This is a genomic window from Streptomyces sp. NPDC005485 (assembly GCF_040606085.1).
In the GTDB taxonomy this organism is placed as follows: domain Bacteria; phylum Actinomycetota; class Actinomycetes; order Streptomycetales; family Streptomycetaceae; genus Streptomyces.
Window position 1 is genome coordinate 1 of the sequence record NZ_JBEXDZ010000062.1, and the last position, 48,827, is coordinate 48,827.

The window sequence follows — 48,827 nt, forward strand, 5'->3', positions numbered from 1 at the left end:
GGGCGCTTTCCGGCTGGCGCCGCGCTCGCCACTTGGCGGGCCGCCCCCACGGGCAGGCCGTGCGCCGACCGCGGGCCGGTCATGGCCGGTCGTGGCCGGTCGCACAGTTCCCCGCGCCCCTGTCGGGCGCTACTGCCGGCGTCGCTCAGCAGCCCACGACGGTGCAGCTCAGCGTCCCCTCCCCCGGGGCAGGCCGGTGCGCCGACTGCGGGTGGGTCGTGGCTGGTCGCGCAGTTCCCCCGTGCCCCTGTCGGGCGCTACTGCCGGCGTCGCTCAGCAGCCCACCGGAAGCCCTGCGCCGCCAGGCAAAACCAGCGGCGGGAGGCTATCGCTGCGGTGGTGCGAACAGCTCGTCCTGGGCGCCTTCCCGGGCCGTCAGCAACGCGCCGCGTAGCACGGCATCGCCGCCCAGGGCGCTTGCCCGGACCTCGGCCGGCAATGGCGACATGCGGGCAAGCCGCTGCTCGACTCGGGCGGCGAGTACGTCGCCGCCCGCCTGCCCGACCTCGCCGCCGAGGACAACGCAGCCGGGGTCGAGCACGGCGACGACCGAGGCGGCGCCGATGGCGACGCGGTCGGCCAGGGCGTCGAGGAAGCGGGCGGCGGGGGCTCCGTCGGCGCCGGCCACCGCATCCCGCACCAGCGCCGCCGCGCGCGGCTCATGTGCCGTCGGCTCCGCCGTGAGCCCGTGTTCCATGGCGAGCCGGGCGATCGCCGCGGCCCCGGCGAGGGAGTGGAAGCCGCCTTCGCAGTCCGTCGCCGAGGGGAGGGTGGTCGTGCCGGGGACCGGGAGGAAGCCGATTTCGCCGGTGCCGCCGGAGGCACCGCGGCGGAGGGAACCGTCGAGGACGACGGCGGCGCCGGTGCCGTGGCCGAGCCAGAGCAGGACGAAGGTGTCGCGGTCGCGGGCGGCGCCGTCGCGCTGTTCGGCGAGGGCGGCCAGGTTGGTCTCGTTCTCGACGATCACCCGGGCCGGCAACCGCTCCTGGAGGGCGGCGACCAGCCGGCGGTGCCACTGGGGCAGGCCCGAGGAGTCGCGGAGTTCGCCGGTGGCGGGGTCGATGAGGCCGGGCGCGCCGATCCCGACGGTGTGCAGCCGCTCGGCCCCCGCCTCCTTCGCGGCGCGCTCCACGAGGGCGACCGCCTGCTCGACGGCGGGTCCCGTACCGGCGTCGTCCGCGATGGGCACCGACGCCCGGGCGAGCTCCGCACCCAGCAGGTCGGAGACCACCACGGAGACGCTTTCGGTACGGACGTCGAGGGCGGCGAGGTACGCCCGGTCGGCGACGATGCCGTAGAGCCTGGCGTTCGGTCCGCGCCGCTGCTCCCCCGACTCCCCCACCACCGCGATCAGCCCGGCGGCCGCGAGGCGCTCGACCAGGTCGGCGACCGTGGGCCGGGACAGTCCGGTGAGCTGCTTCAACTGCCCGGCCGTCAGGGGGCCTTCCTGCTGGAGCAGCCGCAGGGCGAGCCGGTCGTTGATGGCTCGGGCCGTGCTCGGGGACGCGGGTGCGGGCATGCCGGGGATCCTCCCAGATCACGCGGGCCGTACCGCCGTCGGCCCGAGGATGGCACCTTATCGCCTATCTATCAGGCAGGGTTCCTGATAGTTTACGGCGTCAGCACGGGAAGCAGAGCCGGGAGGGGCCGGAAGATGAGTGATGTGGTCTACGACCAGCGCGAGGTGAAGCAGGCCCGGTACGCGGTGGCCACCGTGTTCGCGGTGCACGGCGCGGTCACTGGCTCCTTCGCGACCCGGGTGCCGTGGATCCAGGACCACGCCTCGGTGGGTACGGGCCAGCTCGGGTTCGCCCTCGCCTTCACGGCCTTCGGCGCCTCCGTCTCGATGCCGCTCGCCGGCCGGATCAGCCACCGCTTCGGCAGCCGTACGGCCCTGCGCGGCCTGCTCGCGCTCTGGACGCTGGCCCTGACCCTCCCCTCTCTCGCGCCGAACCTGCTCGCACTGTGCGTCGCGATGTTCACCTACGGCGCCACGGCGGGCATGGCGGACGTCGCGATGAACGCCCTGGGCGTCGAGGTCGAGAACCGTCTCGGCAAGTCGATCATGTCCGGGCTGCACGGCATGTGGAGCGCGGGTGCCCTGGTCGGCTCGGCGGCCGGCACGCTCGCCGCGCACCTGGGTTCCGACGCGCGGGTGCACCATGCGCTGGCGGCCGCGGTGCTGACGGTGCTGGGCCTGATCGCCTGCCGGTGGGTGTTCGACCTGAGGGCCACCGAGGACGAGGAGCCGCCCCCGCGGTTCGCGCTGCCGCCGAGGTCGGCGCTGCTCATCGGCGCGGTCGGGTTCTGTGCGGTGTTCGCCGAGGGCGCCAGCCTTGACTGGTCGGCGGTGTATCTGCGGGACCGCCTGAGCAGCTCCGCCGGCCTCGCGGCCGCGTGCACGACGGGCTTCATGCTCACCATGGCGGTCGCCCGGATCGTGGGCGACGCGGTGGTGAACCGCTTCGGCACGGTGCGCACGGTCCGCACGGGTGGATTCCTCGCGACGCTGGGCGGCTTGCTCGTCGTGGTGGCCGGGAACCCGGCGGTGGCCATGACCGGCTTCGCGCTGATGGGCCTCGGCATCGCGGTCGTCGTCCCGCTCTGCTTCGCCGCGGCGGGACGCAGTGGCCCGAACCCGAGCCAGGCCATCGCGGGCGTCGCGACCGTGACGTACACCTCGGGCCTGGTCGCCCCCAGCGTGATCGGCGGACTGGCCCAGACGACGAGCCTGATGGTGTCGTTCATCCTGGTCACGGTGCTGGCGTCCGGGCTCGCCGTCTTCGCGGGCGTGCTGCGCGCGGGCGATCGCGACCGTCCGAGGATCAGCTCCCCGAGCGCGGCAGTCTCCAGCCCACGCTCCTGAACCGGTCGCTCAACGCCGCGGGGTGCGGCGGCGGTCACGGGTGGGGCTCCTGAGGAGTACGGGACGGGAGTGCGGTGGCTGAAAACCGCGGCTCCATCCCGAGCTGACGCTCAGGAGCCCTGGCCCGTGAGGACCCCCGCTCCGTCCGGGCTCAGCCGGCTATCGAGTCCAGTTGCTCGGCGGCGGGCCGCAGCGCCCACAGGTCGCCGCCGGGCGGTGCCTCCAGCTTCGGAACAGCGGCCTTGGCCGCCCTGTCCCCCGCGTCGGCGGCGGCGTGGACGACGTCGCTCGCCGCGTAACGGTGGAACTCGAGTTCCGGATACGGCCACGGCCGGGCCCCCGTGGCGGCGGGCAGCAGATAGTCGACCGCTCCGAACAGGCTCTGTCCGTCCGGGCCTCGGTAGGTCCAGAGGTTCACGCCGACATGCCGGCCGATGGCGGCGAGCCGGGTGTAGGCGACCAGGTCGAAGGTCGAGTAGTGCCAGCTGCGGGTGCGGGCCAGTTCCTGCGGCTGGCTCCCGTCGGCGGCGATCTGCGGGTCGATCCGCCGGGCACGGGAGTCCAGGACGGCCCGCCGGGCGAGATCCCTGTCGCCGGTGGCGTACGCGAGGGCGGCGAGCTGGAGGTCGTAGAAGGTGCCGTGGTTGTTCTTGGCGGCGCCCTCCTCCTTGCCGAAGGCGCTGTCCGCCAGCCAGTCGCGGAAGTCGGCGTTCCAGGCGCGCATCGCCGTCCGGTCACCCTTCGACCAGCCGGGAGCGCCCGTGTTCAGCAGGGCGATCGCGTCCAGGACGCTGGTGTAGGACTGCGAGAAGTCGATGATGCCGATGGCCCGGCCGTCGTACTTGCACGGGATGAACTGGCCGTGCTCCAGGTCGGGGTTCATCCGCGTCGCCGGGTCGAGGAACCAGGTCCGCAGGACGGCGGCGGCCTTCTCGGCGTACTGCTTTCTGCCGGTGTAGTACCAGGCGAGGGAGAGTTCGTACGTCGAGTCGAAGACCTTCTCGGCGTCCTGGCGGTCGGTGCCCGTGTCGACCTCGGGGTTGCGCTGCCCGTCGCGCTGGACGTAGGGGCAACCCCAGGGATTGTCGGCCGACTTGGGCTGCGAGGGCCACCAGTACGGGGCCTGACTGAGGTAGTCGTGGACGTCACCGCCCGGGGCAGGCCTCGGCTTGTCGACGACCGTCCAGGGGCCCTGGCCGAGCCAGTTGTCGGCGCGCGCGGTCAAGTCCCGCAGCGCTCCCTTCAGTTGGGGGTCTCCTTGGTCCAGGCGGACCTTCGCCTGCTGGAGCCGGGTGCCGTCGAGGACGACGGTGCCCGGCACCTTCGGCGCCACAGGCGCCACAGCGGCGGCAGGGGCCGGAGCGGAGGGGACGGCGACGGCGACGGCCGCACACACGGCCGCGGCCGTCAGCAGAATCCGGAAGCGGGGTCTTGCACTCATCCAGCACTCCCATCAGGGATACAGGTATGTGAACAGAGTTCATGAGTGGGACCGTGCGAGCGTAGGACCGCCAGGTGCGCATGACAATGGTCCGGACAAAGCTTCACGTACGAGGAAAGCGAACCCCCACCATGGATCTCGGCGTCCGCTGGAAACTGCACGGCGACGGGCGCACGCCCGCACCCGGAGCGGTGGTCCGCCCCGACGAACGCCTCTCGTGGCCGCGCACGATCGGGCTCGGCGCCCAGCACGTGGTGGCCATGTTCGGGGCGTCGTTCGTCGCACCGGTCCTCATGGGCCTGGACCCCAACCTGGCGATCATGATGTCCGGCGCAGCGACCGTGATCTTCCTGCTCGCGACCCGCGGCCGGGTGCCCAGCTACCTCGGCTGCTCGCTCTCCTTCGTGGGTGTCGCGGCGGTGATCCGCGCGCAGGGCGGCAGCAGTGCGACCGTGACGGGCGCGGTCCTCGTCGTGGGCGCCGTGCTGTTCCTGGTGGGGCTCGCGGTCCAGCGGTTCGGGGCGCGGATCATCCATGCCGCGATGCCGCCGATCGTCACCGGCGCCGTCGTCATGCTGATCGGCTTCAACCTCGCGCCGGTCACCGCCTCGACGTACTGGCCGCAGGACCAGTGGACGGCGTTGCTGGTGATGCTGTTCACCGGTCTGGCCGTGGTGTGCCTGCGCGGTTTCTGGTCGCGGGTCGCGATCTTCCTGGGGGTGGTCTTCGGGTACGGGATCTCATGGGCGTTCGACCGGATCTTCGGGAAGATCCACTCGGTCGACGCGAGCGGAAAGCTCACCGACCACTGGCGCCTTGATCTGTCCGGTGTCGGCAAGGCGGACTGGATCGGCCTGCCCTCCTTCCACGGGCCGTCCTTCCAGTGGTCGGCGATCCTCGTGGCGCTGCCCGTCGTCATCGCGCTGGTCGCCGAGAACGCCGGGCACGTCAAGGCGGTCGGCGAGATGACCGGCGATCCGCTGGACGACAAGCTGGGCACCGCCATCTCCGCGGACGGCGTCGCCTCGATGCTCTCCACCGCGGTCGGCGGCCCGCCCAACACCACGTACTCGGAGAACATCGGCGTGATGGCCGCGACCCGCGTCTACTCCACGGCCGCGTACTGGGCCGCCGCCGGCTTCGCTCTCCTCTTCGGCGTCTGCCCGAAGTTCGGTGCGATCGTCGCCGCGATCCCGGGCGGGGTGCTCGGCGGGATCACCGTCATCCTGTACGGCATGATCGGCCTGCTCGGCGCGCAGATCTGGCTCAACGCCCGGGTGGACCTGCGCAATCCGCTGAACCTGGTGCCGGCCGCCGCGGGCATCATCATCGGCGTCGGCGGTGTCACCATGAAGTTCACCGACACCTTCTCGCTCAGCGGCATCGCGCTCGGCACGCTCGTGGTGATCACCGGTTACCACGCCCTGCGGGCGATGGCCCCGGCGCACCTCAAGTCGCAGCAACCGCTGCTGGACGAAGGCACCTCGTCCTACGACACCGAGTCCGACGCGGCCTCTCAGCGCGCCAACTCGTAGGCGTACGCGGGCGAGAAGGTCCCCGGCGAGCCCTTGCAGCCGTCGGACTCGCCCGGCAGCTTGACCCAGAGATAGGCGTCGATCCGTGTCTCACCGGTCCGCAGGGTCGGCGCCTGTCCGATCTTCCGGCCGTCCGGATCGCACCACTCGCCGTCGGCCGGGGCGCCGTTGCCGTTGCGGCTGGTGTCGACGACGGCCCCCAGGCCCGCCGGGCCGCCCAGCGCGGACAGGACCTGACGGGCGTAGGCGATCTCCGCGCTCGTGCGGTGGAAGTTGGACACGTTGGTGAAGACGCCGTCGGAGGCGCCGGCCGAGGCGGCGCCCGCCTGCTTGAGGAGGGCGGCCTGCTGGGCGACCGGGTTCCAGTCGGAGTGGCCCGCGTCGAAGTAGACCCGGGCCTGCGGGTCCGCGGCCTTGAGGACGCGGCCCGCGCGGGCCAACGAGGCGAAGCGGTCGGCCCGTTCGCCCGTGGTGAGGCAGTCGGACTGGGCGATGGAGTCGGGCTCCAGGATCACGATGACCTCGCCGACGCCGAGGCCCGCCGCGAAACGGTCCATCCAGCCGTCGTACGCGGTGAGGTCGGGCGCCCCACCCTCCGAGGCGCCGCCGCAGTCGCGCTGGGGTATGGCGTACGGCACGACGACCGGGACGCGGCCCTGCGCGGCGGCGGCCGAGGTCACCGCCCTGACGCGGCCGGTGATGGTGGACGGCGTGAAGTCCGCGAACCAGACGGCGGCCGGGCGGTCGGCGATCCGGGAGGCGATGACCGCTCGCCGCGTGTCGCCGGGATGGGAGGAGACCCAGTCCAGGACCTGGGAGTCGGAGTGGCGGTAGAGCCGCGCGGAGGCGTTCGCCGTCTCCCGCGGGGTGGTCCTGGCGGGCTCGGGGCGCGGTTTCGCCGAGGACTTGACCGCCGAAGGGGAGGGCGAGGCCGGGGACTTCGACGGCGAGGGCGTGGGCACAGCGGGCTGTGGTCGCAGGCTCGGCGAGCGGGTCACCAGAGGCCTGGCGTCGGTCGACGGGCGGCCGTCGGCGAGGGCGGACATCACCCCGGTCGCGCTGCCGACCGCGACCACGAGCGAGGCGGCAGCGACCATGGCGCTGCGCCGGGCGGCCCGCCTGCGCTCGGCCCTGCGTGCGGCCAGGCGCTGGGCGCGTAAGCCTGACACCTGCGCTCCCCCCTCCGGCCGCGGCCGCGTTCCCCCGTTCTGGGGAAGCGTCCGGCCCGGCGGCAGTGCGGCCAGCCTAGGACTGGGACCCTGCCCCCATGGCGCAGTTGGAACACTTCACCCCTTCCGTATACGCAATGGACACCGTCGTCCTCCGCATGCGCGCCCTGGCCGCCGCCCTCCCGGAGCGGGACGGGATCGCGGTCTTCAACCGTGTCTACCTCGCCGTCACGGAGGAGATCGACCGGCGCCTGGACGCCGGGGAGTTCGCGGACACCGAGGCGGCGATCACGCTGGACGTGCGGTTCGCGGAGCGCTATCTGAATGTGGCCGAGGAGGGGTGGCCGCCCGCCTGCTGGCGGCCGCTGCTGCAGTTCCGTCGTCATCCCGGAGTACGTCCGCTGCAGTTCGCGCTCGCGGGCATCAATGCGCACATCGGGCACGATCTGGCGCTCGCGGTGGTGGACGCCTGCCGTACGCTCGGCTGCGAACCGGCAGACCTGGAGGACGAGTTCGACCGCGTGGGCGATGTCCTCGTCTCGTTGGAGGAGCGCATCCGCGAAGATCTGATGCCGGGCCCCGACGTCCTCCAGATCGCCGACCCGCTCACCCATCTGCTCGGCTCCTGGAGCCTGGAGCGGGCGCGCGAGGCGACGTGGTCGGCGGCCCGGGCCCTGTGGGCACTGCGCGGACTGCCCGATCTGGCCGAGGAGTTCGGACAGCGCCTCGACGGGGCGGTCGGTTTCGCGGGCCGCATGCTGCTCACGCCGCTGCCGGACTGATCCGGACACCTGGTGGCCGGTTCCCACCCAAGATCACCCGAACTCCGCGGTGAACGTTGTACGTTCGACACGATCTGACCACGTGTCGAAGGAGCGGTGGGCATGGCGACAAGGCTCGGACTCGGACTTCCCCAGAACAGGCAGTACGACCTCGGACGCGACGTGCCCGACGTGGCGCGCACCGCCGAGAACATCGGCTACGAGAGCCTCTGGGTGTACGAGCGGGCACTGTTCCCCGAGCCCGCCACCCAGGGCCTGTACGGGATCGAGGGCCTCCCCTGGCCGGACAGCTACCGCGGCGTGGCCGAGCCGCTGGTCACCCTCACGCTCGCCGCCGCTGCCACCGAGCGGGCCCGGCTCGGCAGCAGCGTCCTGATCGCCCCGCTGCACGTGCCCTTCCAGCTCGCCAAGTCCCTCGCCGCACTGGACTCCGCGAGCGGCGGCCGGGTCCTCGCGGGCTTCGGCACGGGCTGGTCCCACGACGAGTACGCGGCCGCGTCGGTACGGCCGTTCGAGGAGCGCGGGCAGGCGCTGGACGAGCTGATCGAGGTGTGCCGCGCGGTGTGGGGCCCGGACCCGGTGTCGTACGACGGACACCTCACGAAGATCGCCTCGGCCGCCGTCGGCCCCAAGCCCGCCCGGCCGATCCCGATCCTGCTGGCGGCGGGCTCGAAGAAGGCCCAGCGCCGTCTGGTCGACCACGCCGACGGCTGGCTGCCGGTGGGGATGGGCGCCGAGGCACTCGCCGCGCAGTGGCGCGGCCTCCAGGAGCTGGCCGCCGAGCGCGGCCGCACCGAGCCGATACTGACGGCCCTGCGCACCAATGCGCGCTACCAGGCCAAGGGGTACGACGGCGCCGACCGGGCCCCCTTCCGCGGCAGCGTCGACCAGATCGTCGAGGACCTGGCCGCACACGCCGAGGTCGGTCTCGACGAGATCCTGATCGACCTCCAGGGCTCCACACGCGACGCCGAGGAGCTCAAGGAGGTCGCCGCCGAGGTGTACGAGAAGGCGCGCGCGGCCGGGATTTGACGGTCTGTCAGTCCTCGGGCAGCTCGACCGGCGCGATCTCGTCGTAGACGTCGCCGGGCCCGGGGTTGGTCGGGTCGGTGGTGCCGCCCAGCTGGTGCATGACGCCCCAGACCGCGTTCAGCGCGGTCTGGACGGCGCCCTCCGCCCAGCCCGCGGTCCAGGAGATGTCGTCGCCGGCGAGGAAGATGCCGCGCTTGTCCGCGGCGAGCCGGTCCTGCATGAAGTGCGTGAACAGGCGCCGCTGGTAGCGGTAGTGGCCGGGCAGGTTGGCCTTGAACGCGCCCATGAAGTAGGGCTCGTTCTCCCAGGAGACGGTCACCGGGTTGCCGATGATGTGCTTGCGGATGTCGACGTTCGGGTAGATCTCGCCGAGCGACTTCAGCATGACCTCCATCCGGTCGTTCGCCGACAGCGGCAGCCACTTCAGGCTGTCGTCGCACCACGTGTACGAGAGGCAGATGACGGCGGGCTTGTCCGGGCCCTCGTCGAGGAGGTAAGTGCCGCGCGTCATACGGTCGGTGAGCGTCATCGACATGACATCGCGGCCGGTGACCTCGTCCTTGTCCAGCCAGAACGGCCGGTCCACGGGGACGAAGAGCTTGCTCGACTCCATGTAGTGCGTACGCTCGATCGCCGTCCAGTGGTCGATCGGGAAGAGCGAGTCGTCGCAGGCGATCTTGGAGAGCAGCATCCAGGACTGGGCGGTGAAGATCGCCGCCTGGTACGTACGGATGTCGCCGTTCGCGTCCGTCACCGTGATCCGGTTGCCGGAGGTGCGGTTGAGGCGCGTCACGGCGGGGCGCGGCTGCCCGTTCACGTGCAGGGTCGCCAGCGAGGTGCCGTAGGCCCAGTGCACGATCTTCTCGGGCTCGCGCTCCCACAGGCGCGTCGGCAGCTGCTGGGAGCCGCCGACGATGCCGCGGTGGTGGTCGTCGGCCTCGGTGTAGACGACGCGCAGGATCTCCAGGATGGAGTTGGGGAAGTCGGTGTCCCAGCCCCCGGTGCCGAAGCCGACCTGGCCGAAGATCTCGCGGTGCCGGAAGGACTTGAAGGACTCCGACTCGCACAGGAAGCCGTAGAAGGTCTGGTTGTCGAGCTTCTCGACGAGCTTCGCCCAGATCTCGCGGATGCGCGGGATGTCGCGCTCGCGCATGGCCTGGTTCATGTCGGAGAAGTCGGCGCCCTCTTCCAGGCAGGCGTTCCACGCGTTCATCACGTCGCGGTAGACCTGCGGCAGGTCGTCGACGGAGGTCGCGTAGTGCGACTCGCCTTTCAGGTCGACGACCGTCGAAGGCGTCGACTCCGCAAGGGGGTTGGGGAACGGCCGGGTTTCGAGGCCCACCAGGTCGATGTAGTGCTGCAGCGCCGTGGAGGACGGCGGGAAGCGCATCGCGCCCATCTCGGCGGTCAGCGCCGGGTCGCAGCCCTCGAAGCCGACGGTGCGCAGCCGGCCGCCGATTTGGTCCGCCTCGTAGACGACCGGCTTCAGGCCCATCTTCATCAGCTCGTACGCGGCCACGATGCCGGACAGGCCGCCGCCGATGACGGCGACCTCGGTGCCGTGCTCGGTCGCCGGTATCTGGCCGAGGCCCGCGGGGTGCGCGAGGAAGTCGTCGTACGCGTACGGGAAGTCCGGGCCGAACATGGTGATCGGCGGCTGCTGCACGTCGGCGTGCTGGACGGCGTTGGGCACGGTGGACGTCATGGGGTACGGACTCCTTGCGCGAAAGCTGGTGAGGGGAAGGCTGGTTGACCGCTCGTCAGATCAGGGACCCGTAGAGGCCGGGGCGGCGGTCCTGCAGATACGGGTTCGCCTCGCGCGAGGCCGCGAGAGCAACCGGGTCGGCGTCGGCGAGGACCAACTCCTCGCCGCGGCCCGCCCGGGCGCGCGCGACTCCGTCGGGACCGGCGAGCGCGGAGAGGCCGACGAACTCGAACTCCCCTTCCTGGCCGACCCGGTTGACGTACGCGACGTACATCTGGTTCTCGAAGGCACGCACCGGGACGAGGGACTCGGCGACGAACTGGAAAGGGTGCATCTGCGCGGTGGGCACCAGGAGGAGGTCGGTGCCGGCGAGGGCGTGCGCGCGGACGTTCTCCGGGAACTCGACGTCGTAGCAGATCATGAGGCCGACGCGGAGACCACCCAGCTCGGCCTGGACGACGGGCTGCTCGCCGGGCGTGAAGTGATCGCGCTCGAAGCCGCCGAAGAGGTGGGTCTTGCGGTAGTTCGCGAGGCGGCTGCCGTCGGCGGAGATCAGCTGGACGGAGTTGAAGACCGCGTCCGCGGAGCGCTCCGGGTAGCCGTAGGCGATCGCGACGCCGTGCCGGCCGGCGGTCTCGGCGATCGCGTCGGCGGACTCCCCGTCGGCGCTCTCGGCGAGGTGGGCGATGTCGTCGCCGATCGCGTACCCGGTCAGGAACATCTCCGGTGCCACCAGGAGCCCGGCGCCCGCGGCGGCGGCGCGGCCCGCGGCCTCGTCGAGAACCTTCAGGTTCACGGCGACGGAGCCGGGGCGGCCGGAGCTCTGGAGCAGGGCTGTGCGCATGCGTGTGCCTCACCGGTACGGAGGGGTTGGTGGGGGCCGGACGGGCCCAGATAGACGGTACGGTCGCCGGGCTGGGCCGGACAAGAAGGAGCCGTTGCGCGCCGGTGAACGATTCGTTGCGTGCACCACCGCCCCGACGGCGATTCGTTGCGCGCCCCGAGACGTACCCCGGGTCCTCCTGGAGGCGTAGGTCACGGCGGCGTCCCCGCCGGGCGGCGGAGGCCGGGTGACGTCCGCGGCCCGATGTACCCGGCGGGCATCGGCGGAACAGTAGTGGCTGTCCCTCTCACCTGCGGAAAGGACCGCCATGAACCGCGTCACCCGTTGCACGGGGATCGCCGTGCTCATCACCGCCGTACTGTTCACCGCCGGGGCGGCGGGATCCGCCGTGGCCTCGGGCGGAGACGACCATCACCGGCGCGAGGCCGCCGCGCTCACCGGCACCGCCAAGCTGTACCGCGTAGCGGGCGACGACATCACCTTCTCCTTCGACGCCCATCTGGCGGCCAAGGACAACGACGACCCGTCGAAGGCCACGGGCACGTTCCGCTTCAGCCACTACCTGAACGGCGACGGCGCGTACGCCAAGGCCAAGGTCGACTGCCTGGTCACCGGCGGCAAGGTAGCCGTGGTCTCCGGTGTCATCACCGAGTCCGACCTGCCCGGAGCCAAGGGCAAACGGGTCGGCGTCACCGTCCACGACCTCGGCCACCACGACCGCCTCGGCTACAGCTGGGCGTCGGTCGGCAATCCGGCGGAGACCAAGGACCTGCCCAAGTGCGTCAGCTCGGCGCCCTTCGAGAGGGTCAAGCAGGGCACCGGCGACTTCACGGTGGTGCCTTGGCAGCCGAAGTTCTAGTCGGTCCGGAAGGTCGTGATCACGGCCGCGTGGTCCGACGGCCAGTCGTTGTCCGCCACGTCGGGCCAGGGACGTGGGGTGCCGCTGACGAAGGTGCGGGAGTCGAGCACCTTCAGACCGCGGTGCAGGACGTAGTCGATCCGGTCCTGTGGCTCGGGGCGCCCGCTGCCGTCCTCGTGCTCCGCGTGGATCGGCGACCAGGTGTGGCCGGGGTGGGCGACCGGGTCGGGGTACGCCTCGCGGTAGGAGTCGCGCAGCCCCGCCGCCTCGGCCGCCTTGGTGACCGGCCAGGTCACGTGCGGCCAGTCCAGGTGCGAGGGCGCGTTGAAGTCGCCCACGAGAACCACGGGGGTGCTCTCGTCGCACGACTCGGCGATCCGCCGCAGCGTGTCCCGCATCTGGGCGAGCCTGACCTCCTCGTGGGCGATCAGTTCGCCCGCCGGGAGGCCGTCGAAGGCGGACTCGTAGGGCCCGTACGGCGTGTAGTGGAGGTGGGCGGTCCAGACGTCCACCTCCCGCGTCGCGCCGATGCGGATGCGCGCGCCGGCAGCTCCGTAGAAGCCGACGTCCGGGTCGCCGAGGCGGGCGGTGATCGGGTACCGGCTGAGGACACCGAGGTTCTCGCCGGCCCGGTGGTGGTGCCAGCCGAGGGCCTCGGCGAGTTCCTGGGCCGCGGTGCCGCCGGTCTCCTGGAGGCCCACGACATCGGCGCCGGTCTCCAGGATCACCTTGAGCTGCTTGGCCCGGTGGTCGTCGACCGGTGTGCCGCCGAGCCAGAGGTTCCAGCTCATGACGCGCAGTTCCCGGGGCACGACCAGGGCCCGCAGCAGAGCCGGGTCCACCTCCTCCAGGCTGGCCAGCACGGTCCGTCCGGGCGCCGGGCCGATCGGTGCGAGCGAGGGCACGGCGAGCACCGCGCAGCCCGCCGCCTCGGCCGAGGCGACCCCCGTCCCGGTGTCCTCGACGGCCACGCAGCCTGCCGGATCCACTCCGAGGGCACGGCAGGCCGCGAGGTAGGGATCCGGGGCGGGCTTGGTGTGCTCGGTGTCGTCGGCGGTGACGGAGACCGCGAAGCGTTCGGCTCCGAGGGCTTCGAGGACGGTGTCGGCGACGGCACGCGGCGACGCGGTGACCAGCGCGGTCGGTACGCCGTCCCGGGCGAGGGCGTCGAGCAGGCCGAGCGCACCGGGGCGCGGCACGATGCCGGTACGCACACGCTCGGCGAACTCCCGGTGCAGCTCCCCGGCGATCGCCTCGGCCGCCGCACCCGTGCCGCGCCCCAGCCAGGCGGCGGTGTGCTCGACCGGGCGCCCCAGCACCTCCGGCTGATCGGCTTCGCCGAGCGGTCTGCCGAGCCCGGCGGCCACCAGGTCCACCGCCTCCCACCACAGCCGCTCGGTGTCCACGAGCGTGCCGTCCATGTCGAACAGAACGGCCTGGAGGGTGGGTTGGGGGGTGGTGCGGTGGGTCACGGCGCTCTCTCTCGGTCGGCGGGTGGGGTTCAGTGCGTGCGCTCGGCGACCAGCACCGGCCGCTCGGGCAGCGTCACCGTCACGGCGGCACCGGCGACCAGCATGACGGCGTCGTGGGTCGGCAGGTCGGCCTTGACCTCGGCCGCGTCGGGGAGTCGTACGGTCACGCGGGTCGCGGCGCCCAGGAAGGCGGTGGCGACGACGCGCGCGGTGCCCTGGTCGTCGGCCGTGATGTGCACGGCCTCGGGCCGCACCAGCACGTCGACCTCCGGGCCGGCCGGCGGTTCCCCGTCGACGGGCAGCCGCCGGCCCAGCACCTCGACCGTGTCCCCGGTCAGCCGCCCCGGAATCCGGCTCATCGTGCCGACGAACTCGGCGACGAACGCGGTGGCCGGCCGGCCGTACAACTCGGCGGGGGCGGCGCACTGTTCGAGCCGCCCGGCCCGCATCACGGCGACCCGGTCCGCCATGGACAGCGCCTCTTCCTGATCGTGCGTCACGAACAGGGTGGTGATGCCGAGTTCCTGCTGAAGGCGGCGGATCTCCTCGCGCAGGGTGAGCCGCACCTTCGCGTCGAGCGCCGACAGGGGTTCGTCGAGCAGCAGGACGCGCGGGCGCAGAGCGAGCGCGCGGGCCAGCGCGACGCGCTGCTGCTGGCCGCCGGAGAGCTGGTGCGGGAACCGCTCGCCCTTGTCGGCGAGTCCCACCAGGTCGAGCAACTCGGCGGCCCGGGTGCGCCGTTCAGCCGTACGGACCTTGCGCATCCGCAGCCCGAAGGCCACGTTGTCGACGGCGCTGAGGTGCGGGAAGAGGCTGTACGACTGGAAGACCATCCCGGCGTCGCGGCGGTGGGCCGGGACGCGCGTGACGTCCTCGCCGTCGACCAGCACCTCGCCGGAGTCGGGGTGCTCGAATCCGGCGAGCATGCGCAGCGCGGTGGTCTTGCCGCAGCCGGACGGGCCGAGCAGGGCGAGCAGTTCGCCCGGCTGGACGGTCAGGTCGAGGCGGTCGAGGGCGACGGTCGGGCCGAACTCCCTGCGCAGGCCCCGGAATTCGACGGTGGCCGCCTTGCCGACGGCGGTCTTCTCAAGCGTGGTGGTGGTCATGCGTTCATCCCCGGGATGCGGCGGTACGGGAGCGTCCGCCGAGGCCGGCGAGCGCGAGGAGCAGTGCCCAGGTGACGAGCAGGCTGAGCACGGAGACGGCGACGGACAGCTGGGCCTGCGAGCTGCCGACGGTGTAGATCCACACAGCGAAGGGCCGGAAGCCGAGCAGCTGCGCCACGGTGAACTCGCCGAGCACCAGCGCCAGGGTGAGGAAGGAGGCGTTGAGCAGCGCGCCGCGCAGATTGGGCAGTACCGCCTGCACGAGGGCCTGCGGCCAATTCGCCCCGCAGCTGCGCGCCGCCTCGACCAGCGTGCGCACGTCCATGGCGCGCAGCCCGGCGTCCAGCGCCCGGTACACGAAGGGCAGCGCCATCACGACGTAGGCGAGAACGAGGACGAAGGGGAAGTCCGGGTTCTGGATCGCGACGAACGTCTCGAACAGCGGCGTACGGGAGAGGTGTTCGGGCCCCCACTTCAGGACCGTGCTGATCCCGGCGACGAACGCGATGGGCGGCACGACCAGCGGCAGCGAGCAGACGACCTCGACGACGGGACGCAACCGGGGCGCGCCGAGCCGCAGCGCGACCATGGCGGGCACCATCAGCAGCAGCACCACCGCGATGGTGGCGGCGGCCAGTTCCAGCGAGAGCACCAGGCTGGAGGTGAAGCCGTCGGCCGAGACGATCTGCCGGTAGGCGTCGAAGCTGACCCCGCCCGGCACGTCGACCGTGAAGATCACGGACGCGGCGAGCGGGACCAGGAAGTAGACGGCGGCGCAGGCGAGGACGGCCCAGCGCCACGGATTCAGGCGAGCCATCGTGCACTCCGTCGTTGCAGGGGCAGGTAGACGGCCATGACCAGGCCCGCGATGAGGACCATGCCGAGGCTGAGGGCGAGCGCCACGTTCTCCTGGCCGACCAGGACGTTGCCGGAGATGGCGTCGGCGATCTGCAGGGTGACCAGCGGGACCGAACTGCCCACCATGGCCGCGGCGGTGGCGTACGCGGCGAAGGCGCTGCCGAAGAGGAGAACGAGGCCGCCGAGCAGGGAGGGTGCCAGGACCGGCAGCGCCACGTGCCGCCAGTACTGGACACCGGTGGCGCCGTTGTTCTGCGCCGCCTCGCGCCACTGGGTGCGCAGTCCGTCGAGGGCGGGCGTGATGGTGAGGACCATCAGCGGGATCAGGAAGTAGAGGTAGACGAGGACCAGGCCCCAGAAGCTGTAGAGGTCCCAGCCGTGGTCCTTGAGGCCGAGGTGGGTGGTGAGCACACCGGCGTTGCCGAGGGTGGCGACGAAGGCGAAGGCAAGGGGGACGCCGCCGAAGTTGGCGAGGACTCCGGAAGCGGTGAGCACGGCCTCGCGCAGTGCGCGGGAGCGGGAGGTCACCACGGCCTGGGCGAGCGGCAGTCCGAGCACGGTCGCGAGTCCGGCGGAGACGGCGGAGAGCTTGACGCTGCCGAGGAGGGCGGTGAGGTAGGCGCCCTGCACGGAGTCCGTCATGTTGGACGCCGTGTACGAAGTGGCGCCGGTGGCCTGGTCCTTGACGGTGAAGGCGCCGTTCAGCATGGCCAGGGCGGGGATCCCGAAGGCGATCGCGACGAAGACGAGCAGCGGGAGGACGGCGAGCCGGCCGGGGGCGCGGCGCCGCCGCTGCTGGGGAGCAGCGGCGGTCGCCACGTCGGCCTCGGTGAGGACGGCGGTCATCCGGAGACGGCCTTGCCCCAGCCCTGGGCGAGGACGCCCTTGGCCTTGCTCTGCTGGGCCTCGGTCGGGAAGCTCGGCGTGCCCGACACCTTCGGGAGCTTGGCGGCGGCGGTCTTGTCGAGCGTGCCGGCCTTCTCCATGGCGGTCATCAGGGCCGGGCGGGCGTACCCCTTGAGCCAGAGGTTCTGGCCCTCGGCGCTGTAGAGGTACTCCTGCCACAGACGGGCGGCCGCCGGGTGCGGGGCGTCCTTGTTGATGGCCTGGGAGTAGTACTGGGAGAACTTGCCGTCGGAGGGGACCGCGACCTTCCAGTCGACGCCCTTGGACGTGAACTCCTCGGCGTACCCCGCGTTCAGGTAGTCCCAGTCGATGCTGATCGGGGTCTCGCCCTTCTCGACGGTGGCCGGGGTCGACTCGACGGGCGTGTAGTTGCCGTTCTTCTTCAGCTTGGCGAAGAAGTCCAGGCCGGGCTGGATGTCGTCGAAGGAGCCGCCGCTGGCCAGCGAGGCCGCCCACACGCCGCCGAAGGCCGAACCCGACTTGGTGGGGTTGCCGTTGAGAGCGACCTGGCCCTTGTACTGCGGCTTGAGCAGGTCCGCGAAGGTCGTCGGACAGGTCTTGACCCGCTTCGCGTCGCAGCCGATGGAGATGTAGCCGCCGTAGTCGTTGAACCACTGCCCCTTCGGGTCCTTCTGGCCCTCGGGGATGTCACCGAAGCCGGCCGGCTTGTAGGGCGCGAGCAGGCCCTGCTGGGCGGCGCTCAGCGCGAAGGAGCTGCCGAGGTCGAGGACGTCCGGCGTGCGGTCCTGTCCCTTCCTCGACGTCACGGCGCTGATCTCGTCCTGGCTGGAGCCGTCCGGGTTCTCGACCTCGACCTTGATGCCGTACTTCTTCTTGAACCCGTCAAGGAGGGCTCCGTAGTTGGCCCAGTCGCGGGGCAGCGCGATCGCGTGCAGCGCGCCTTCCTTCTTGGCCGCCTTGACCAGCGCGTCCATTCCGCCGAAGTCCTTTGCGGAGGTCGCGGTGGCGGCGCTCTTGCCGTCGGCGGTGGTCGACGCGTTGTCGGGGGCCGCGCCGCACGCGCTGAGGGCGAAGGCTGCGGCGATGGCGAGTGAGCCGCCGATGACGGCTGTTCTCGGCAGGGACACGGTCACGGTCTCTCCAGGGGGACGCACGAGGGATTTCAGGAGGCACGGCGAACTTGTCTGAACAAGTTGGCCTCAGTACGCCCTCCGCTGGTGTCCTGTTCGTAAACTCTGGCGAAACCCTGAGCCCCTATTCCCTGCACAATCCCGGGGTGCCCGGATCGCGCTCCGATCTCGATTAGGCTGATCACGCTGTGCACAGAGACCGAATCAGAGGGGAAGCATGCCGGCGCGACACGAGGAGATCGCCGACGAGCTGCGGCGGGCGATCGACCGCGAGGAGTACACGGTCGGCGATCTGCTGCCGGCCGAGACGGAGCTCGCGGCCGACTACGGCGTCTCGCGCGGCACGGTCCGACAGGCGGTCGCGGCACTGACCGCCGAGGGGCTCATCGGGTCGCGGCAGGGCGCCCGCCGGGTGGTGCTGGCCAGCCGCCGCAGCCAGAGCTTCGCCGAGCTGCGCAGCTTCGCGCAGTGGGCGCGCGCGATGGGGCGCGAGGCGACGGGGCAGGTGGTCGTCTCGGAGTACCGGCCGGCGACCTCGGAGGACTGTGTGCGCCTTCAGCTGGCGGCGGGCACACGGGTGCTGCACGTGCTGCGCGTGCGGGGCCTCGACGGGGAGCCGGTACTGCTGGAGCGGACCGTGTACGCGGACTGGATCTCCCCCGCCGTCGAGCGCATCGAGCCGGAGTGCCCCTCGGTGACGCAGCGGCTGTTCGAGGACGAGGGCCTGGTCTTCGCGTACGGCGAGCATGTCATCGACGCGGTGGCGGCGGGCGCCCGGGACGCCGAGCTGCTCGGGGTGCGCCGCAGCAGCCCGCTGTTGCGGGTCCGCCGGGTCACCACGACACGCGAAGGGCGCCCGGTGGAGTGGTCGGACGACCGCTACCGCTCGGACGCCGTGAGCTTCAGCGTGCACAACTCGATAGAGAACAACGCGCTGGCGCGGAAGACAGCCGAATGAGGCGGGCGTAGTACGTCGAGGTACTACGCAGACGCACCAGGTCGGCGTACTAGGTCGGCGAGCCCGCGGAGAACCGTCGCAGCAGCGGCGAAAGGACCAGCACGGACTTCGTCCGCTCCACGAACGGCTCCCCGGCGATCCGCTCCAGGACCCGCTCGAAGTGGCGCATGTCCGAGGCGAAGACCTGGACGACCGCGTCCGCCTCCCCTGTGACGGTGGAGGCGGCCACGACTTCCTGGTAGCGCTCCAGGCCCCGCTGGATGGTCTCCGGCGAGGTGTTGCGCCGGCAGTAGATCTCGACGAACCCCTCGGTCTCCCAGCCGAGCGCCGCGGGGTCCACCCGGACGGTGAAACCGGTGATGGCGCCGGTGGCCCGCAGCCGGTCCACGCGCCGCTTCACGGCGGGCGCGGACAGGCCGACGAGGTGCCCGATGTCGGCATAGGAGCGTCGGGCGTCCTCGGCGAGGGCGTGCACGATGCGTTCGTCGAGATCGTTCAGCAAGGTGGGTGGTTCACTTCTGTGCGGGTACTGCGGTGCTGTCGGGGGCGGCCATCCGGGACCGCCGGTAGCCGTAACTGAAGTAGAACACGAGCCCGACGGCCATCCAGACTCCAAAGACCTCCCAGGTGATGGCCGAGAGGCTGCCCATCATCCACACGCACAGCGCGAAGCCGATCGCGGGCAGCACCGGCGACAGCGGCACCCGGAAGGTGCGCCGCATGTCCGGGCGGGTCCGGCGCAGCACCACGACGGCGACGTTGACGAGCGCGAAGGCGAAGAGCGTGCCGATGCTGGTGGCGTCGGCCAGTTGGCCCAGCGGGACGGCGGCCGCGAGCACCCCGCAGAACAGCGACACGATGACGGTGTTGGCGCGCGGTGCACCCGTCTTCGGGTGGACCCGCGCGAACACCTTGGGCACGAGTCCGTCGCGGGCCATGGCGAAGAGGATGCGGGTCTGGCCGTAGAGCACGGTCAGGACGACACTGGCGATGGCGATGACGGCGCAGGCGGCGAGCAGCGTGCCCCAGAAGGTCTGGCCGGTGACGTCCTTCATGATCCCGGCGAGCGCGGCCTCGGAGTCGTTGAAGCGCCGCCAGGGCTTCGCGCCGACGGCGACGGCCGCGACGACGACGTAGAGCGCGGTCACGATGACCAGCGAGAGCATGATCGCGCGCGGCAGGTCGCGCTGCGCGTTCTTGGCCTCCTCACCGGCCGTGGAGGCGGCGTCGAAGCCGATGTAGGAGAAGAACAGCGTGGCACCGGCGGCGCTGACGCCCGCCATGCCGAGCGGCATGAAGTGCTCGTAGTTGCCGGAGCGGAAGCCCTGGATGCCGATCGCGCAGAACAGCACCAGCGCGGCGATCTTCACGAGCACCATGATCGTGTTGGCGCGCGCGGACTCCTTCGCGCCGCCCAGCAGGAACGCCATGGCGAGCAGCACCACGATGAGCGCGGGCAGGTTGAAGATGCCCCCGTCACCGGGCGGCGCGGACAGCGCGTCCGGGATGGTGACGCCGATCGTGCCGTCGAGCAGTTCGTTGAGGTACTCGCCCCAGCCGACCGCGACGGCGGCGACGGACACGCCGTACTCCAGGACGAGACACCAGCCGCAGATCCACGCGATCAGCTCGCCGAGCGTTGCGTACGCATACGAGTACGAGGACCCGGCGACCGGGATGGTGCCCGCCAGTTCGGCGTAGGACAGGGCCGAGAAGAGCGCCGTGAGTCCGGCGATCACGAAGGACAGGGTGACCGCGGGTCCGGCCTTGGGGACGGCCTCTCCGAGGACGACGAAGATCCCGGTGCCGAGGGTGGCACCGATGCTGATCATCGTCAGCTGCCACAGGCCGAGAGAGCGCCGCAGGGTGCCTCCCTCGCCCTGGCCACCCTCGGCGACCAGGCGTTCCACGGGCTTGCGTCGCATGAGACGCGTACCGACGCCCGGGGACGGTGGGGCGGGATGACTGCGGGACTGCGGGGGTGCGCCTTGGTCGAGCACGCATCGGCTCCTTCATCGCTGCCGGTCAGGGAGACGGGGACCGGCAGCGCCCCCTGGCAACGGAGACCCACCGAGCGGGGTCCCCGCCACACCACGTACAGCGCTCGACCCTATGAGCGATGCCTTCACGGGCGTAATGCAGCAACCTTGCGCATCTCCGCAAGATCGTTGCGTTCATCGCATTCCGGCGGATGTTCGTTGCGCGGCGCCTTCACCCCTGCCCGCCCGCCCCGCTCAGCCCTCGTCCGGGCTTCCGGCCACCGCCCGCGCCTGCGCCACATCCGCCTCGTCGAACCCCATCCGACCGGGCTGCCCGTGGACCGCCGCCTGCGTGTCGATCCAGCGGGTGTGGGCCTCCCAGGCCGCCTGCTTGCTGGTGCCGAGGGCGGCGCCGATCTGGGACCAGGAGGCGCCGGCCTCGCGGGCCGCGCGGATGGTGAGCTGACGGCCGTACGCCGCCTTGCGGGCCACGACCTCGCTCAGCGCGAGGAGTTCGAGGAGCCCGGTGCGGTCGAGCGCCTCGGCGTCGCTCCCGGCCCCGGCGAGCGACTCCCGTACGCGCAGTTCGTCGAGGCGGGCCACGGCGGTCAGCAGGGTGTACTGCGGCTCGATGCTCTCCGGTGTCGTCATCCTTCCAACATGCCGTCAGGTCCCCTTGACGTAAAGGGGACCTGACGGCATGACCGGATGTGCGACAGCCCCCGCGGTCGCACCGCAGGGGCCGTACGCGAGAAGGAGGCGCGTCAGTTCCAGCTGGCGTGCAGCGGCTTGCCCTCGGCGTACCCCGCCGCGCTCTGGATGCCGACGATCGCGTTCTCGGCGAACTCCTCCAGGGAGTTGGCGCCCGCGTAGGTGCACGAGGAACGGACGCCCGCGATGATCGAGTCGATCAGGTCCTCGACGCCCGGGCGGGCCGGGTCGAGGAACATGCGGGAGGTGGAGATGCCCTCCTCGAACAGGGCCTTGCGGGCGCGGTCGTAGGACGACTCGTCGCTGGTGCGGTTCTTGACCGCGCGGGCCGACGCCATGCCGAACGACTCCTTGTAGAGGCGACCGCCCGCGTCCTGCTGGAGGTCGCCCGGCGACTCGTACGTCCCCGCGAACCAGGAGCCGACCATGACGTTGGACGCACCCGCGGCGAGCGCCATCGCGACGTCGCGCGGGTGGCGGACGCCGCCGTCCGCCCAGACGTGCTTGCCGTACTTCCTGGCCTCGGCGGCGCACTCCAGCACGGCCGAGAACTGCGGCCGGCCGACGCCGGTCATCATGCGGGTGGTGCACATGGCACCGGGACCGACACCGACCTTGATGATGTCGGCGCCCGCCTCGATCAGATCGCGTACGCCCTCGGCGGCGACGATGTTGCCCGCGACGATCGGAACCTGCGGGTCGAGCGCCCGCACCGTCCGGATCGCGCTGATCATCGACTCCTGGTGGCCGTGCGCGGTGTCGATCACGAGCGTGTCGACGCCCGCGTCGAGCAGCTGCTTGGCCTTGCCCGCGACATCGCCGTTGATGCCCACGGCGGCCGCGATGCGCAGCTTGCCGTCGGCGTCCGTGGCGGGGGTGTACAGCGTGGCGCGCAGGGCGCCCTTGCGGGTGAGGATCCCGGCGAGCTTGCCGTCCGCGTCCACGGCGGGCGCGTAGCGGCGGTTGGCGCCGTCGAGCCTGTTGAAGGCGTCGCGCGGGTCGATGTCCGCGTCGAGGAGCAGCAGGTCGCGGGACATGACCTCGAACAGCTGCGTGAAGCGGTCCACGCCGGTGAGGTCGGCGTCGGTGACCACGCCGACCGGGCGGCCGTCCTCGTCGACGACGACGCCCGCGTTGTGCGCCCGCTTCGGCAGCAGGGCCAGCGCGTCGGCGACGGTCTGGTGAGGGGCGAGGACGATCGGGGTGTCGAGCACCAGATGGCGTCCCTTGACCCAGGAGATGACCTCGGTGACGACCTCGATCGGGATGTCCTGCGGGATGACCACGAGGCCGCCGCGGCGGGCGAGGGTCTCGGCCATCCGGCGGCCCGCGATGGCGGTCATGTTGGCGACGACCAGCGGGATCGTGGTGCCCGTGCCGTCCGGGGAGGAGAGGTCCACGCCCTGACGGGAGCCAACCGCGCTGCGGCTCGGGACCATGAAGACGTCGTCGTACGTCAGGTCGTACGGGGGCTGGATGTCATTGAGGAAACGCACGTGCTGCACATCCCAGTCGTTCGAGGTGACCCCCGGACAGGTCAGCCAGGGGGAAGAGCACGTACTTCATTGTCCCATGTCGGCTGGAATGCGATGCCCTCCCGGATCATCCAGGCTGGTCAGGTGACTACTGGTGGGATCCTCCAAGAGCCAGCGCCACGGTCAGCGGCGCCGTGCGGTCCGCGGCCTCGGAGAACACCTCCCGCGCGACCTTCCACTCGTCGGGCCGCGCCTTCGCATAGCCCTGCCACCCGGTGACGACCACGAGCAGCTCCCGCTCCGCGGCAACCGCGGGCCAGACCCCGGGGTCGGCGAGGCTGTCGGCGAGCGCGTCCCAGTTCCGCCCGAACCACTCCGGCAGCCCGAGCGCCCGCGCACAGCGCTCCATGAAGTCCGCCTTGTCCGCGACTCCGTCGAGGTCGAGCGTGACCACGTGCCGGTCCGCCCCGTCGTCCGTCATCTCAGTACCGCCCTGAACGACTTGTAGTGATCATCGGTGTAGTAGATCTCACCGCCCTGCCCGGTGACAATGCGCCGGGCTCCCCGGTCCCGCGAGCCGGGCGTCCGCACCGTGTACTCGTGGTAGTAGCCGCGCTGGTGGCTGGGCAGTTCCCGCTCGAAGTTCCCGAAGACGACGCCGTCCCTGGCGTACGGGAAGGGCCCGCCCTGGTCGATGAGGGCGAGCGTCTGCCGGGCCTCGGCCGGAAGCGCGGACGCCGCGACGATTCCCATGCCGTCCGGGACCCCGGCGGGCGCCGAGGCGGAAGAGGAGGAACCGGTGGCGGCGTCCGTCGACGAGGAACACCCGGTCAGCAGGACGGCGAGACATACCAGCAACCCCGCGAGCACACGGGGAACGGACCGCAGCACCATGTCGCCGATGCTGTCATGCCCGCCCCCGTGAAGCCCGCTGTCAGGGCCCGTCCGGGTCCGCCCGGTTGAGCGCCGGACGCGGCGTCGGTCCCGCCGTCATCAGGTAGTCCGCGGCCGAGGTGTCCGTCACCAGGCTGGTGACCAGCCCGGAGCGGAGCACCGCGTCGATGGCGGCGGCCTTGCGCTGTCCGCCCGCGATCGCGACGACCTCGGGGATACGGCGCAGCCGGTCGGCCTCGACCGTGATGCACCGCTCGCCCAGGTCCCGCCCGACCCGGCGGCCCTCGGTGTCGAAGAGGTGCGCGGACATCTCCGCGGCGACACCGAGCGAGGCGTAGTGCGCGCGCTCCTCGTCACTGAGCATGTCGTGCACCGTCGAGATGCCGGGCTCCCAGGAGCCGATGGAGACGCAGGCGACCGTCACCTTGTCGAAGTACTCGAAGGCGCGGGCGATGCCCGTCTGGTTGCGCAGCGCGGCCGCGGTGGCCGCGTCGGGCAGCAGCATCGGCGCGTAGATGGGGTGCGCGTCACCGCCGGACACCTGGGCGGCCCGGCGTACGGCCTCGACGGAGCCGCGCTCCGCGGTCCCCGCGTCGTACACACCCGTCAGCTGCACCACCGTGCACGGGGGCAGCCGGTCGAGGGCCGCCGCCATGTGAATGGTGGAGCGGCCCCAGGCGAGTCCGAGCACATCGCCCTCGTTGACCAGCTCGCCGAGCAGGTCCGCGGCGACCTCGCCGAGGTTCTCCGGGTCGGGAGAGGTCTCCTCGGCGTCGGCCGGGGACTCGACCACGACGGCATGCCTGAGGCCGTAGCGGGCGCGCAGCGCGTCGGAACGCTCTGCGTCCAGCTCGGCCGGGACTCGGATCTCGATCCTGACGAGATCCCGTTCAAGAGCGGTCTCCAGGACCCGGGCCACCTTGAAGCGGCTGACGCCGAACTCCTCGGCGATCTGGATCTTGGACTTGCCCTCAAGGTAGAAGCGGCGGGCCATGGCCGCCGCCTGCACCAGCTCAGCGGGTCCCATCCGCATGGCTGACCGGCCCGCCGACAAACCCGACACGGCGCTCTCCTCACTGCTGTTCACACTCTGGATACGCCGTTCATCCTTGCAGATGCGGCGGACTTGATCAGCCCTGATGGGCGGCGTTCACGTTCCCTTGGTTCAGTGGTCGCACGCCCATGCCGCCTTGGTGGTCACCGCGGCGGCCTGCTCGCGCAGCGCACGGACCGCCTGAGCGGGGTCCGAGGCGCCGTACACGGCCGACCCGGCGACGAAGACATCGGCTCCCGCCTCCGCGCACCGCTCGATGGTCGCGGCCGAGACCCCGCCGTCGACCTGAAGCCACAGCTCAAGGCCGTGCTTGCTGATCAACTCGCGGGTGCGGCGGATCTTCGGGAGCATGATGTCAAGAAACGACTGGCCGCCAAAACCGGGCTCGACCGTCATGATCAGCAGCATGTCGAGCTCGGGCAGCAGATCCTCGTACGGCTCGATCGGGGTCGCCGGCTTCAGCGCCATCGAGGCCCGGGCACCCTTGGCCCGGATCTCCCGGGCGAGCCGCACCGGCGCGGCGGCCGCCTCGGCATGGAAGGTGACGGAACCGGCCCCCGCTTCTACGTACTGGGGCGCCCACCGATCGGCGTCCTCGATCATCAGATGACAGTCCAGCGGTGTGTCCGTCGCACGCGCCAGGGACTCTACGACCGGCACACCGAGGGTGAGGTTCGGGACGAAATGGTTGTCCATGACGTCTACGTGGAGCCAGTCGGCTCCCTCGACCGCCTTCGCCTCCTCGGCGAGGCGGGCGAAGTCGGCGGACAGGATACTGGGGTTGATCTGCACGGCCATGACCCAAGCCTGCCATGCCCGGGGCCGGTTGCCCGCCCCGGTCCGGACCTAGGCCGTTCTGCGGATGTTGTCCACGGGGTCCGCATGCCATGCTGGGCCGCCCACCGGCTCCGCGTAAGAGGCAGGGACGACTACGGGGGTGGCCATGAGGCGGCTTGATGCCTGGAAGCAGGCAGCCATCCGGTTTGTGTGCGGACGGCGTTCCAAGTGGCTGATCGTGATCCTGTGGCTGGTGGTGCTCGTCGTCGCGGCACCGCTCGGCATGAAGCTGAACGACGCGCAGGACAACGACGCGCAGTCCTGGCTGCCGGGCTCCGCTGAATCCACCCAAGTCCTCGACATCTCCAACGAGTTCCGGCCCGAACAGATCCCCGCGGTCGTCGTGTACGCGCGCGCCGACGGGCTGACGACCAAGGACCGGCAGCAGATCGCCCAGGACGTCCAGCAGGTCAAGGCGCTGCACGACCACGGCATCCGCGGCGCGGAGACCCGCGGCCCGGTCTACGACCGCAAGGTGGCGCCGCGCGCGGCGCAGATCTACGTGCCCATCACGATGGACGCGCAGGGCTGGCAGCGCATCGCGCCCGCGGTCGACTCCATCCGCGACCAGGTCGGCAAGGGCGGCGGCGGGCTCGCCGTGCACATCACCGGTCCCGGCGGTACGTCCGCCGACTTCTCCAAGGCCTTCGAGGGCATCGACACCACGCTCCTGTTCTCCGCGATGACCGTCGTCATCGTGATGCTGCTGTTCACCTTCCGCAGCCCGACCCTGATCTTCGTCCCACTGCTCGGCGTGGTCGCCGCACTGTTCACCGCCCAGGCACTGATCTATCTCCTGGCGAAACACGCGGGCCTGACGGTCAACGGGCAGAGCGCGGGCATCCTCACCGTGCTCGTCTTCGGCGCGGGCACCGACTACGCGCTGCTGCTGGTCGCCCGCTACCGGGAGGAGCTGCGCCGCCACGAGGACCGGCACGAGGCGATGGCGCTCGCTCTGAACCGGGCCGGGCCCGCCGTGCTCGCCTCGGGAGCCACCGTCGTGCTGAGCATGCTGGTGCTCCTGGTCGCCGAGATGAACTCGACGCGAGGCCTGGGCCCGGTCGCCGCGATCGGCGTGGCGATCGCCCTGCTCGCCATGCTCACGCTCTTCCCCGCCCTGCTGCTGGTCTGCGGCCGCTGGATCTTCTGGCCGGCCATCCCGCACCTCGGCACCTCCGACCCGACCGAGCGGGGCGTGTGGGCGCGCATGGGCCGGCGTTTCGCGCGCCGCCCCCGGGTCGTCTGGGTCGCCACCGCGCTGGCGCTGGGGCTGCTGTCCCTCGGCCTCCTGCAGCTCCGCGCCGCGGGCATCGCCAACGCGGACGCGTTCACCGGCAGGCCGGACTCGATCGTCGGGCAGGAGGTCTCCGCACGCTATTTCCCGGCGGGCAGCGGCGATCCGCTGGTGATCGTGGCGAACAGGGCGCAGGGCGAACAGGTGGGCCGCGCGGTCGCGGCGGACCGCGGCGTCGTACCGACGAGCATCGGCGTGCCACCCGGCACCGCACCCGAGCACAACGGCCAGGTGCTGTTCGAGGCGACCATGCGCGACCCTGCCGACAGCGACGCCGCGAAGGCGACCGTCGAGCGGGTCCGCGACGCCGCGCACGCCGTACCCGATGCCGACGCGCGGGTGGGCGGTGGGACGGCGGCCCTGCTGGACATGGAGAACGCCCAGACCCACGACAACCTGCTGGTCATCCCGCTCGTCCTCGCGGTGGTCTTCCTCGTCCTGGGCATCCTGCTGCGCGCCCTGGTGGCTCCCCTGTTGCTGATCGGGACGGTCATGCTCTCCCTGGCCACCGCGCTGGGCCTGAGCGCCCTCGCCTTCCGTCACGTCTTCGACTACGCGGGCGAGGACGTCGCCTTCCCGCTGTTCGTCTTCGTGTTCCTGGTGGCACTGGGCATCGACTACAACATCTTCCTGACCACCCGGATCCATGAGGAGGCGGGCCGCCAGGGCACCCGTGCGGGCGTCGTGACGGGCCTGGCCGCGACCGGCGCGGTGATCACCTCCGCGGGCCTGGTGCTCGCGGGCACCTTCGCCGCCCTCGGCACCCTCCCGATGGTGGGCTTCGCGGAGATCGGCTTCGCGGTCGCCCTCGGCGTCCTGCTGGACACCTTCATCGTCCGCTCGGTCCTCGTCACCTCGCTCTTCCTCGACGTGGGCCCGAAGGTGTGGTGGCCGCACCGGCTGGCACACGAGGACGGCGGGAAGCCCGCGAGCTCCGCCGGGGCCCGTGACGAGCGGGTCAAGCCGTCCGGCGGATGAGGGCGAGATACATCGCGTCCGTCCCGTGCAGATGCGGCCACAGCTGTACGTCGGGGCCCTCGCCCAGGGCCGGTACGCCCGGCATGAGCGGGCGGGCGTCGATCAGTTCGGCGCTGCCGCCGTCGTAGTGCTTGAGGACGTCGTCGACGACCGCGCGGGTCTCGGCGAGGTGCGGCGAGCACGTCGCGTACCCGACGACGCCGCCGACCCGTACGGAGTCGAGCGCCGTGCGCAGCAGGTCGCGCTGGAGCGGCGCGAAGCCGTCCAGGTCCTCGGGACGGCGACGCCAGCGGGCCTCGGGGCGGCGGCGCAGCGCGCCCAGGCCCGTGCAGGGCACGTCCATGAGGACACGGTCGAAGGTGCCGGGCCGCCACGGCGGACGGGTGCCGTCGGCCGCGATCACCTGGTAGGGCCCGGGGTTCCCGGCGAGCGCCTTGGCCACCAGACCGGCCCGGTGGGGCTGCTTCTCGGAGGCCAGCAGCACCGCGCCGCGCTCGGCGGCGAGCCCCGCCAGCATGGCCGCCTTGCCGCCGGGTCCCGCGCAGCCGTCCAGCCACGCCTTGTCGGGCCCGTCGAGCGGAGCGTTGGCGAGCGCGATCGCGACGAGCTGGCTGCCCTCGTCCTGCACACCGGCACGGCCTTCGCGTACGGCCTCGATGGCGCCGGGCTCACCGCCCTCGCTCAGCCGCACGGCGTACGGCGACCAGCGGCCCGGCAGCGACGCCTCCTCGCCCAGCACGTCCAGGAGTTCACCGGCGGTGGAGCGGCCGGGCCGGGCGACGAGCGTCACCTCGGGCCGCTCGTTGTCCGCTTCGAGGAGGTCCTCGATCCCCGCACGCCCGCCCCCGAGGGAGTCCCAGAGCGCCGAGACGACCCAGCGCGGATGCGAGTGCACCACGGAGAGGTGGTCCTCGGGATCGTCCTCGTACGGCGGCGCGACCTGCTCGATCCAGGCGTCGAGATCCTGCTGCGCGACCTTCCGCAGCACAGCGTTGACGAACTTGGCCCGCCCGTCGCCCAGCACGACCCGGGCCAGCTCCACGGACGCGGACACGGCGGCGTGCGAGGGGATGCGGGTGCCCAGCAGCTGGTGCACGCCGAGGCTGAGCACGTCCAGCACGGGCGGGTCGACCTCACGCAGCGGCCGGTCGATGCACGCTTTGATGACGGCGTCGTAGGTGCCCTGGCGGCGCAGCGTCCCGTACACCAGCTCGGTCGCGAGCGCCGCGTCCCGTGTGTCGAACTTCTGCCCCTCCTTCTGGCGCTTCTCGCGCGCCTTCCGCAGCAGCGGGGGCAGGACGAGGTTCGCGTACGCGTCCCGCTCGTCCACGGCCCGCAGCGCCTCGAAGGCGAGGAAGCGGACCGGGTCCTTCTGGGGACGGCGGTAGGGCTTGCCGGGCTTGCGCGCCGGACGGGACTGCTCGCTCACGAAAAAGGTGCTCCGGATCCGGGATGACGTGTGCGTCCAGCGTACGGCGTGTGGGCCCGGCGACCACCTCTCGGTACCGACCGCTGCGCGGGTACCGCCACCGCCCCGTACTCAGCCGCGCGTTCCGCCTCTCGTCAGGTGCCGACCACGTCACCGGGGGCGATGCGGACGCCGCGGGCCCAGTCGGCGGCGCGCATCGGCTTCTTGCCCTGGGCCTGCACCCACAGCAGCTCCACGGCGTGCGACCCGGTCCCGACGTACACGTTGTTCTTGCCGACGGACAGCTCGCCCGGGGCGAGGTCCGTGCGGTCCTGCACCGCCACGACGTGGATCAGCTTGAGCCGCTCACCGCGGAAGAGGGTCCAGGCGCCGGGCGCCGGTGTGCAGCCGCGCACGACGCGGTCCACGCGCAGCGCCGGGGCGGACCAGTCGACGTGGGCGTCCTCGACGGAGATCTTCGGCGCGAGGCTGATGCCGTCGGCGGGCTGCGGCACGGCCTTGAGGCTCCCGTCCTCGATCCCGTCCATCGTCGCGGCCAGCAGACCGGACCCGGCGAACGCGAGCCGGGTGAGCAGATCGCCGCTGGTGTCGGTCGGCCGGATCTCCTCGGTGACCGTCCCGTAGACGGGCCCGGAGTCGAGACCCTCCTCGATGAGGAAGGTGGAGGCCCCAGTGATCTCGTCCCCCGCCATGATCGAGTGCTGCACGGGGGCGGCGCCACGCCAGGCGGGCAGCAGCGAGAAGTGCAGATTGACCCACCCGTGGGCGGGGATGTCGAGGGCGACCCGGGGCAGCAAGGCACCGTAGGCGACAACGGGGCAGCAGTCCGGCGCGATCTCCCGAAGCCGCGCGAGGAACTCCTCGTCCCGCGGCTTCACGGGCTTCAGCACCTCGATCCCGGCCTCCGCCGCCCGCTCGGCCACCGGGCTCGCCACCAGCCGCCGCCCCCGCCCGGCGGGCGCATCGGGCCGGGTGACCACGGCGGCCACCTCGTGGCGCCCGGAGGCGATCAGGGCGTCCAGAGCGGGAACGGCAACCTCGGGGGTACCTGCGAAGACAAGCTTCATGGGCGTCGACTGGCCTCTCGGGCGGGAATCGTGACACGCCCTGCGCGTAAGAGCGACGGGCAGCACCCCAGTCTATGGGGCGGGGGCGTCGAGGAACCGGTGGGCCTCGGGCCGCACGGGCGGTGCGGTGCGAAAACACCGGGGCCGGCCGAAGGCCGGGGCTCGAACACGCCTGCCCCGCCGGGGGCGTACGCAACGCCGCGCGCCCCGTGCATATGCCCTTACGCCCCTCCAGCGTGACCACTCACCCGGAAATGCGTTGGTCAAGAAAGAGTTGACCACAACGGGCCGCAATCGCGGCCCGATCCTTTTCAACGCCGGTTCGAGAGGCTTGTTCATGGCCGACCACGCAACCCACGACGCCCAGGCTCGGGCCAGCCTGCACTTGCTGGTGCGGGACATCGAGCGGGTCCGCCGGCAGGTGGACGCACTGCGCACGCTCACCGCCCAGTTGGGCAACGTCTACCGCCCGCGCCGCTCCGGCCCGTCCACGGGCTTCGTCGTCTACGGACGCGCCCCCGCCCCGACGGTCCGCCTCGCCCAGGAGCTGCGGGACAGTGTCGAGACCCTGGTCACGGCCGCCGTGGACTTCGACCGTTCACTGGGTTTCTCGTGGGACGCGGTGGGCTCCGCCCTCGGGGTGACCAAGCAGGCGGTGCACCGCCGTTACGGGGCGCGCCGGGCCGCCGCTCAGGCCGCCGCGGAGGCGGAGCGCGCTACGGAGCCGTTGGGCAGCCGTACGGTCGCCGTCAACACCGGCATTCCCGCGGTACCCACGGTTCCCGCGGCCCGCTCGATGCCGACCCAGCCGACGGCAGGCAGCCCGACGCTCCGCGAGGAGCCGAGGCCCACCGCTTTCCCTGGTCCCCGCAACGGCTGACCCGCCCTCTCGTCTGCCTCCCAGGGCCGCTGGGCCGACCCTGGAGGCAGACTCACCGGACCCACCCCTGCGCACCCGGCCCACGCACAAGGCCCCTCACCCGATGTCCGGCGGATCGATCCGAATCCGTACGGGCTCATCTCCCCCACGCGCCATCCGTGCCGCCTGAGCGGCCTTCAACGCGGCCGCCAGCGCGGCACCGCTGCCCGGCGGCACCCGGATGAGCGCCCGCTCCCAGTGCTCACCCGTGGGCGGCGCACCCGCCCGGCGCGGTCGCCCGGCATCCGTGACGGGCAGCGCCACGGGCCCCAACACCTCGGCATCGCCGGGCAGTTGGACCGCGGCGAGAAACCCGGCCAGAGCCTCCGGCGCCCCGGACACGGCCGCCATCCGCGATACCGGCGGAAACCCGAGCTCGGCCCGCTCGGCCAGTTCCCGTACCGCATGCCCGACCGGATCCCACCGCACCAGCGCCTGAACGGGCCGCAGCGTCGGCTCGGCGACGACGACCACGGTGCCGCCGGCCGCCTGGGGACGCACGAGCGCCGCGACCCCGATCCACCGCCGCAGCGCCTCCTCGCCGGCCCGCAGATCGGGCCGCCCGAGCATGGCCCAGCCGTCGAGCAGCAACGCGGCCGTGTATCCGCCCTCGGCAACGGGTTCGGCGCCCGGTGTACTCACCACGAGCGCGGGCACATCCGACACGGTGTCCAGCACCTGTTCACGCCCGGACGTCCGCACCGGGACGGCCGGAAACGCCCGCCCCAGCTCCTCGGCGGTCCGCCGCGCTCCCACGATCTGCGCCCGCAGCCGGAACCCGCCGCACTCCGGGCAGTGCCAGGCCGCCTCGTCCCGCCCGCACCACGCACACCGCAGCGCCTCGGCGTCGTGCGCCTCCAACGGCCCGGCGCAGTGCCGGCACCGGGCGGGCGCCCGGCACTGCGCACAGGCCATCCGCGGCACGTACCCACGCCGCGGCACCTGCACCAGCACCGGCCCGTGCCGCAGCCCCTCCCGTACGACCTGCCAGGCGAGCGAGGGCAGCCGCGCGGCCCTGGCGGCCTCGTCCCGCGCCAGATCCCCGTCCCCCACGGTCCGCACGAGCGGCGCGGCCGCCCGCACCTGCTCCCGCAGGGCGACCAGGGGCCGGGCCCAACCGCTCTCGACGAGCTGCGCCGCTTCGACGGTGCAGCTCCAACTCCCCAGCAGGAAGGCGCACTTGTCCTGGGCGGCGCGCAGCAGCAGCACATCCCTCGCATGCGGCTGCGGGGCGTGCGGCTCGCTGTGGCTGCCGTCGCCGTCGTCCCACAAGGCGACCAGCCCGAGGTCCTGAACGGGCGCGAACATCGCGGCCCGCGTCCCGACCACGGCCCGCACGGCGCCACGGCGCACCGCCAGCCACTCCCGATAGCGCTTCTCGGGCCCGGCGTCGGCGGTCAGCAGCGCATGCCGTCCCTCGCCCAGCACGGCGGTCAGCGCGGCGTCGACCCGTGCGGCGACCCGCCCATCGGGTACGACGACGAGCGCGCCCCTCCCGGAGGAAAGGGTCGCCGCAACAGCCCGAGCCAGCTCGTCACACCACTGGGGGCCGGGCAGGGCGTTCCACACCGCCCGCGGCGCGCCTCCGTCCGCCAGCGCTGCCAGGAAGGCGGCTCCCCGCTCGTAGCGAGCCCAGGACCCCGCCTCGGGCACGGCGGGCGCCGGGAGCGGTGCGGGCGAGGGCCGCTGCTCCGCCCGGGCGTTCCGCGGCGGCACGGCCAGCTGCAGCACATCGGCAAGGCTCCCGGCATACCGATCGGCGACGGCCCGGGCGAGACCCAGCAACTCCTGGCTCAACACCGGCTCGGGGGAAACGACCTGGGCAAGGGCGGCCAGCGGCCCCGGGTAGTCGGACTCGGCGAGCCGCTCCACCAGAAACCCGTCGATCAGCCCGCCGCCCTCACGCCGCCCCTCCCGCACCCGATGCCGCCCGGCCCCGAACCGCACCCGCACCCGCACCCCCGGCTGCGCGTCCGCGTCGAGCTCCTCGGGCACGGCGTAGTCGAAGTACCGATCAAGATGCAGCACGCCCTTGTCGACGAGAACCCGCGCGACCGGCAGTTGCTTCGCGAGCGCGGCCCCCCGCCACGTCCGCGGCTTCGCCCTCGGCTCCTTCGCCTTGCGCACGCTCTCCCGAATCAACGCAAGCTGCTCGGGCGGCGCACCTTCCGCCCCACCCTCACCCCGCCCATCCGCGCTGCTCACAGCAACATTCCTACCAGACCGCACTGACAGCGAAGCCCCCGCGAGGGCCGGCCGCCGACGGATCGAAGGCACGCCACGGCGCTGTGAAACACCGGGGCCCGGCGCCCCCGAAGGGAAGCCGGGCCTCGAAGTACCGTGCGGCTGAGCCCTACAGGCCCGCGGCCTTGCGCAGTGCCTCCACCCGGTCCGTCCGCTCCCAGGTGAAGTCCGGCAGCTCGCGGCCGAAGTGGCCGTACGCGGCGGTCTGGGAGTAGATCGGGCGGAGCAGGTCGAGGTCGCGGATGATGGCCGCCGGGCGGAGGTCGAAGACCTCGGAGATGGCGGTCTCGATCTTCTCCGCGTCGACCTTGGCCGTACCGAAGGTCTCGACGAACAGGCCGACGGGCTCGGCCTTGCCGATGGCGTAGGCGACCTGGACCTCGCAGCGGGAGGCGAGGCCCGCGGCGACGACGTTCTTGGCGACCCAGCGCATCGCGTACGCCGCGGAGCGGTCGACCTTGGACGGGTCCTTGCCGGAGAAGGCACCGCCGCCGTGGCGGGCCATGCCGCCGTACGTGTCGATGATGATCTTGCGGCCGGTCAGGCCGGCGTCACCCATCGGGCCGCCGATCTCGAAGCGGCCGGTCGGGTTGACCAGCAGGCGGTAGCCCTCGGTGTCCAGCTTGATGCCGTCCTCGACGAGCTGCCCCAGCACGTGCTCGACGACGAACTCGCGGATGTCGGGGGCGAGCAGCGACTCCAGGTCGATGTCGCTCGCGTGCTGCGAGGAGACCACCACCGTGTCGAGGCGGACCGCCTTGTCACCGTCGTACTCGATGGTGACCTGCGTCTTGCCGTCGGGGCGGAGGTAGGGGATCGTGCCGTTCTTGCGGACCTCGGAGAGGCGGCGCGCGAGGCGGTGCGCGAGGTGGATCGGGAGCGGCATCAGCTCCGGGGTCTCGTCCGTCGCGTACCCGAACATCAGGCCCTGGTCGCCGGCGCCCTGCTTGTCCAGCTCGTCCTCGTCGCCCTCGACACGCTTCTCGTACGCCGTGTCGACACCCTGCGCGATGTCCGGGGACTGCGAGCCGATGGAGACGGAGACGCCGCAGGACGCGCCGTCGAAGCCCTTCTTCGAGGAGTCGTAACCGATCTCGAGGATCTTGTCGCGCACGAGCTGTGCGATCGGCGCGTACGCCTTGGTGGTGACCTCACCGGCCACGTGCACCAGGCCGGTGGTGATCAACGTCTCCACGGCGACCCGGGACGTCGGGTCCTCACGCAGAAGCGCATCGAGAATGGTGTCGCTGATCTGGTCAGCGATCTTGTCGGGGTGACCCTCGGTCACGGACTCCGAGGTGAACAGGCGACGGGACACAACGCTCCCTGTGGTTGCAGCGGCTGCTGGCTGATCATTGGCGGACGAGACGGGAGCTGCGCCCGGCGTCGTCCGAGAACAGTTTATCGGTCACGCCCGCCGACAGGCTCACGTATGTCACCTCTCGGAACGCTGTGACCTGCGACACGCAGCATTCTGCCGAATCGCGATCGGTCTCCGCCAGGGGCGCCACGCCCGATTTCACGCGGTTGTGGCGCCGCGTGAGGCGGATGAGGCCTTCAGCGGAGGCGGGGCACGACCAGATCCCACACGGTGTCGGCCAGGGCTTCCTTGGGCCCGTACGGCACCGGGGTCTCGCTTCCGTCGGCGCCCAGCACCACTGCCTCGTTCTCCTCGGCACCGAAGGTCTTGCGCTCCCCCACCTCGTTCACCACGAGGAGATCGCAGCCCTTGCGCTCCAGTTTCGTACGGCCGTTGGCGAGGACGTCGTCCGTCTCGGCGGCGAATCCGACGACGACCTGGCCCTCCCGGGCCCGGTCCGCCGAGATCTCGGCGAGGACGTCCGGATTGCGGACCAGGACGATCGGCTCCGGCTCCTGACCGTCCTTCTTCTTGATCTTTCCGGCCGCGTACGTCGTCGGGCGGAAGTCCGCCACCGCCGCCGCCATCACCACGGCGTCGGCGTCCGGGGCCGCCTTCAGGACCGCCTCGCGCAGCTGCACGGCCGTCCCGACCTGGACGACGTCCACACCGGCCGGGTCCGGCAGCCCGGTGTTCGCCGCGATCAGGGTGACCCGGGCGCCGCGCGCAGCCGCCGTACGGGCGAGGGCGTAGCCCTGCTTGCCGGAGGAGCGGTTGCCGAGGAAGCGGACCGGGTCGAGCGGCTCGCGGGTGCCGCCGGCGCTGACGACGACGTGCCGGCCGACGAGGTCCGGCTCGGCGGCGCCGCGCGCGAGCACCCGGCGGCAGACCTCGAAGATCTCCCCCGGATCGGGCAGCCGGCCCTTGCCCGTGTCGACGCCGGTCAGGCGGCCGACGGCGGGCTCGATGACGACGGCACCGCGGCGGCGCAGCGTCGCCACGTTCTCCTGGGTGGCCGGGTGCTCCCACATCTCGGTGTGCATGGCGGGAGCGAAGACCACCGGACAGCGAGCGGTGAGCAAGGTGTTGGTGAGCAGGTCGTCGGCGAGGCCGTGCGCGGCCTTGGCGAGCATGTCGGCGGTGGCCGGGGCCACGACCACCAGGTCGGCGTGCTGGCCGATGCGGACGTGCGGGACCTCGTGCACGTCGTCCCAGACCTCGGTGGAGACGGGGTTGCCGGAGAGCGCGGACCAGGTGGCGGCGCCGACGAAGTGCAGTGCGGAGTCCGTCGGCACCACGCGGACGTCGTGACCCGACTCCGTCAGTCTGCGCAGCAGCTCGCACGCCTTGTACGCGGCGATGCCACCGCTGACTCCCAGCACGACCTTCGGCTTGCCCACCGGGCCTCCCCACACTCGTAGAAGCTACGACTCCATGACACACCACAGGCCCGGCAGTCGCGCTGCCGGGCCTGTCATGACGTGAACGAACGACTACTGCGCGGGGCCCTCGACGGCCTCGGACGTCAGCAGACCCGCGTTGATCTCGCGCAGGGCGATCGAGAGCGGCTTCTCGTGGACGTGGGTGTCGACGAGCGGACCGACGTACTCGAGGAGGCCCTCGCCGAGCTGCGAGTAGTACGCGTTGATCTGACGGGCGCGCTTGGCGGCGTAGATCACGAGGCTGTACTTCGAGTCGGTGGCCTCGAGGAGCTCGTCGATCGGAGGGTTGATGATGCCCTCGGGAGCGGTGATGGAAGAGGACACGCTCTGCCTTCCGAAAGGTGGGATGAGATCGAAAACGATCACACAACTGCCATCAAGGCTAGCAGCTCGCGCGCTACGTCCTCGACGGAGGTGTTGACCAGGGTGGTGTCGAACTCGGGTTCGGCCGCCAGCTCGACCTTGGCCGCGTCCAGGCGGCGCTCGATCACCTCGGGCGGTTCGGTGCCCCGCCCGGTGAGCCTGCGCACCAGCTCGTCCCAGGAGGGCGGAGCCAGGAACACGAGCTGGGCCTCGGGCATGGAGTCGCGGACCAGCCTCGCGCCCTGGAGGTCGATCTCCAGGAGCACCGGCTCACCGCGCTCCAGCCGCTCCAGCACGGCCGCGCGCGGCGTCCCGTAACGGTTGCCGGCGAATTCGGCCCACTCCAGCAGCTCGCCGTTGGCGATCAGCTTGTCCATCTCCTCGTCACTGACGAAGAAGTAGTGGACTCCGTGCTTCTCACCGGGGCGAGGCTTGCGGGTCGTCGCCGACACCGAGAGCCAGACCTCGGGGTGTTCCTTGCGCATATGAGCGACGACCGTGCTCTTGCCGACCCCTGAGGGGCCGGAGAGCACGGTCAGCCGCGGACGTTCACTCATGCAGCGATTATTCCAGCAAATACCGGATGCCCAGGACTCAGGCGCCGGTGCTGCCGAACTCACGCTCCAAGGAGGCGATCTGGTTCGAACCGAGGCCGCGTACACGACGGCTCTCGGAGATACCCAGTCGCTCCATGATCTGCTTGGCGCGGACCTTGCCCACGCCCGGCAGGGACTCCAGGAGAGCGGAGACCTTCATCTTGCCGATGACGTCGTTCTCCTGACCCTGCTTGATGACCTCGTGAAGGGAGGCGCCGGAGTGCTTGAGTCGATTCTTGACCTCGGCCCGCTCCCGGCGAGCCGCGGCGGCCTTTTCGAGCGCGGCTGCGCGCTGTTCAGGGGTAAGGGGCGGAAGAGCCACGCCTACGTCACCTCGGATGTCGAACTTGTCGGATACGGACCGGTGAGGAACCTAGTCGCCCCACACCTGGGGAGCCACGAGCAACACACGCTTGCCCGTTCTCCCCCACTGCGTTAAGGGCGTGGGAGGCGCCCCCACTCGACGGAGACTAGCGGGCAAGTGCGCCAGAGTCAGCGAGAACAGCGGAAAAGTCCTGGTCAGCCTCCCTGGAGCCGGACATTTCTGACATACTGCCCCGGATTTGAGGATGTATTCAGACTCAAGCCACTTCGGAGGCACTCATCGGAGGACTCTCGAACAGCTCCCGAACGACCGCCAAGGGGTTCGGACGGTCTCCGTGGAGGTCTCAGGCGGCCGCCACGGCGGTCCTGACCTCCTCCGCGAAGCGGTCCGCGGACGCACGCAGCGCGACGACGTCGGGTCCGTGCCGCAGGACACCTCGGCTCACGTTCGGCACGACGTTGCGCACCGCCGCGCCGAAGACCCCCGGGAGATCGGCCGGCGTGGCGCCCTGCGCGCCGATGCCGGGCGCGAGGAGCGGGCCGTTGATGTCCAGGTCGTAGGAGGACAGGTCGCCGAGCGTGGCACCGACGACCGCGCCGAAGGACCCCAGGGGCGTCTCTCCCGCGTTTTCGGCGGCGAGGTGGCCCAGCATGGTCGCCCCGACGTTGCGGCCGTCCGTGCGCAGCGCGTGCTGCACCTCGCCGCCCTCCGGGTTGGAGGTCAGCGCCAGCACGAACAGGCCCGCGCCGCTCTCGCGCGCCAGGTCCACGGCGGGCTTCAGCGAGCCGTAGCCGAGGTACGGCGACACGGTGAGCGCGTCCGAGAACAGCGGCGCGTCCTTGTGCAGGAAGGTCTCCGCGTACGCGGCCATGGTCGAGCCGATGTCGCCGCGCTTGGCGTCCATGACGACCAGGGCCCCGGCCGCCCGCGCCTCCTCGACCGACTTCTCCAGGACGGCGATGCCCCGCGATCCGAAGCGCTCGAAGAACGCGCTCTGCGGCTTGAGGACGGCGACCCGGTCGGCCATGGCCTCGACGACCGTGCGGCTGAAGCGTTCCAGGCCCGCGATGTCGTCGTTCAGGCCCCAGGCGGCGAGCAGGGAGGCGTGCGGGTCGATGCCGACGCACAGGGGCCCGCGCTCGTCCATGGAGCGGCGCAGCCGGGCGCCGAAGGATTCCAGAACACTCATGACGTCGGCTTCCTCACATCGGCGCCGACCGCGTCGGCGAGGGTGGCGTACGGGCTCGTGCGCAGGCGCGCGGCAAGACCCTTGTGAAGGGCGCGGGCCCAGAAGGGGCCCTCGTAGATGAAGGCGCTGTAGCCCTGCACCAGCGTGGCGCCGGCGAGGATGCGCTGCCAGGCGTCCTCGGCGTTCTCGATGCCGCCGACGCCCACCAGGGTGATCCGGTCGCCCACGCGCGCGTAGAGGCGGCGCAGGACCTCCAGGGAGCGGGATTTCAGCGGCGCGCCGGAGAGGCCGCCGGTCTCCTTGACCAGCGAGGGCGCGGACTTCAGGCCGAGCCCCTCGCGCGCGATGGTGGTGTTCGTGGCGATGATCCCGTCCAGGCCGAGTTCGACGGCGAGGTCGGCGACCGCGTCGATGTCCTCGTCGGCGAGGTCGGGCGCGATCTTGACCAGGAGCGGGACACGGCGGTCGGTGACGGCACGGTCGGCTGCCTCGCGAACAGCGCTCAGCAGCGGGCGCAGCGCCTCGGTGGCCTGGAGATTGCGCAGGCCGGGTGTGTTGGGCGAGCTGACGTTGACCACGAGGTAGTCGGCGTGCCGGGCCAGGCGCTCGGTCGACTTCACGTAGTCGCCGACGGCCTCGTCCTCGGGGACGACCTTGGTCTTGCCGATGTTGACGCCCACGACGGTCGTGAAGACCGCCTCACGAGCCGCCAGGCGGGCCGCCACGGCCTCCGAACCCTCGTTGTTGAATCCCATGCGGTTGATCAGCGCGCGGTCCGCCACGAGGCGGAACAGGCGCTTCTTGGGGTTGCCGGGCTGCGGCTCGCCCGTGACGGTGCCGATCTCGATGTGGTCGAAGCCCAGCATCGACATCCCGTCGATCGCCACGGCGTTCTTGTCGAACCCGGCCGCGAGCCCGAACGGGCCGTGCATCCGCAGCCCGAAGGCCTCGGTGCGCAGCTCCTTGTGGCGCGGCGCGAGCGCGGCGGCGACGAACGTCCGCAGCACGGGGACGCGGGCGGCGAGCCGGATCCAGCGGAAGGCGAGGTGGTGCGCCCGCTCCGGGTCCATCCGCTTGAAGACGACGTTGAAGAAGAGCTTGTACATGATCAATGTCCTCAAAGAAGCCGTATGAAAAGAGGCCTCATGAAGAGGGGGACACCGTTTCCGGTGTCCCCCTCAGGGCTGCTAGTCGCGGGCCGCGATCAGATGCTCGGCGTGTTCCTGCAGTGAGCGCACGCCCACGTCGCCGCGGTTGAGCGCGTCGATGCCCTGGACGGCGGCGGCGAGCGCCTGGACCGTGGTCAGGCACGGCACGGACCGCGCGACGGCCGCCGTGCGGATCTCGTAGCCGTCGAGGCGGCCACCCGTGCCGTACGGCGTGTTGACGATGAGGTCGACATCGCCGTCGTGGATGAGCTGGACGATGGTCTTCTCGCCGTTCGGCCCCTCACCCTCGCTCTGCTTGCGCACGACCGTGGCGTTGATGCCGTTGCGCTTGAGCACCTCGGCCGTGCCGGACGTGGCGAGCAGCTCGAACCCGTGGGCGACCAGTTCGCGCGCCGGGAAGATCATCGAGCGCTTGTCACGGTTGGCGACCGAGATGAAGGCGCGGCCCTTGGTCGGCAGCGGCCCGTACGCCCCCGCCTGCGACTTGGCGTACGCCGTGCCGAACACGGAGTCGATGCCCATGACCTCGCCGGTGGAGCGCATCTCCGGACCGAGGACGGTGTCGACGCCGCGCCCGTGGATGTCGCGGAAGCGCGACCACGGCATGACGGCCTCCTTGACGGAGATCGGCGCGTCGAGCGGCAGGGTGCCGCCGTCGCCGTTCGCCGGGAGCAGGCCCTCGGCGCGCAGTTCTGCGATGGTCGTTCCGAGCGAGATGCGGGCGGCGGCCTTCGCCAGCGGCACCGCGGTCGCCTTCGAGGTGAAGGGGACGGTGCGCGAGGCACGCGGGTTGGCTTCGAGGACGTACAGGATGTCCCCGGCCAGCGCGAACTGGATGTTGATCAGTCCGCGGACGCCGACGCCGCGGGCGATGGCCTCCGTGGAGGCCCGCAGCCGCTTGATGTCGAACCCGCCGAGGGTGATCGGCGGCAGCGCGCACGCCGAGTCGCCGGAGTGGATGCCGGCCTCCTCGATGTGCTCCATGACGCCGCCGAGGAAGAGCTCCTCGCCGTCGTAGAGGGCGTCGACGTCGATCTCGATGGCGTCGTCGAGGAAACGGTCGACCAGGACCGGCCGGGAGGGGCTGATCTCGGTCGACTCGGCGATGTACGACTCCAGACGGGACTCGTCGTACACGATCTCCATGCCGCGGCCGCCGAGGACGTACGACGGCCGGACGAGGACCGGGTAGCCGATCTCGTCGGCGATGGCCTTGGCGCCCGCGAAGGTGGTCGCGGTGCCGTGCTTGGGGGCCGGGAGACCCGCCTCCGCGAGCACCTGTCCGAAGGCGCCCCGGTCCTCGGCGGCGTGGATCGCCTCGGGAGACGTGCCCACGACCGGTACGCCGTTGTCCTTGAGCGCCTGCGACAGGCCCAGCGGGGTCTGGCCGCCGAGCTGGACGACCACGCCCGCGACGGGGCCGGCCAGCGTCTCCGCGTGGACGATCTCGAGCACGTCCTCCAGCGTGAGCGGCTCGAAGTACAGGCGGTCGGAGGTGTCGTAGTCCGTGGAGACGGTCTCCGGGTTGCAGTTGACCATCACGGTCTCGTAGCCCGCGTCGCTCAACGCGAAGGAGGCGTGGACGCAGGAGTAGTCGAACTCGATGCCCTGGCCGATGCGGTTCGGGCCGGAACCCAGGATGATCACCGCGGGCTTCTCGCGCGGGGCGACCTCGGTCTCCTCGTCGTAGGACGAGTAGAAGTACGGCGTCTTCGCCGCGAACTCCGCGGCGCAGGTGTCGACCGTCTTGTAGACCGGGCGGATGCCCAGCGCGTGCCGGACCTCGCGCACGACGTCCTCGCGCAGTCCGCGGATGTCGGCGATCTGGACGTCGGAGAAGCCGTGCCGCTTGGCCTCCTCAAGGAGTTCGACATCCAGCCGCTCTGCCGCGGCGAGCTCGTCCGCGATCTCCTTGATCAGGAACAGCTGGTCGACGAACCACGGGTCGATCTTCGTCGCCTCGAAGACCTCCTCGGGCGTGGCGCCCGCGCGGATGGCCTGCATGACGGAGTTGATGCGCCCGTCGGTCGGCCGGACGGCCTCTTCGAGGAGCTGCTTCTTGTCGCCGGGCTCGCCGACGAAAGTGAACTGGCTGCCCTTCTTCTCCAGGGAGCGCAGCGCCTTCTGCAGCGCCTCGGTGAAGTTGCGGCCGATCGCCATGGCCTCGCCGACCGACTTCATGGTCGTGGTCAGCGTGGAGTCGGCGGAGGGGAACTTCTCGAAGGCGAAGCGCGGGGCCTTCACGACCACGTAGTCGAGGGTCGGCTCGAACGACGCCGGGGTCTTCTCCGTGATGTCGTTCGGGATCTCGTCGAGGGTGTAGCCGACGGCGAGCTTGGCGGCGATCTTGGCGATCGGGAAACCGGTTGCCTTCGAGGCGAGAGCCGAGGAACGCGACACGCGCGGGTTCATCTCGATGACGATGACGCGGCCGTCTTCGGGGTTGATCGCGAACTGGATGTTGCAGCCACCGGTGTCGACGCCGACCTCGCGGATGATCGCGATGCCGATGTCACGCAGCCGCTGGTACTCGCGGTCGGTCAGCGTCATCGAGGGCGCGACGGTGATGGAGTCGCCGGTGTGGACGCCCATCGGGTCGAAGTTCTCGATGGAGCAGACGACCACGACGTTGTCGTTCTTGTCGCGCATCAGCTCCAGCTCGTACTCCTTCCAGCCGAGGATGGACTCCTCCAGGAGCACCTCGGTGGTCGGGGAGAGCGTGAGCCCCTGTCCGGCGATGCGGCGCAGTTCCTCCTCGTCGTGCGCGAAGCCGGAACCGGCGCCGCCCATGGTGAAGGAGGGGCGGACGACGACGGGGTACCCGCCGAGCGTCTCGACGCCCCCGAGGACGTCGTCCATGGAGTGGCAGATGACCGAGCGGGCGGACTCGCCGTGGCCGATCTTCGCGCGGACGGCCTCGACGACGCCCTTGAAGAGGTCGCGGTCCTCGCCCTTGTTGATCGCCTCGACGTTGGCGCCGATCAGCTCGACGCCGTACTTCTCCAGTACACCCTGTTCGTGCATGGAGATGGCGGTGTTGAGCGCGGTCTGACCGCCCAGGGTGGGCAGCAGCGCGTCGGGGCGCTCCTTGGCGATGATCTTCTCGACGAACTCCGGGGTGATCGGCTCGACGTAGGTCGCGTCGGCGATCTCCGGGTCGGTCATGATCGTCGCCGGGTTGGAGTTGACCAGGATGACCCTGAGTCCCTCGGCGCGCAGGATGCGGCAGGCCTGGGTTCCGGAGTAGTCGAACTCGGCGGCCTGGCCGATGACGATCGGGCCGGAGCCGATGACCAGGACGGACTGGATATCGGTGCGCTTAGGCACGCTGGCCCTCCATCGGGACGGTGCTCATCAAAGACGTGAAGCGGTCGAACAGGTAGGCGGCGTCGTGCGGGCCCGCTGCCGCCTCGGGGTGGTACTGGACGCTGAAGGCCGGCTGGTCGAGGAGCTGGAGGCCCTCGACGACCTGGTCGTTCAGACAGACGTGCGAGACCTCGGCGCGGCCGTAGGGGGTCTCGGACACCTTGTCGAGCGGGGCGTCGACGGCGAAGCCGTGGTTGTGCGCGGTGACCTCGACCTTGCCGGTCGTACGGTCCTGCACCGGCTGGTTGATGCCGCGGTGGCCGTACTTCAGCTTGTAGGTGCCGAAGCCCAGGGCGCGACCGAGGATCTGGTTGCCGAAGCAGATGCCGAAGAGCGGGGTCCTGCGCTCCAGCACCCCCCGCATGACCGAGACGGCGTGGTCGGCGGTGGCCGGGTCGCCGGGACCGTTGGAGAAGAACACGCCGTCCGGGTTGACGGCGTAGATGTCCTCGACGGTCGCCGTGGCGGGCAGCACATGCACCTCGATGCCGCGCTCGGCCATCCGGTGCGGGGTCATGCCCTTGATGCCCAGGTCGACGGCCGCGACGGTGAACTTCTTCTCGCCGATCGCGGGGACGACGTACGTCTCCTTGGTGGCGACCTCGGCGGCGAGGTTCGCGCCCTTCATCTCGGGCGCCTGGCGCACCTCGGCGAGCATGGTGCCCTCGTCGGGCAGCGCGTTGCCGGAGAAGATGCCGACGCGCATGGCGCCGCGCTCGCGCAGGTGGCGGGTGAGGGCGCGGGTGTCGATGCCGGAGATCCCGACGACGCCCTGCTTGGCCAGCTCCTCGTCGAGGGAGCGGCGCGAGCGCCAGTTGGAGGGCACGCGCGCGGGGTCGCGTACGACGTATCCGGCGACCCAGATGCGCTGCGACTCGGGGTCCTCGTCGTTGACGCCGGTGTTGCCGACGTGCGGTGCGGTCATCACGACGACCTGGCGGTGGTACGACGGGTCGGTGAGGGTCTCCTGGTAGCCGGTCATGCCGGTGGAGAACACCGCTTCGCCGAAGGTCACCCCCACGGCCCCGTAGGCGCGGCCGCGGAAGGTCCGGCCGTCCTCCAGGACGAGTACGGCGGGAGTCTTCACGGCTCCCCTGGTGGAGGTCGTCATCATGCGCCTTCCGTCGTGTTGACCTTGTTGATCATGCTGTTCAGGGTGTCGACCCATTCGTTGTGCTCGGCCGCCCGGTCGGAGCGGAACCCGGAGTCGATCAGCTTGTCGCCGTGCTCCCAGGTGACGACCAGCAGGCCGCCCTCGCTGAGAACCTTCCCGGCGATGCCCTTGCCGAGCAGGGCCTCGCGCAGTGCCTCGGCCGGGATGAAGAAGTCGCTCGCCCCGGGGCGTACGACGTCCAGACCCGCGTCCGTCAGCGTGAGCTCGGCCCGGCTGCGGGTGCCCAGGCCGTGCGCCACGATGCGGTCGAGCCACTGCCCGGCGGTGGTGGAGCCGTGGTAGCGGCCGCTCATCGTCAGTTTCGCCGCACCGGGCTCGGACGGCATTCCAGACAGCGGCGGCTTGCCGCCTCCGTTGAGGGTGGTGGTGGGCGACGGGCGGGCGGGCAGCTCGGGCAGGTCGCTCTGGAGCGTGCCCCGCCACTTCCAGCCCTCGCGCATCAGCCAGTAGACGAGCGCGATGAACAGAGCGAGGCCGACCAGCCAACCGATGCGCGCCGACCAGTCCGTCACCTCCGCCGACTTCTGTTCCGCGGCGAGGTACGTCAGATGCAGTGATGTCACGCGAGCTTCCCGTCGACGAGCGTGGCCTTGCCCCGCAGCCACGTGTGCGTGACACGGCCCGGCAGCTCACGGCCCTCGTAGGGGGTGTTGCGGCTGCGCGAGGCGAAGCCCGCGGGGTCCACGGCCCCACGGTATGCCGTGTCGACCAGCACGAGGTTGGCGGGCTCACCAACCGAGACGGGGCGGCCGTGGCCCGTGGCTCCGCCGATCCGCGCGGGCTTGACGGACATCCGGTCGGCGACACCGGCCCAGTCGAGCAGGCCGGTCTCGACCATCGTCTGCTGGACGACGGACAGCGCGGTTTCGAGGCCCACCATGCCCATGGCGGCGGCGGCCCACTCGCAGTCCTTGTCCTCGTGCGGGTGCGGGGCGTGGTCGGTGGCGACGATGTCGATGGTGCCGTCGGCGAGCGCCTCGCGCAGGGCCATGACGTCGCGCTCGGTGCGCAGCGGCGGGTTGACCTTGTAGACCGGGTTGTAGGAGCGCACCAGCTCGTCGGTGAGCAGGAGGTGGTGCGGGGTGACCTCGGCCGTCACGTCGATGCCGCGGGACTTGGCCCAGCGCACGATCTCGACGGATCCGGCGGTCGAGAGGTGACAGATGTGGACGCGGGAGCCGACGTGCTCGGCGAGCAGAACGTCCCGGGCGATGATCGATTCCTCGGCCACCGCGGGCCAGCCGCCGAGTCCCAGTTCGGCGGAGACGACGCCCTCGTTCATCTGGGCGCCCTCCGTCAGCCGCGGCTCCTGCGCGTGCTGGGCGACGACGCCGCCGAAGGCCTTCACGTACTCCAGCGCCCTGCGCATGATCACGGCGTCGTCCACGCACTTGCCGTCGTCCGAGAAGACCGTGACGCCGGCCGCCGACTCGTGCATGGCGCCCAGCTCGGCGAGCTTCCTGCCCTCCAGGCCGACGGTGACGGCGCCGATGGGCTGTACGTCGCAGTAGCCGTGCTCCTGGCCGAGCCGGTAGACCTGCTCGACCACGCCGGCGGTGTCGGCGACGGGGAAGGTGTTGGCCATGGCGAACACGGCGGTGTAGCCACCGCTCGCGGCGGCGCGCGTGCCGGTCAGCACGGTCTCGGAGTCCTCGCGCCCCGGCTCGCGCAGGTGCGTGTGCAGGTCGACGAGGCCCGGGAGGAGCACCTTGCCGTCGGCCTCGACGACCTCGGCGCCCTCGGCGGACAGCCCGGCGCCCACCTCGGCGATCGTGCCGCCGTCGATCAGGACGTCCTGCGGCTCGCCGCCGAGCACCTTCGCACCACGGATAAGGATCTTGCTCATGTTCTTACTTCTCCTCGGTACGGGTGTGGGTGACGGCGGGCTCGTTGCCACCGAGCAGCAGGTACAGGACGGCCATCCGGATCGAGACGCCGTTGGCGACCTGCTCGACGACGGTGCAGCGATCCGAGTCGGCGACCTCGGCGGTGATCTCCATGCCGCGCACCATCGGGCCGGGGTGCATCACGATGGCGTGCTCGGGCATCTTCGCCATGCGGTCGCCGTCCAGGCCGTAGCGCCGCGAGTACTCGCGCTCGGTCGGGAAGAACGCCGCGTTCATCCGCTCGCGCTGCACGCGCAGCATCATCACCGCGTCGGACTTGGAGAGCGTGCTGTCGAGGTCGTAGGAGATCTCGCAGGGCCAGGACTCGACGCCGACGGGCACCAGGGTCGGCGGGGCGACGAGCGTGACCTGCGCGCCGAGGGTGTGCAGCAGGTCGACGTTGGAGCGGGCGACGCGGCTGTGCAGGACGTCGCCGACGATCGTGATGCGCTTGCCGTCGAGGTCCTGGCCGATCCCGGCGTCCCGGCCGACGAGGCGGCGGCGCATGGTGAAGGCGTCGAGCAGGGCCTGCGTGGGGTGCTGGTGGGTGCCGTCGCCCGCGTTGATGACGGCGGCGTCGATCCAGTCGGAGGTGGCGAGCCGGTACGGGGCTCCGGAGGCGCCGTGCCGGATGACGACGGCGTCGACGCCCATGGCTTCGAGGGTCTGGGCGGTGTCCTTCAGGGACTCGCCCTTCGACACCGAGGAGCCCTTGGCGGTGAAGTTGATGACGTCCGCGGAGAGGCGCTTCTCGGCGGCTTCGAAGGAGATCCGGGTGCGAGTGGAGTCCTCGAAGAAGAGGTTGACGACGGTGCGGCCGCGCAGGGTCGGCAGCTTCTTGATCGGCCGGTCGGCGACCCGGGCCATTTCCTCGGCGGTGTCGAGGATGAGGACGGCGTCGTCGCGGGTGAGGTCGGCGGCCGAGATGAGATGACGCTGCATCTGTCAGGCTCCGTAAGGCAGTTCAGGGAGGTTTCGGGCATACGGGCGCGCAGGGGCGTACGGCGGAGACGTACGCCTTCGGGTGGTTACTGCTCGCCCGGGGAGGTCCGCTTCGCACCGAGCAGCACGGTGTCGCGACCGTCCTCCTCGGCGAGCTGGACCTTGACCGTCTCCCGCAACGACGTGGGGAGGTTCTTGCCGACGTAGTCGGCGCGGATGGGCAGTTCGCGGTGGCCCCGGTCGACGAGGACCGCGAGCTGCACGGCGCGCGGGCGTCCGATGTCGTTGAGCGCGTCGAGCGCGGCGCGGATGGTGCGGCCCGAGAAGAGCACGTCGTCGACGAGGACGACCAGCCGGCCGTCGATGCCGTCACCGGGGATCTCGGTGCGGGCCAGCGCACGCGGCGGGTGCATGCGCAGGTCGTCGCGGTACATGGTGATGTCGAGGGAGCCGACCGGGATCTTGCGGTCGGTGATCTCTTCGAGCTTGTCGGCCAGCCTGCGGGCCAGGAAGACGCCTCGGGTCGGAATGCCGAGGAGCACCACGTCGTCGGCGCCCTTGGCGCGCTCGACGATCTCGTGGGCGATGCGGGTCAGCACCCGCGCGATGTCGGGGCCTTCGAGAACGGGCCGCGCATCGGCTTCGTACTGCTGCTTGTCCTGCTCTGAGTCCATAAAAAACGGACCTCCTTCTCCGCCTCACGGGACGGATCATTAAAGGACGTCGGAATTGCGCCATCCACGGTACCAGCCCGACAACGTCCCTGATCACCCGCCTGGTCCCAGGGCACGCGCGACTCCCACGGAAGGGTCGGTCCGGACCATTCGGCTTGACGGGGAAGAGTAACGCTGCGTAACCTCACAGTGAGTTACCAGCCACGCGGCTGTGCCGCAAATGTTCCAGTGTCCGGGGAGCTATATGTCCAGCGAATACGCCAAACAGCTCGGGGCCAAGCTCCGGGCCATCCGCACCCAGCAGGGCCTTTCCCTCCACGGCGTCGAGGAGAAGTCCCAGGGACGCTGGAAGGCGGTCGTGGTCGGTTCGTACGAGCGCGGCGACCGCGCCGTCACCGTACAGCGACTTGCCGAGCTGGCGGATTTCTATGGGGTTCCCGTACAGGAACTGCTGCCGGGCACCACGCCGGGCGGGGCCGCCGAGCCGCCGCCGAAGCTGGTCCTGGACCTTGAGCGGCTGGCCCATGTGCCGGCCGAGAAGGCAGGCCCCCTCCAGCGCTACGCGGCGACGATCCAGTCCCAGCGCGGTGACTACAACGGCAAGGTGCTGTCGATCCGCCAGGACGACCTGCGCACACTCGCGGTCATCTACGACCAGTCGCCCTCGGTCCTCACCGAGCAGCTGATCAGCTGGGGCGTGCTGGACGCGGATGCGCGCCGCGCCGTCTCGCACGACGAGGGCTGACCCAGGGGCCGGCTCAGCAACTAGGTATGCGCGGCCACCGTCAGCAGCAACGAAGCCTTCGAAAGCCAGACAGACCAGATCTTGTATGCGA

General features: G+C 71.2%; 43 protein-coding genes. 9 read left to right on the forward strand and 34 right to left on the reverse strand.

Translation table 11 applies throughout. The annotated features are described in order from the left end of the window. Positions 1-325 precede the first annotated feature (325 nt). Positions 326-1,519, reverse strand: a complete 1,194-nt coding sequence (locus tag ABZS97_RS21605) for an ROK family transcriptional regulator (RefSeq protein WP_356139912.1) — start codon at positions 1,517-1,519, stop codon at positions 326-328. 135 nt (positions 1,520-1,654) lie between these two features. On the opposite strand from ABZS97_RS21605, the gene ABZS97_RS21610 reads away from it, so the two are divergent. After that, positions 1,655-2,866: an MFS transporter gene (locus tag ABZS97_RS21610; RefSeq protein WP_356139913.1), complete on the forward strand. Its 1,212-nt coding sequence runs from the start codon at positions 1,655-1,657 to the stop codon at positions 2,864-2,866. 151 nt (positions 2,867-3,017) lie between these two features. Here the strand turns inward: ABZS97_RS21610 and ABZS97_RS21615 are convergent, their stop codons facing one another. Further along, positions 3,018-4,307, reverse strand: a complete 1,290-nt coding sequence (locus ABZS97_RS21615; protein WP_356139914.1) for an alginate lyase family protein — start codon at positions 4,305-4,307, stop codon at positions 3,018-3,020. Between the two features lie 131 nt (positions 4,308-4,438). Between ABZS97_RS21615 and ABZS97_RS21620 the strand changes: the two genes are divergently transcribed. Then, on the forward strand, positions 4,439-5,842 hold the full coding sequence (locus ABZS97_RS21620) for a solute carrier family 23 protein (protein ID WP_356139915.1): 1,404 nt from the start codon (positions 4,439-4,441) through the stop codon (positions 5,840-5,842). Here ABZS97_RS21620 and ABZS97_RS21625 read toward each other — a convergent pair. Beyond that, entirely contained in the window at positions 5,824-6,939 is a 1,116-nt protein-coding gene (locus ABZS97_RS21625; protein ID WP_356139950.1) for a glycoside hydrolase family 6 protein, read from the reverse strand. The two genes, ABZS97_RS21620 and ABZS97_RS21625, sit on opposite strands and share 19 nt — an antisense overlap. A gap of 170 nt (positions 6,940-7,109) precedes the next feature. Between ABZS97_RS21625 and ABZS97_RS21630 the strand changes: the two genes are divergently transcribed. Both ABZS97_RS21630 and ABZS97_RS21635 read left to right on the forward strand, forming a co-directional pair. After that, the gene (locus ABZS97_RS21630; RefSeq protein WP_356139916.1) at positions 7,110-7,793 is read left to right on the forward strand and encodes a DUF5995 family protein; all 684 of its coding nucleotides are present in this window, start codon (positions 7,110-7,112) and stop codon (positions 7,791-7,793) included. Between the two features lie 102 nt (positions 7,794-7,895). Then, complete coding sequence (locus ABZS97_RS21635) at positions 7,896-8,825, forward strand: LLM class F420-dependent oxidoreductase (RefSeq protein WP_356139917.1); 930 nt, start codon at positions 7,896-7,898, stop codon at positions 8,823-8,825. A gap of 7 nt (positions 8,826-8,832) precedes the next feature. On the opposite strand, the gene ABZS97_RS21640 is transcribed toward ABZS97_RS21635, so the two are convergent. Beyond that, positions 8,833-10,530: an NAD(P)/FAD-dependent oxidoreductase gene (locus tag ABZS97_RS21640; RefSeq protein ID WP_356139918.1), complete on the reverse strand. Its 1,698-nt coding sequence runs from the start codon at positions 10,528-10,530 to the stop codon at positions 8,833-8,835. A gap of 55 nt (positions 10,531-10,585) precedes the next feature. Next, positions 10,586-11,374 carry a carbon-nitrogen hydrolase family protein gene (locus ABZS97_RS21645; RefSeq protein WP_356139919.1) on the reverse strand — a complete coding sequence of 263 codons (789 nt, stop codon included), beginning with the start codon at positions 11,372-11,374 and terminating at the stop codon, positions 10,586-10,588. 307 nt (positions 11,375-11,681) lie between these two features. Between ABZS97_RS21645 and ABZS97_RS21650 the strand changes: the two genes are divergently transcribed. After that, positions 11,682-12,233 (forward strand): Repetin, encoded by a 552-nt coding sequence (locus ABZS97_RS21650; RefSeq protein ID WP_356139920.1) that lies wholly within the window; start codon positions 11,682-11,684, stop codon positions 12,231-12,233. Here the strand turns inward: ABZS97_RS21650 and ABZS97_RS21655 are convergent. Genes ABZS97_RS21655 through ABZS97_RS21675 form a run of 5 tightly spaced genes read right to left on the reverse strand, consistent with a single transcriptional unit; the run spans position 12,230 to position 17,669 of the window. Continuing rightward, on the reverse strand, positions 12,230-13,705 hold the full coding sequence (locus tag ABZS97_RS21655; RefSeq protein WP_356139921.1) for an HAD-IA family hydrolase: 1,476 nt from the start codon (positions 13,703-13,705) through the stop codon (positions 12,230-12,232). The two genes, ABZS97_RS21650 and ABZS97_RS21655, sit on opposite strands and share 4 nt — an antisense overlap. Before the next feature lie 29 nt (positions 13,706-13,734). Further along, entirely contained in the window at positions 13,735-14,811 is a 1,077-nt protein-coding gene (locus tag ABZS97_RS21660) for an ABC transporter ATP-binding protein (RefSeq protein ID WP_356139922.1), read from the reverse strand. Between the two features lie 4 nt (positions 14,812-14,815). After that, positions 14,816-15,628, reverse strand: a complete 813-nt coding sequence (locus ABZS97_RS21665; protein WP_356139923.1) for an ABC transporter permease subunit — start codon at positions 15,626-15,628, stop codon at positions 14,816-14,818. Beyond that, on the reverse strand, positions 15,616-16,515 hold the full coding sequence (locus ABZS97_RS21670) for an ABC transporter permease subunit (protein ID WP_356139924.1): 900 nt from the start codon (positions 16,513-16,515) through the stop codon (positions 15,616-15,618). Before ABZS97_RS21670 ends, ABZS97_RS21665 begins: the two co-directional genes overlap by 13 nt. After that, a complete protein-coding gene (locus tag ABZS97_RS21675; RefSeq protein WP_356139925.1) occupies positions 16,512-17,669 on the reverse strand; it encodes an extracellular solute-binding protein in 1,158 nt (385 codons plus the stop codon). Before ABZS97_RS21675 ends, ABZS97_RS21670 begins: the two co-directional genes overlap by 4 nt. Positions 17,670-17,883: 214 nt before the next feature. On the opposite strand from ABZS97_RS21675, the gene ABZS97_RS21680 reads away from it, so the two are divergent. Continuing rightward, a complete protein-coding gene (locus ABZS97_RS21680; RefSeq protein ID WP_356139926.1) occupies positions 17,884-18,624 on the forward strand; it encodes a GntR family transcriptional regulator in 741 nt (246 codons plus the stop codon). A 49-nt stretch (positions 18,625-18,673) separates the two neighbouring features. On the opposite strand, the gene ABZS97_RS21685 is transcribed toward ABZS97_RS21680, so the two are convergent. From ABZS97_RS21685 to rpe, 8 genes are all read right to left on the reverse strand, one after another. Next, on the reverse strand, positions 18,674-19,126 hold the full coding sequence (locus ABZS97_RS21685) for an Lrp/AsnC family transcriptional regulator (RefSeq protein WP_356139927.1): 453 nt from the start codon (positions 19,124-19,126) through the stop codon (positions 18,674-18,676). Positions 19,127-19,136: 10 nt separating this feature from the next. Then, complete coding sequence (locus tag ABZS97_RS21690; RefSeq protein WP_356139928.1) at positions 19,137-20,624, reverse strand: amino acid permease; 1,488 nt, start codon at positions 20,622-20,624, stop codon at positions 19,137-19,139. 234 nt (positions 20,625-20,858) lie between these two features. Then, a complete protein-coding gene (locus tag ABZS97_RS21695) occupies positions 20,859-21,254 on the reverse strand; it encodes a hypothetical protein (RefSeq protein WP_356139929.1) in 396 nt (131 codons plus the stop codon). Positions 21,255-21,367: 113 nt separating this feature from the next. Beyond that, positions 21,368-22,810, reverse strand: a complete 1,443-nt coding sequence (locus ABZS97_RS21700; protein ID WP_356139930.1) for a GuaB1 family IMP dehydrogenase-related protein — start codon at positions 22,808-22,810, stop codon at positions 21,368-21,370. 127 nt (positions 22,811-22,937) lie between these two features. Beyond that, positions 22,938-23,270 carry a barstar family protein gene (locus ABZS97_RS21705; RefSeq protein ID WP_356139931.1) on the reverse strand — a complete coding sequence of 111 codons (333 nt, stop codon included), beginning with the start codon at positions 23,268-23,270 and terminating at the stop codon, positions 22,938-22,940. Further along, on the reverse strand, positions 23,267-23,683 hold the full coding sequence (locus ABZS97_RS21710) for a ribonuclease domain-containing protein (protein ID WP_356139932.1): 417 nt from the start codon (positions 23,681-23,683) through the stop codon (positions 23,267-23,269). The genes ABZS97_RS21705 and ABZS97_RS21710 overlap by 4 nt, the downstream gene beginning before the upstream one ends. Before the next feature lie 40 nt (positions 23,684-23,723). Next, positions 23,724-24,770 carry a sugar-binding domain-containing protein gene (locus tag ABZS97_RS21715; RefSeq protein WP_356139933.1) on the reverse strand — a complete coding sequence of 349 codons (1,047 nt, stop codon included), beginning with the start codon at positions 24,768-24,770 and terminating at the stop codon, positions 23,724-23,726. 78 nt (positions 24,771-24,848) lie between these two features. Next, positions 24,849-25,535 carry a ribulose-phosphate 3-epimerase gene (gene rpe / locus ABZS97_RS21720; protein WP_356139934.1) on the reverse strand — a complete coding sequence of 229 codons (687 nt, stop codon included), beginning with the start codon at positions 25,533-25,535 and terminating at the stop codon, positions 24,849-24,851. Between the two features lie 145 nt (positions 25,536-25,680). On the opposite strand from rpe, the gene ABZS97_RS21725 reads away from it, so the two are divergent. Further along, positions 25,681-27,846, forward strand: a complete 2,166-nt coding sequence (locus ABZS97_RS21725) for an MMPL family transporter (protein ID WP_356139935.1) — start codon at positions 25,681-25,683, stop codon at positions 27,844-27,846. Here ABZS97_RS21725 and ABZS97_RS21730 read toward each other — a convergent pair. After that, on the reverse strand, positions 27,827-29,275 hold the full coding sequence (locus ABZS97_RS21730; protein ID WP_356139936.1) for a transcription antitermination factor NusB: 1,449 nt from the start codon (positions 29,273-29,275) through the stop codon (positions 27,827-27,829). The genes ABZS97_RS21725 and ABZS97_RS21730 overlap by 20 nt on opposite strands. 134 nt (positions 29,276-29,409) lie before the next feature. After that, positions 29,410-30,342, reverse strand: a complete 933-nt coding sequence (gene fmt / locus ABZS97_RS21735) for a methionyl-tRNA formyltransferase (protein WP_356139937.1) — start codon at positions 30,340-30,342, stop codon at positions 29,410-29,412. A 337-nt stretch (positions 30,343-30,679) separates the two neighbouring features. Between fmt and ABZS97_RS21740 the strand changes: the two genes are divergently transcribed. Beyond that, positions 30,680-31,222, forward strand: a complete 543-nt coding sequence (locus ABZS97_RS21740) for a hypothetical protein (RefSeq protein ID WP_356139938.1) — start codon at positions 30,680-30,682, stop codon at positions 31,220-31,222. Positions 31,223-31,318: 96 nt separating this feature from the next. On the opposite strand, the gene ABZS97_RS21745 is transcribed toward ABZS97_RS21740, so the two are convergent. The 14 genes from ABZS97_RS21745 to pyrR form a co-directional block, all read right to left on the reverse strand. Beyond that, on the reverse strand, positions 31,319-33,466 hold the full coding sequence (locus ABZS97_RS21745; RefSeq protein ID WP_356139939.1) for a primosomal protein N': 2,148 nt from the start codon (positions 33,464-33,466) through the stop codon (positions 31,319-31,321). A gap of 148 nt (positions 33,467-33,614) precedes the next feature. Next, positions 33,615-34,823, reverse strand: a complete 1,209-nt coding sequence (gene metK, locus ABZS97_RS21750; RefSeq protein WP_356139940.1) for a methionine adenosyltransferase — start codon at positions 34,821-34,823, stop codon at positions 33,615-33,617. A 239-nt stretch (positions 34,824-35,062) separates the two neighbouring features. Next, positions 35,063-36,265: a bifunctional phosphopantothenoylcysteine decarboxylase/phosphopantothenate--cysteine ligase CoaBC gene (gene coaBC, locus ABZS97_RS21755; RefSeq protein WP_356139941.1), complete on the reverse strand. Its 1,203-nt coding sequence runs from the start codon at positions 36,263-36,265 to the stop codon at positions 35,063-35,065. 93 nt (positions 36,266-36,358) lie between these two features. Further along, positions 36,359-36,631, reverse strand: coding sequence for a DNA-directed RNA polymerase subunit omega (rpoZ, locus tag ABZS97_RS21760; protein WP_003982715.1), 273 nt, complete (start codon positions 36,629-36,631; stop codon positions 36,359-36,361). Between the two features lie 38 nt (positions 36,632-36,669). Then, complete coding sequence (gene gmk, locus ABZS97_RS21765) at positions 36,670-37,227, reverse strand: guanylate kinase (RefSeq protein WP_356139942.1); 558 nt, start codon at positions 37,225-37,227, stop codon at positions 36,670-36,672. 37 nt (positions 37,228-37,264) lie between these two features. Then, on the reverse strand, positions 37,265-37,588 hold the full coding sequence (locus ABZS97_RS21770) for an integration host factor (RefSeq protein ID WP_026246651.1): 324 nt from the start codon (positions 37,586-37,588) through the stop codon (positions 37,265-37,267). Positions 37,589-37,934: 346 nt separating this feature from the next. Then, on the reverse strand, positions 37,935-38,780 hold the full coding sequence (gene pyrF, locus ABZS97_RS21775; RefSeq protein WP_356139943.1) for an orotidine-5'-phosphate decarboxylase: 846 nt from the start codon (positions 38,778-38,780) through the stop codon (positions 37,935-37,937). Continuing rightward, complete coding sequence (locus ABZS97_RS21780; protein WP_356139944.1) at positions 38,777-39,886, reverse strand: quinone-dependent dihydroorotate dehydrogenase; 1,110 nt, start codon at positions 39,884-39,886, stop codon at positions 38,777-38,779. Before ABZS97_RS21780 ends, pyrF begins: the two co-directional genes overlap by 4 nt. Positions 39,887-39,967: 81 nt before the next feature. Further along, positions 39,968-43,276 carry a carbamoyl-phosphate synthase large subunit gene (gene carB, locus ABZS97_RS21785; protein WP_356139945.1) on the reverse strand — a complete coding sequence of 1,103 codons (3,309 nt, stop codon included), beginning with the start codon at positions 43,274-43,276 and terminating at the stop codon, positions 39,968-39,970. After that, a complete protein-coding gene (gene carA, locus ABZS97_RS21790; protein WP_356139951.1) occupies positions 43,269-44,426 on the reverse strand; it encodes a glutamine-hydrolyzing carbamoyl-phosphate synthase small subunit in 1,158 nt (385 codons plus the stop codon). The genes carB and carA overlap by 8 nt, the downstream gene beginning before the upstream one ends. Continuing rightward, on the reverse strand, positions 44,426-45,052 hold the full coding sequence (locus ABZS97_RS21795) for a hypothetical protein (protein WP_356139946.1): 627 nt from the start codon (positions 45,050-45,052) through the stop codon (positions 44,426-44,428). Before ABZS97_RS21795 ends, carA begins: the two co-directional genes overlap by 1 nt. Then, a complete protein-coding gene (locus tag ABZS97_RS21800; RefSeq protein ID WP_356139947.1) occupies positions 45,049-46,335 on the reverse strand; it encodes a dihydroorotase in 1,287 nt (428 codons plus the stop codon). The genes ABZS97_RS21795 and ABZS97_RS21800 overlap by 4 nt, the downstream gene beginning before the upstream one ends. 4 nt (positions 46,336-46,339) lie before the next feature. Beyond that, positions 46,340-47,317 carry an aspartate carbamoyltransferase catalytic subunit gene (locus ABZS97_RS21805; protein ID WP_356139948.1) on the reverse strand — a complete coding sequence of 326 codons (978 nt, stop codon included), beginning with the start codon at positions 47,315-47,317 and terminating at the stop codon, positions 46,340-46,342. An 86-nt stretch (positions 47,318-47,403) separates the two neighbouring features. Then, positions 47,404-47,991 carry a bifunctional pyr operon transcriptional regulator/uracil phosphoribosyltransferase PyrR gene (pyrR, locus tag ABZS97_RS21810; RefSeq protein WP_356139949.1) on the reverse strand — a complete coding sequence of 196 codons (588 nt, stop codon included), beginning with the start codon at positions 47,989-47,991 and terminating at the stop codon, positions 47,404-47,406. Between the two features lie 244 nt (positions 47,992-48,235). On the opposite strand from pyrR, the gene bldD reads away from it, so the two are divergent. Beyond that, complete coding sequence (gene bldD, locus ABZS97_RS21815; RefSeq protein WP_067366005.1) at positions 48,236-48,736, forward strand: transcriptional regulator BldD; 501 nt, start codon at positions 48,236-48,238, stop codon at positions 48,734-48,736. Positions 48,737-48,827 lie beyond the last annotated feature (91 nt).

Coding starts and splice junctions, on each gene's coding strand:
- gmk (WP_356139942.1), bottom strand. CDS start 37,227: ATGAGTGAACGTCCGCGGCTGACCGTGCTCTCCGGCCCCTCAGGGGTC.
- ABZS97_RS21660 (WP_356139922.1), bottom strand. CDS start 14,811: ATGACCACCACCACGCTTGAGAAGACCGCCGTCGGCAAGGCGGCCACC.
- ABZS97_RS21665 (WP_356139923.1), bottom strand. CDS start 15,628: ATGGCTCGCCTGAATCCGTGGCGCTGGGCCGTCCTCGCCTGCGCCGCC.
- ABZS97_RS21605 (WP_356139912.1), bottom strand. CDS start 1,519: ATGCCCGCACCCGCGTCCCCGAGCACGGCCCGAGCCATCAACGACCGG.
- ABZS97_RS21705 (WP_356139931.1), bottom strand. CDS start 23,270: ATGACGGACGACGGGGCGGACCGGCACGTGGTCACGCTCGACCTCGAC.
- ABZS97_RS21680 (WP_356139926.1), top strand. CDS start 17,884: ATGCCGGCGCGACACGAGGAGATCGCCGACGAGCTGCGGCGGGCGATC.
- ABZS97_RS21610 (WP_356139913.1), top strand. CDS start 1,655: ATGAGTGATGTGGTCTACGACCAGCGCGAGGTGAAGCAGGCCCGGTAC.
- ABZS97_RS21640 (WP_356139918.1), bottom strand. CDS start 10,530: ATGACGTCCACCGTGCCCAACGCCGTCCAGCACGCCGACGTGCAGCAG.
- pyrF (WP_356139943.1), bottom strand. CDS start 38,780: ATGAGTGTTCTGGAATCCTTCGGCGCCCGGCTGCGCCGCTCCATGGAC.
- fmt (WP_356139937.1), bottom strand. CDS start 30,342: ATGAAGCTTGTCTTCGCAGGTACCCCCGAGGTTGCCGTTCCCGCTCTG.
- ABZS97_RS21740 (WP_356139938.1), top strand. CDS start 30,680: ATGGCCGACCACGCAACCCACGACGCCCAGGCTCGGGCCAGCCTGCAC.
- ABZS97_RS21630 (WP_356139916.1), top strand. CDS start 7,110: ATGGCGCAGTTGGAACACTTCACCCCTTCCGTATACGCAATGGACACC.
- ABZS97_RS21620 (WP_356139915.1), top strand. CDS start 4,439: ATGGATCTCGGCGTCCGCTGGAAACTGCACGGCGACGGGCGCACGCCC.
- ABZS97_RS21615 (WP_356139914.1), bottom strand. CDS start 4,307: ATGAGTGCAAGACCCCGCTTCCGGATTCTGCTGACGGCCGCGGCCGTG.
- ABZS97_RS21780 (WP_356139944.1), bottom strand. CDS start 39,886: ATGTACAAGCTCTTCTTCAACGTCGTCTTCAAGCGGATGGACCCGGAG.
- ABZS97_RS21725 (WP_356139935.1), top strand. CDS start 25,681: ATGAGGCGGCTTGATGCCTGGAAGCAGGCAGCCATCCGGTTTGTGTGC.
- ABZS97_RS21670 (WP_356139924.1), bottom strand. CDS start 16,515: ATGACCGCCGTCCTCACCGAGGCCGACGTGGCGACCGCCGCTGCTCCC.
- ABZS97_RS21650 (WP_356139920.1), top strand. CDS start 11,682: ATGAACCGCGTCACCCGTTGCACGGGGATCGCCGTGCTCATCACCGCC.
- ABZS97_RS21800 (WP_356139947.1), bottom strand. CDS start 46,335: ATGAGCAAGATCCTTATCCGTGGTGCGAAGGTGCTCGGCGGCGAGCCG.
- pyrR (WP_356139949.1), bottom strand. CDS start 47,991: ATGGACTCAGAGCAGGACAAGCAGCAGTACGAAGCCGATGCGCGGCCC.
- carA (WP_356139951.1), bottom strand. CDS start 44,426: ATGACGACCTCCACCAGGGGAGCCGTGAAGACTCCCGCCGTACTCGTC.
- ABZS97_RS21695 (WP_356139929.1), bottom strand. CDS start 21,254: ATGACGACACCGGAGAGCATCGAGCCGCAGTACACCCTGCTGACCGCC.
- ABZS97_RS21805 (WP_356139948.1), bottom strand. CDS start 47,317: ATGCAGCGTCATCTCATCTCGGCCGCCGACCTCACCCGCGACGACGCC.
- bldD (WP_067366005.1), top strand. CDS start 48,236: ATGTCCAGCGAATACGCCAAACAGCTCGGGGCCAAGCTCCGGGCCATC.
- ABZS97_RS21710 (WP_356139932.1), bottom strand. CDS start 23,683: ATGGTGCTGCGGTCCGTTCCCCGTGTGCTCGCGGGGTTGCTGGTATGT.
- ABZS97_RS21625 (WP_356139950.1), bottom strand. CDS start 6,939: ATGGTCGCTGCCGCCTCGCTCGTGGTCGCGGTCGGCAGCGCGACCGGG.
- ABZS97_RS21635 (WP_356139917.1), top strand. CDS start 7,896: ATGGCGACAAGGCTCGGACTCGGACTTCCCCAGAACAGGCAGTACGAC.
- ABZS97_RS21645 (WP_356139919.1), bottom strand. CDS start 11,374: ATGCGCACAGCCCTGCTCCAGAGCTCCGGCCGCCCCGGCTCCGTCGCC.
- rpe (WP_356139934.1), bottom strand. CDS start 25,535: ATGGCCGTGCAGATCAACCCCAGTATCCTGTCCGCCGACTTCGCCCGC.